The organism is Brucella sp. 22210 (assembly GCF_052045675.1).
In the GTDB taxonomy this organism is placed as follows: Bacteria; Pseudomonadota; Alphaproteobacteria; order Rhizobiales; family Rhizobiaceae; genus Brucella.
The window spans coordinates 1-57,671 of sequence record NZ_JBQEPD010000012.1 but is presented as its reverse complement, the minus strand read 5'-3'; the positions used below and the strand labels follow the sequence as shown (position 1 = coordinate 57,671).

The following is a 57,671-nucleotide window of genomic DNA, read 5'->3' as shown; positions in this document are numbered from 1 at the left end:
AGGCGGAATCGCCATTCCATTCCACGTCGATCACGGGCGGTAGCGCATCAGGATCCTTCGGCACATTGCGGATGAACCAATCGGCCTGCTCGCTGGCGACGCGGCACCAGTAGAAGAAGTGATAAGCGCCGCGCTTGATTCCAGCTTCCTTGGCCTCACGCCAGTTTTTGCGGAACATCGGGTCGAGATGGTCGCCGCCGTCAGTCGCCTTGATATAGGCGAAGTTCGCGCCTTGCGTGCGCAGCTTTGGCCAGTCGATATCGCCCTGCCAGCGCGACACGTCAACGCCGTGAACTGCGAGCTTGCGCGGTGACGCACGGCCAAAATTGATCGGCTTCGCATCACGGAAGCGGTGGCTATAAATTCTGGAGCGGTCCTGTGCCGTACGGGCTTGCGGCTCCAGACGCACTGCCGGATAGGCCGCGACCTGCGGTGCAGGCACACGCGGCGCTGCCGCTTGCGGTGTCGGTACTTGCGGAACTGTGGCTGGAATCTGCGCGACGGGGCGCTCCTGCAAGGGCGCGCGCGGTTGCGGCGCAACAGGTGCAGGCGGCTGAACCTTGAACGGTCCGCCATCCGGAACAGGTCCGGCCCAGGCGAGCACTTCTTCTTGCGGGGGAAGCGGCTGTGCACGCGGCGCGCTTGCCGCTTCGGTTACGGCTGCGGGCGGAACTGGCCTCACAACAGAACTGGTCATCTCCGCCGATGGTTTCGGCTGGAGCATGATGCTGTCGATGCCGGAACTCGATGTGCAGCCCGACAGGGCGGCGCAAGCGAGCGCAATGGCAGACACGACCAAAGAACGCGAAGGCGAAGAACGCATGGGCACCCGTACTCAAAACAAATGGGCTGCAACGCTCTTCCGAGTCATTGCTTTGTTTAGAGTAGCGGCAAAAACTGAATCCAAAGTTTACGAAAGTGCTAACGCACGCGGTTCAAATTGAGCTTTCGAGGATTTTTATCAATGCTGTTGCAGATTTCTCCAGATGGGCTTCATCAAAGCCTGAGAAACCAAGGATAAGTCCCTGTCGCGGCAGGAAAAACCGGTAGAGGGGCGAGAACGGTTGAACGTTAATCCCGGATTCTGCAAGTTTTTCTGCAAGTGCCACATCATTTTGGTTGTCGGAAAGCGCGAGCAGCAGAGTCAGGCCCGCAGGCGGCGCTTCGATCCTGAAAAGTGCCGGTTCACCGGGAGACAATGTCGCAATAAGCCTGTTGCGACGGGACGCGTAGAGGCGGCGCATCCTCCGGATGTGCTGGGCGAAGGCGCCGGTTTCGATGAATTGCGCCAGCGCCGGTTGTGCGAGAAGCGACGGCGGCGGCAAAAGCTCTTGTCGAAGTGTGCGAAACTTGTCTGTCAGTTGCGGAGGCACAATCAGGAAGCCGAGCCGCAAGACGGGCGAAAATACTTTCGAGAAACTGCCGATATAGAGAATGCGGTCGCGGTCGAGCGACATCAAAGCCGGAAGCGGCTGGCCGATATAGCGGTGCTCACTGTCATAGTCGTCTTCGATGATGAACGCGTCGCTCTCGCGAGCCCAGGCGATAAGATCAAGCCGCCGGGCCAGCGGCATGGTTACGCCTGTGGGATGATGGCGGGCAGGCGTTACAAATGCCGCGCGCGCATGCATGGCGGCGTGCCGTCCCGCTGTCACATCCAGACCATTGCCGTCGACGGGCACCGAAACGACGTCAATTCCCTGACCGCCAAGAATGTTTCGGGCTGGGGAATAGCCCGGCTCTTCCATCCAGATTTTGTCGCCCGGTGCGAACATGGCTTCACGGAGCAGAGAAAACGCGTCGGTGCTGCCGCCAGTAATCAGAATTTGCGCGGGGTCAACAGCCATGCCGCGCCATTCGTGCAGATGGCGGGCGAGGGCGGCACGCAGCGGCAAATAGCCGAAAGGATCGTGCTCGTTCAGCAGACTGGTGTCAGGGTTGCGCCAGATGCGCCCGAGAAGCTTGCCCCATTCCGCATGGGGAAAATGATCGCTGTCGAACACGCCTTGCTGAAAAGGCTGCGGGACACGCGCTGTCTTGGTTACGGTTTTTGCTGTTTTGAAAGTGCCCGTTGGCCCGGTTTTTAGCGTCACTTCCGGCAATTGAGCGGCTATGCGTGTGCCTGAACCATGCTTGCCCTCCAGATATCCCTCCGCGATCAGCTGGTCATAGGCTGCCAGCGCCGTGGCGCGAGACACGCCTAACTCTTCTGCGAAAGCACGCGTCGAGGGAAGGCGGCTTTCAGGCTTCAGCCTTCCGGTGAGAACGGCCTGTCTTATCTGTTCTGCCAACTGCACGGCGAGCGGAATATCGCTTGTCCGGTCAATGCCGAACTCCGGTATTGATGCGATAAGTGGCATGGCTCTATATCTTTTAAGTGGTTATTTTCAACATACCACTATGGCGGCATTTTGCAGGTATTGAAAGTTCAAATGCAGACGGGAATGACCAGCATGACGAATGCCCCCACAGAAAGAGCCAGAGTGAAACGCCTGCATGATCGCGGCCATTATGATGCGGACAGCGTGCATGCGATCATTGATGCGCAGCCGCTCGCCCATGTGGCTTATGTCTTCAATGGCACGCCCTATGTGTCGCCGACGCTGGTATGGCGGGAAGGCAATTTCATCTACTGGCACGGCTCATCGGCAAGCCGCATGCTGGAAGCCTGCGAGGAAGCGGAAGTCTGTGTCAGTTTCGCGACTCTGGACGGGTTCGTTCTGGCGCGTTCTGCTTTTCACCATTCCTGTAACTATCGTTCCGTGATGGCTTTCGGCACTGCGAAGAAGATCACGGATGTCACGGCGAAGGAACGGCATTTGCGCAACTTCGTGAACGGGCTGTTTCCTGACCGCTGGGAAGGGCTACGTCCGATGATGGCCAAGGAACTGAAGGCGACCATGCTTCTGGAACTGGAGCTGAACGAAGCGTCAGCAAAGGTTCGGTCCGGTCCGCCGAAGGATGATGAGCCGGATTACGCGTTGCCGATCTGGGCAGGGGTCATTCCGGTGATGACGCAGCTTGGTGAGCCGATTGACGATGACCGCCTGTTGCCGGGTGTAACTGCTCCACAAAATGTACAGCAATTCGGCTATCTGGCAGATGCGGCGGAGTAAGTATCCCAAGCGTCAGACCGTCAGCCACGTAAACCGAGCTTAGGCGGTCTTGGAGTGTATGACGGGGAACTGATCAAGCGTCGGGCTCGTTTCCGCACGGTGCTTGACGCTCTCGATCTGCTTCATGAGTTCGGCGATCTTTTCCGGTTGGAAGACGCCGCACTCGTAAATCTGGATGATTTCACGGACCAATTCGTCCTTCAGGGGCGAGGTAACAGGACAGCAGCCAATGGCCGTGCAAGTCTGAATATAGGCTTGCTGCAACCTTGCCAGCTCGTCGGCCTTGAACCGCCCAAAGTAATAGTCCCTCGAAAAAGGCATTCCCATGCATTCCGCAATGTGACCGGTGGAGGCAATCCACGCGCGTCTGTGTTCGGAAACTTCCCAGTCTGCTGAAGCTAACTATAGCATATGACTGGAGATCGTAACCGCCAATCGTTTACGTCTTCTAAAATATTTGGATTTTTTGGAATATTTATTACAAGAATAAGTATTGTTTTACTCAATAATGCATCTCTTACTGGCGCCTGCTTTTGTGGGATAGGGCTCAGCGTAGAAACGCAATATTTGCTTCCGTTGTCATGGCCATGGCTTGCATGAGCGCTGCTGCATGCAACAATCGGTCTTTTTCCGTGCTGCTGGCGGTCACCGATAAGGCCAGAATCCGGCCTGCACCGGCCTTGGTGGTTTCGATCAATGATGCGGGCTCGAAAACAGCCAGCGTCCGAAGCATATTCTGAACAGCTATGCGCACATCCGGCACCGGATGGTCGGCCAATTGCGCAAGCTCCAGCGCTGCCGAGCCGAGATTCAAGACGGCCAGCATGCCGCGCAAATCCTGATGCGCTTCGGTTGACGCAGCTGAGGTCTCCGTCACCAGCAGACGCGAGATGCGGTCGGCGCTCTGGCTGATCCACGCCTCGATGGAAATTGAGCGCGGCGAAGCCCCGATCTTCTTCAGGCTGTCGCGCATGGCGCGTTTCATGCGGCGCTGCGCAGCATGGGTGTTCGGCGGGAAGAGCAGGGAGAAAACAAGCGTTCCGATGCCGATGCCGAGAAGAAGCGCAATCACGCCGTTTAAAAATGAGGTGGCGTCGACCCGCGTGAAGTTATCGGGTCCGATCAAATCCCAGAAGAAGATCGCGAATGCTGATCCTTTGGCAATTGTCGAAGGATTGCGCATGGCAAGCCCGGCACAGATCAGCACCGGAGCAATGACGATGGTAAAGGGCAGGAAGCCCCATATGACCGGCAAAACGCCGAAATTCATGATCGCCGCCACGACCGCAGCGATGGCGGAACCTTTCAGAAATTCTGTGCCGCTGGCAACCGGATTTGGTCTGGTTGCGAAAAGGGCGTTGACCACACCAACAACGATGACGAAACCCGCACCGGACGGCCATGCGGTAAAGATCCAGATCGCCGATGCCGCGGCCAAAGCCACGAATGCGCGAATGCCGTTGATCAGCGCCGCCGTGTGGTCGACATGGTAGGATAGACGCACACGGTTGGCTTTTGGATGGGTTGTGTCGAGTTCGGCCTCGATACCCAAAGCCTGTTCCTGAAAACTGAGCATGCTGCGCAAGCGGTACAGGAACATTAGCCGCCCGGATGCGAGTTCGGCATTACCGGCCGTTTCTGCTTCCGCCGTCCGGATGATCTTTTCGCGCAGGGCTTCGAGATCGACGCTTTCGTCGCCATCCGCGATCCGCGCCATGGCGTCTCGTGCTTCCAGCAGCAAAGGATCGTCACGGGTGGTTTGCGGCGGCATTTCCAATATGGCTCGAACAGCCGATGCCTGTTGCAGCGTGACGACCATGGCCTGACGGAGATAGCCCACGCTGCGCCTGACGGTGACAGAACTCGCGGCCTTGTATTCAATGGCGGTATCGAAGGCGATTGCATTGCGATAGGCGGTTTGGAGCGCGCCGGTTCCAGCTTCCCCGCCGAGCATTTCCGCGCAGAGTTTAGCCGTCTGTCGCATGAACTTTCCAAGCTGCGCGCGGGCCTCCTCGAAGGGATTGTCGGTACTGAACAGCCAGGTAATGATTGCTTCGGTGACGATGCCGAGTGCGATGTAGATCAACCGGGATACGGCGATTTCAAACACATTTTCCGGATCGGACAGCGAGTCGATGGCAACGATGGCCGCCGTATAGCCAGCGAGTACCGCGCCATAGGAGCGAAAGTTGCGCAAGCCCGTCGAAAGAGCGGTGCAAAGGCCGATCCAGCTTGCAAGCACCAGCAGAAACAAGGTTGGCGTCTGGATGAAGATTGCTGTGAGCAATACGGCCACCACAACGCCGATTGCCGTGCCCATCAGGCGGTAAATGCTCTTGGAAACGCTCATTGCGCGGCTGCTTTGAGCGACGATCCACACCGTCATGGCGGCCCATTTCGGGTCGTCCATATTCATCAGGAAGGCGATATAAAGCGCGATCAGCGATGCGGCGGTGGTGCGTACCGCAAAAATGAGATCGTTGCGCTTGATGATCATGATTTCAATAGGTTGCCGCGAGAGGCTGAAAAGGTGGCGATGTTAAGTAACGACGATGATAGAGGTTTGGCGGCTGCGTCAAGCAACTATTGTTTCAAAACGCCGTGTGTAGTGCGTTTAGAGGTTGTTGCTCTATATTCCGAAGCCATAAAATAGGCTGCAAGTTTATTGAAAGCTGATTGAAAGCTTGGCTGCTGTAACCATTCTCGACCGATTAGAGGAATCGGCTGCATATCAGGAGGAGGGTTCGGCTTTTGCCGGACTGAAGCATTCCTTGGAGGAGCCTATATGAAAATTTCAACGAATTCGCTTCGGCTTGTTTGGCACGCTGCGCTTTTGAGCGGTGTCATGGCGCTCGGCGCCGGTGCTGCGCATGCCGAAAAACTGACGGTTATTGTCGGCGGCATGGAAAAGCAGATTTATCTGCCAGCTGTACTGACCGAAAAGCTTGGTTACTTCAAGGATGAAGGCCTCGACGTCGAGCTGATCAACAGCCGCGCAGGCGTGGACGCCGAGAACGAGTTGCTTGCCGGAGCCGCGCAGGCCGTGGTCGGCTTCTACGACCACACCATCGATCTTCAGTCGAAGGGCAAGTTCATCCAGTCCATCGTGCAGTTCAGCCAGGCGCCGGGCGAAGTGGAACTGGTTTCGACGAAATATGCTGACCAGATCAAGTCACCCGCCGATTTCAAGGGCCACACGCTGGGCGTGACGGGCCTTGGCTCTTCCACAGACTTCCTGACGCAGTATCTGGCCGTGCGCAACGGGCTGAAGCAGGGCGATTACACGCTGCTGCCGGTTGGCGCGGGCAATACCTTCATCGCAGCCATCAAACAGGACGCTATTCAGGCCGGTATGACCACCGAGCCGACAATTGCCACCATGCTCAAGACTGGTGAAGCCAAGGTTCTGGTCGATATGCGCACGCCGGAAAAGACCGCCGAAGCGCTTGGCGGACCTTACCCGGCAGCATCCTTCTATGTGCAGTCAGCCTGGCTCGAAACCCATAAGGAAGAAGCGCAGAAGCTGACCAATGCTCTGGTCAAGACCATGCGTTACATCGCTTCGCACAGCGCCGAAGAAATCGCCGATCAGATGCCGAAAGATTATTATGTCGGCGACAAGGACCTTTATGTGAAGGGTCTGGCTGAAGGCAAGGCGCAGTATACGCCGGATGGTCGTATGCCGAAGGATGGTCCGGAAACGGTTCTGAAGGTGCTCGCAACCTTCAAGAAGCCGTTGCAGGAAAAGCAGATCGACCTGTCGAAGACCTATACGACGGAATTCGTCGACAAGGCTAACGCGACGCTCGACGCCGCGAAGTAAGCGGGCCCCCGGCTGACGTTCGCAAATGAACGTCAGTCCCGCCGACCCAAACACATTCAACAGCATTGCAGGCGCGCAATAACAAGCATTGCGCGCGAGCGGTGCCGCACATCCGCGAGGAACCTATGCTGATGGAAGCCCCGAAAACCATTGCGCGCGACGAAGCCGGTAATGGCGCGCCCGCAATCGAACTCAACAATGTGACCCGACGTTTCGTCACGCCTGACGGCAAGATGATGACGGCACTGCGCGATTTCACCATGCATGTCGGCAAGGGCGAGTTTGCCTGCGTCGTCGGCCCCACGGGTTGCGGCAAGTCCACAACGCTCAATCTCGTGACCGGTCTTGCCAAGCCGAGCGCCGGTGAAGTGCGCCTGATGGGGCAGCCCATTGAGGGCATCAGCCCCGATATCGGCTTTGTGTTTCAGGCGGATGCGCTGTTTCCCTGGCTCAATGTCATCGACAATGTGAGCGCCGGCCCGCGCTATCGCGGCATGGGTAAGGAAGAAGCCTATGAAAAGGCGCGCAGCTGGATTACCCGCGTTGGTCTTGCGCGCTTTGAAAAGCACTATCCGCATCAGCTTTCTGGCGGTATGCGCAAGCGCGTGGCGCTGGCCCAGACCTTCATCAATGAGCCGAAAATCCTGCTCATGGACGAGCCGTTCAGCGCCCTCGACATTCAAACCCGCACGCTGATGCAGGGCGAATTGCTCGACCTTTGGCAGCAATCCGGCGCTTCGGTGATTTTTGTCACCCACGACCTCGAAGAAGCGATCGCCCTTGCCGACAAGGTTTATGTGCTGACCGCCGGACCGGCCACGGTCAAGAGCGTCTATAATATCGACATTCCCCGCCCGCGCGTCATGGAAGACATTCGTTATGACGACAAGTTCGTCGAAATCGCAAAAGTGATCTGGGACGACCTGCGTGAAGAAGTGCAGATCGGCCAGCAGCGCGCGCTGGCAAGCGGCAAATAAAACCGGGAGGAACCGACATGACTGCACAAACTCTTGCTTCTCCCGCGGGCGCTCAGGCCAATGGCAGCGCTGCGGAACTCGCCCGCACGGAAGCGACCTTCCGCGCCAAGTCGCGCCAGCGTCGCGCCGTCGTTATTCTCGTTCGCCTCGCCATTCTGTTCGCAGTCCTTGGCGGCTGGGAACTGGGCGCCCGGACGGGCTTTATCGATCCGTTCTTCTTTGCCAGCCCGTCGGGAATCGCTGACCAGATCTGGATCTGGATCACGGAAGGCACATCGCAGGGTCCGCTTTCCGAGCAGATCATCGTGACGCTTGAAGAAACCGTCCTCGGCTTCCTCATCGGTGCTGTCGGCGGTGTCATCTGCGGCATCATTCTCGGTCGTAACAAGTTTCTGGCCGATGTGTTTTCAATCTATATCAAGATCGCCAACTCGATCCCGCGTGTTGTTCTCGGCTCGATCTTCATCATCGCGCTCGGTCTCGGCATGGCCTCCAAGGTCGCGCTCGCTGTGGTCATGGTGTTCTTCGTGGTCTTCGCCAATGCGTTTCAGGGTGTCCGTGAAGCGGATCGCGCCTTGATCGCCAATGCGCAGATTCTCGGCGCTTCGCCGTCGCAGATCACCCGCTCGGTCATCATCCCATCGGCCATGAGCTGGATTCTGGCCAGCCTGCATGTCAGCTTCGGCTTCGCGCTTGTCGGTGCCGTGGTTGGTGAATTTCTGGGCGCCAAGAAGGGCGTTGGCCTGATGATCTCGACGGCGCAGGGCTCGTTCAATGCCAATGGCGTTTTCTCCGCCATGGTCATTCTGGCCGTGCTGGCACTGGTGGTCGAATACATCATCACGCTGATCGAAAACCATCTCGTCAAGTGGCGTCCGCAGGCTCTGTCCGAACAGGGCAGCTGATAACGAAAACTGAGAATTGATAGAGCGGTTCCGTCGGAACCGCTCTATCCGTTTGTTTTCACGCATTATCCTACGCAAAACCGCTTCGCACTTTTGCTGGAAATGCTCTTAATCAGGCGGCGGGCAAGGTCACAACGACCGTAAGCCCGCCGCCTTTCGTTTCCTGAAGCTGCACATCGCCCTCTGCCGCATCGGCAACTTCCCGCACGATGGCTAGGCCGAGACCGCTTCCTTCGGCAACCGTTCCGGGCACACGATAGAAGCGCTCGAACACATGTTCGCGCTCCGCAACTGCAATGCCGGGGCCGTTATCTTCGACCATGATACGAACCTGACCATTCTGGCCATCGATACTCAAGGTCACCATGCCGCCTTGCGGTGTGTAGCTGAGGGCATTGTCCACCAGATTGACGATCATTTCGCGCAGCATCGTGCCATCGCCTGAGACCGTTGCATTCTCCGTTTTCAGATCGAAGCCAAGATCGATGTTGCGGTCGAAGGCCTTTCCGGCAAGGCTTTCCAACACCTGCTTTCCAGCTTCGGCCAGATCGACACGGTCGGCGCGCGGGCGTCTGCTGCCGGGCTCCGCACGCGATAGCGTCAGCAATTGCGCGGCGAGGCGCGAGAGTTGCATGGCCGTGCTTTTGAGGCTAGCGAGCACTTCGTTTCGATCATCTTCATTGGTCGTACGCACGGCAAAACTCGCCTGCGTCGTCAGCGTGGCAATCGGCGTGCGAAGCTGATGCGCGGCGTTCTGGATAAACCGGCGCTGCGCCGACATCTGCTTGCGTACTCGCTCCATATATTGGTTGAGCGCGGTGACCAGCGGTCGCAATTCCGTCTGCACGGTCTGAGGATCGAAGGCCTCCAGCTCCGATTTACGATTGCGCACTTCGTTGCGCAGCCGGATGAGCGGACGCAACACGAAACGCAGCCCCAGCAGGGATAAAGCGCCCGCTGCGATGATGAGCAGGGATTGTTGCCAGACCGAATGCAGCCAGAGATCGCGCTGCATGGCATCATAGGCGGCCATCCGAAGTTTCGACACGATAATAAACGCGGTCTCCGTAGCCTGTTGAAAACATTTCCAGAGCGACCGGAGGTATGACAGCATCAATGGCGTCGTGTGACGCAGCTGTCGCTTCGCCAATTGCGCGGGCAGAGGCTGTCAGCATCCGGTCGGAGACGATGCCTGCGATATTTTCCGAGGAGCGCCACGCCGTCCAGAGATTGAGGGCCGCCACAACGATCAGCGGCACGACAATCCACGAGACAAGCTGGGCGCGAAGACTTTGGGACAGTCTGGAGAAAAGGCGAGCCATATCAGCCTGCGTCACGCAGAAGATAGCCAAGGCCGCGTAATGTCACGATTTCCGCCTTGCTGCCTTCGAGTTTTTTGCGCAATCGGTGAATGTAGATTTCGATGGCGTTTTCGTCCGTCTCGCTGTCAAAATCATAGATGCCCTGAACCAGTGTCGCCTTGCTGACGGTGGTTCCAATCCGGCGCAGCAGCTGTTCCAGCACCGCGTGCTCTTTGGGAGCCAGCGGCAGCGCATCCTCCCCCACCGAAAACAGCCGGGTATTGGTGTCGAAGCGCAGCAAGCCGCAAGTGACGACCGGCGCAGTGCGCTGGCTTGCCCGGCGCAGATGCGCACGAATACGCGCTTCCAGCTCGCTTAGTTCGAAGGGCTTTGCAAGATAATCGTCTGCTCCGGCGTCCAGCCCGCGAATACGGCCATCGAGGCTCGCATTGGCGGTGAGTATAATGACCGGCACTTCATTGCCGCGATTGCGTATCTGCTCCAGCACGTCCAGCCCGGTCTTGTCCGGCAGGCCGAGATCAAGAATGACGAGATTATACTCCGTGAAAGCCAAAGCCTGTTCAGCGTCGGCGGCATCGTGAACCGTATCGACGTTGTAATTCGACTGTTGCAGGCTTTTGGCAAGCCAGCTCGCGAGGGTCAGATTGTCTTCGACAAGCAATATACGCATAAGTGGCGATGATAGAGCACAACCGAAGTAGTGTGAAACGGTTTTGAGAGAAGATACGCGTAAAAACAAAATGTTAGAGCGCTAACTTGATTCAACCAAGCTGAACCTAAACCGATAAGGCGGCCTTCACATTGCGGTGGTCGGACGTTATAAGCGTTTCGGTTTACCGGATGTGAGGATAAGACCTTGAAAATCGGCGTTGTTACCGTTTCTGACCGTGCAAGTCGCGGCGAATATGAGGATCTGAGCGGTCCAGCCATCGAAGCATGGCTGAAGAGCGCAATCGTCACGCCATATGAAACGGTGAAGCGCGTCATTCCCGACGGGATGGCGTCGGTACGTGATACGCTGATTGCGCTTTGCGACGACGAGGCTTGTGATCTGATCCTGACCACCGGCGGCACAGGCCCGAGCCCACGCGATGAGACAACGGAAGCGATGCACGCTGTGCTGCACAAGGAATTGCCGGGTTTTGGCGAGTTGATGCGTCGCGTCAGTCTGGATCAGACGCCGACGGCAATTCTTTCGCGTCAGACGGCAGGCAGTCGCGGCAAGAGTTTCATTTTGAACCTGCCGGGCAAGCCAGCATCCATCGCAATGACCTTGCAGGCGGTCTTTCCCGCTATCCCGTATTGTTTGGATTTGATCGGTGCAGGCCGCATCGAAACCGACCCTGCAATCGTTAAGGCGCATCGTCCGGGCTAAGAAAAACCGCGCAGCGATTCCCGATTTGGACGGAATTCTACATTGCCTTTCGTCTGTTGTCATCACGACGAATTGCGCAACCCTGCTTTGCACTTTTATATGATTTCAACGCTTGCTTTTCCCTGAAACCGCGCCGAATAATAGCGAAAAAAGGGGTACTAAGTGAAGCCATTTGACGAAATGCTCAACCATGGCGGGAATGTCCGCCCACCTTACGAATTTCTCAAACAGTGGCTCGACGGCCAGGATTCTGGCAAGCTTTTGCAGAAGTCTCATGATGCCGAAAGCGTCTTTCGCAAGACCGGCATTACCTTTGCGGTCTATGGCGATCAGGAAGCCGCCGAGCGGCTTATTCCCTTCGATATTATCCCGCGGATTATTTCCGGTCAGGAATGGCGACGCCTGTCGCAGGGCATCGAACAGCGCGTCATGGCGCTCAATGCCTTTCTTGACGATATTTATCACCGGCAGGAAATTATCAGGGCAGGGCGCATCCCTAAGGAACTGATCACCAAGAACGAGGCATTTTTGCCTGAAATGATCGGTTTTCGTCCGCCCGGTAATGTCTATACGCATATTATCGGCGTCGATATCGTGCGCACGGCGGAAAACCAGTTCTATGTGCTGGAGGACAATGCCCGGACGCCGTCCGGCGTTTCCTATATGCTGGAAAATCGCGAAACGATGATGCAGCTTTTCCCGGAGCTGTTCCAGAACGTCAAGGTGCGTCCGGTCGAGAACTATCCGCAACTTCTGCGCCAGTCGCTGGCCAGTGTTGCGCCTCCCGGCACACAGGGCGTGCCGACCGTCGCGGTGCTGACGCCCGGCATTTATAATTCCGCCTATTTCGAACATGCGTTTCTGGCCGACCAGATGGGTGTCGAGCTGGTGGAAGGAAGCGATCTGCGGGTAGTCGACGGGCGCGTGGCGATGCGCACCACGCAGGGCTATCGTGCCATCGACGTGCTTTACCGCCGTGTGGACGACGCTTATCTCGACCCACTGACGTTCCGTCCGGATTCGACGCTCGGTGTTGCCGGCATCATGGATGTCTATCGCGCGGGCAATATCACCATTGCCAATGCGCCGGGCACCGGTATTGCGGATGACAAGGCGATCTACTCCTACATGCCGGAAATCGTCGAGTTCTATACGGGACGCAAGGCGATCCTCGAAAACGTGCCGACATGGCGCTGTTCGGAACCGGACAGTCTGGCCTATGTGCTCGACAATCTTGCCGACCTCGTCGTCAAGGAAGTGCATGGTTCTGGTGGTTACGGCATGCTGGTCGGGCCAGCTTCCACCAAGGCGGAACGGGAAGCCTTTTCGAAGAAGCTCAAGGCCCGCCCGCGCAACTATATCGCACAGCCGACGCTGGCGCTTTCCACGACCCCGATCTTTACGGAAAAGGGTCTGGCGCCACGCCATGTCGATCTGCGTCCCTTCGTGCTGGTTTCCGATCGTATCCGCATCACGCCCGGCGGCTTGACCCGTGTGGCGTTGAAGGAGGGATCACTCGTTGTGAACTCCAGCCAGGGTGGCGGCACCAAGGATACCTGGGTTCTGGACGACTAGACGTTACGTGAATACGATTTTGTGTGCGTGGAACCCGGCATCAAGACCGGAGCGCGAAGACGGAGCCGAAAAGGCTCAACAAGGGGAATGATTTCATGCTTTTAGGCCGCACGGCAAACGGGCTTTTCTGGATGTTCCGCTACATAGAACGGGCGGAAAACATGGCTCGCCTGGTGGATGCCGGATTGCGCATGGCGCTGACCAAGACGTCCGATGCGCCGGAGGAATGGTCTTCCGTGGTGGTATCGGCGGGCGCGAGTCAGGCCTTTTCCGCCAAATATGATGCATACAATGCTGCAAATGTTACTGATTTCCTGCTGCGGGATACCAGCAATCCGTCAAGCGTGATGTCGTGTTTTGAGACAGCGCGTTCCAATGGGCGCATGGTACGTACCGCGCTGACGCGTGAAGCATGGGAAAGTGTCAACGAAGCATGGATGCTTTTGAAAAAGTCGCTGAGCAAGCCTTTGAAGGAAAGCGACCTACCGCCGCTTCTCGACCAGATCAAACGCGAAACTGCACTGATCCGTGGTGCTTTTCACGGCACCATGCTGCGCAACGAGATTTTCGACTTTGCGGGTTTGGGCACTTTCATAGAGCGCGCGGACAATACGGCGCGCATTCTCGACGTGAAATATTATGTGCTTTTGCCAGCCATATCCTATGTCGGTACGACACTTGATAATTATCAGTGGGAATCGATCCTGCGCTCGGTTTCGGCGCATCGCTCCTATCGCTGGGTTTATGAGGGCGATTATCGTCCTGCCCATGTGGCTGACTATCTGATCCTGAACGGGCGCATGCCGCGTTCGCTGAATTATTGCTATCGCAGTATCAACGAGCATCTGGATTTTTTGTCCAAGGACTACGGCAACAATGCCACCTGTCATGAAACAGGGGAGAAGATTTTTTCGACACTGCAAAATCAGGACATAAGTGCCATCTTCGATGTGGGACTGCATGAATTCCTGACGGACTTCATCAAGTGCAACAACCGGCTCGGCAACGAGATCGCTGAAACCTATAATTTCTATTGAGGTCCTCGCTTGCATCTTAAAATCCGGCACGTTTCGCATTATGCTTATGAACATCCGGTGCCCTATGCGGTGCAGCGTTTGCGTTTGCGGCCGCCGACCGTGCCGGGACAGGTCGTGAAGCACTGGGAAGTGAAGATCGAAGGCGGCGAGCCGGAGGTCTCTTATATTGACGGTTTTGGCAACAAGACCGATCTGGTGCAGCACCATCGCAATATCAGCGAGATTATCATCACCGCCAGCGGCAGTGTCGAGGTGGAAGACCGCGTCGGCGTGCTCGGCCCGGTCTATGGCTACGCGCCATTGTGGCTGTTTGAGCGTGAAACAGAACTGACCCTGCCGGGTGAGGGCATTCGCGCGCTGGCAGGCGAACTTTCAACCGGGATGGAACGGCTTGCGCTGTTGCACGATCTGATGAACCGCGTCCATGCGAACGTGGCCTATGTGCCCGGCACGACCAGCGTTTTCACTGATGCGGAAACGGCGCTGGGTGCAGGCAAGGGTGTCTGTCAGGACCACAGCCACATCTTCCTGTCGGTCGCGCGGCTTCTCGGTATTCCCGCGCGTTATGTCTCCGGCTATCTTATGATGGAGGGTGTAGAAGACCAGACCGCCAGTCATGCCTGGGCGGAAGCGCATATCGATGGGCTCGGCTGGGTCGGTTTCGATGCGGCCAACAATATCTGCCCGAATGACCGTTATGTGCGTCTGGCGACGGGGCTCGACTATCGCGATGCGGCCCCAATTTCGGGGGTTAGGCTCGGTGGAACGGCTGAAAGCCTTGCGGTTCACATCAATGTAGGGCAGTGATCGGACAAGAACGATGATATTGCCTGCCGGATACTGCTGATGACCTACTGCGTTGGAATGAAAACTGATCGTGGCCTTGTGTTCATGTCCGACACCCGGACGAATGCGGGGCTCGATAATATTTCGACTTTTTCCAAGATGCGGAGCTGGTCGAAGCCCGGCGACCGCGTCATTGTCCTGCTTTCGGCTGGCAATCTCGCCACGACCCAATCCGTCGCCAGCCTTCTGGAAGAGCGGATGAAGGCGCCTGCCGACAGACACCCGTCGGTATTCGATGCTCCGTCCATGTTTCAGGTTGCGCGGCTGATCGGTGATACGGTCAAGGAAGTGATCCAGAATTCCGCGACCGGTGGCCAGAAGGCGGCCGATGCATTCGGCGCGTCTTTCATTCTGGGTGGGCAGATCAAGGGCGGCCAGCCGCGCCTGTTCTATATCTATCCGGAAGGCAACTTCATCGAAAGCTCGGTCGATACGCCGTTTTTCCAGATTGGCGAGAACAAATATGGCAAGCCCATTCTGGTGCGTGCCTATCAGCAGGATATGAGCTTCGAGGAAGCGGTGAAGTTGCTGCTGGTCTCGTTCGATTCCACGCTGAAGGCCAATCTCTCCGTCGGGCTTCCGCTGGACATGCAGATTTACGAAACCGACAGCCTCAAGACGGGCATGCAGCGGCGCTTTGAGGCAACGGATCCTTATTACCAGACGGTATCGGAAAGCTGGTCCGAAGCACTGAAGTCAGCGCTTGTGCAATTGCCGCCATTCAGTTTCGACGATCAGAAATAAGAAATCGCAGTGATTTAAAAGAGAAGACCGGGCATCGCAGGATGCCCGGTCTTTTTGATTAGTCCTTCGTCACCGTCTGAACGTAGTTGGCGTCGGCGACCATGTTAAAACCATGCACATTCGCGCCGGTCACAGCTGTTTCGATCTGCTGATAAAGGATTGCGAAAGGGCTGGTCTCCTGAAACTTCTTCTGAAGATCATGATACATGGCCTCACGCTTTGCCGTGTCGCGCTCTTCGGCAGCAGCCATGGTTTCCGCCGTCAGTTCAGGGATCTCCCAATGCGCCTGCCAGGCGTTGGTGCGCATGGAGACGTCTTCACCATTGTTCGGATTGTTGGTGAAGGTCACGGCATTGGTATGTGGATCCCAATAATCCGGACCCCAGATGCCGAGTGCGAGCTGATGCTTGCGTGCACGCACCTTGGTCGTTGTCAGCTTGCCGTCGCCTTGCAGAATTTCCACGTCGATGCCAGCCTTGCTCATGGTCTGCTGGATGTTCTCGGCAATGCCGACACCGGGCTGCGTGTTGCGGACATCGAGTGTCACCTTGAAGCCGTCTTTCAAGCCGGCTTTGGCCAGTAGTTCCTTGGCCTTGTCGACGTCATAGGTGAAAGGCTTATCATCCACCGCGCCGAACATGCCAGTTGGCAGGAAAGATTGATGCGTGCGGCCAATGCCCTTGATGAGCTGGGATTCGATGGTGTTGTAATCGATGAGATATTTGATTGCCTGGCGCACTTCCGGCTTGGCCAGTTCCGGCACGTTCTGGTTCGCAACCAGATAATAAACACGGCCCTTTGGCGCTGCGAGAACGTGATACTTGTCGTCCTTGCTGAGCGTTTCCAGATCGCCGGGTTCAAGGTTGCGTGCAATATCGATATCGCCTGCCTGCAAGAGCAGACGCTGCGAGCTGCCTTCCTTCACGTGACGATAGATCACCCGCTTCATAGCTGGCTTGGCGTCGGCATAATTCTCGTTGCGTTCGAGGAGCAGCACTTCATTGGCGCGCCACTGCTTCAAAGCGAATGGGCCAGACCCGGCATAGCCGGTCTTCAGCCATTCATAACCAAAATCGGTATCGTAAGGATAAGCGTCGGTCTTTTCGGCCTTCTGCTCGTGCTCTTTGACCAGCTTGCTGTCCACGATGGACGCAACGCTGGAGGTCAGGCAGTTCAAAACGAAGCTCGGCGCAAACGCTTTTCCAGTCGTGAAGACCAGTGTTTCGTCATCGGGAGCAACGATATTCTGATCGGCATTGTCGCGTGTCAGGCCGAACTGGCTGAGAATGAATGCCGGGCTTTTGTCGAGCTTGATCGCGCGTTGTAGCGAATAGGCTGCGTCTTGCGCCGTCAACGGATTGCCGGAGGCGAATTTCAGGCCTTTGCGAATCTTGAACGTGATCGAGCGGCCATCGTCCGAGAACGTCCAGCTTTCGGCGATCTGCGGGATGATCTTGGTCGGATCCTTGGTGTCCGTCGTCACCAGACGCTCATAGGTACTGGTGAGCACTTCCGACGTGGTGATTTCGAAAATCTCCGCGGGATCGAGCGAAATGACGTCATCGATACCCATGGCGATGACCAGCGTATCGGCTGGCGTAGCGGCTTGTACCGCTTTCGGCGCTGCCGACAGCAACAGGCCGAAGGCCAGCGCTGCGGGAATTGTGCTGCGTAAAAGACGCTGCGCAAAGCCAGACTGGAGGCTCGTTCTGGAGGCGGTATCGCCATGGCGACGGTGATTGAAGGACAGGATTCCGGTGGTCATGCAACTTCCCCTTCGGTCACGGCCATCATTTGGGCCGGACCATGCATAGAAAATGCGCCTCATAGTCTGAGAAGCCGGATATCCGCGACTCGCTCTGGCGCCGCGCTATTAGATTCCTATTTAGGGAAGGTTCACAATATAGACTGCGCTGATCAGGTAATATTGTGCCCGCAAAAAAGAAAAGGCCGGAGAAAATCTCCGGCCCCATCTCAGTTTTTTAAATTCTGGATCAGCCGAATACCTTGAAGCGATCGCCATCATCCATGAAGGCTTTTTCGCCGAAAGGCTGTTCGTTGGAACCAAACGGCATCTGGGCGCGGAGCTTCCACGACGACGGAATATCCCAGGTCTTGGCAACTTCTGCGTCGATCAGCGGGTTGTAGTGCTGCAGGCTCGCGCCGATACCGGCGTCGGAGAGGGCAGTCCAGACCGAATGCTGAGCCATGCCGCCCGACTGTTCCGACCAGACCGGGAAGTTATCGGCATAAAGCGCGAACTGTTCCTGGAGGCCCTTCACCACGTTCTGATCTTCGAAGAAGAGAACCGTGCCAGCACCGGCTGCAAAGCTGTTAAGCTTGGCTTCCGACTGTGCAAATGCGTCGGCAGGAACGATCTTGCGCAGCTCTTCCTTGGCAATGTTCCACAGCTTGTCGCTTTCAGCGCCAAACAGGATGACTGCACGCGAGCTCTGCGAGTTGAACGACGAAGGCGTGTGCTTGACGGCTTCACGGATCAGTTCTGCAACCTGTTCCTTGGCGAGCGGGAGGTTCTTGCCAAGAGCATACTGGGTGCGACGCTTCTTGATGGATGCGAGATGACTATTGTTCATTCGTTCTAATCCTGATGTTGCAGTAGATTGTGAACTTCCTGACATATCTTTCGATGCAGAATGTCCAGAAGTTACATTCATGACGTGCCCCAAGATATTGGGGTAAAACCGTTCAACGCCAGCCCGTTTTTCAGCGACACACTGTCAACAAATAGGGATTGTGAAGCCGCCATTGTTTCCATATTGGCCAGAGAAAGCGGGTGGTAGCCTGAGCGTTGAAGGGAAATTCCCTGCGAAAGCGGGGTTTACTTCTTGGGTACGATGTTGGAATCTTATTAAATTAGTGTGATTTTGGGAAGGACGATGGAAGCCGTTCAAAGGGCGAAACCATCGCGAACAGGGATAGGTCACGATAGTTTGAAGTCTTTTGTCATTATCGGCGGTGGCGCGAGCGGCGTCATTCTTGCGGCGCAATTGCTGGAACGCTCCAGCGACACGACGGTTCGCATTTTCGAACGCTCGGGCCAGATTGGCAGGGGAATCGCCTATTCCACGGAGAACCCGAGTCATCTTCTCAATGTTCGCGCCAACAACATGAGCGCCTTTCCCGGCAATCTCGATCATTTCCTGAGCTGGCTGCAGGCCCGGCAAACGGCAGCAAGCGCGCCCATCGCCAATGAGTGGCAGCCGCAGTCTTTCGCACCACGCAGGCTTTATCGTGATTATCTGAACGAGCTTGTGGAAGGATATCGCTCTGGCGAGACAGCGAGACTGGTTGTCGACCCACGCGAGATTGTCGATGTCGTTCTCGAAGGCGGCAGGCCTGCTGTTGTCGCGGAGTCAGGCGAGGTTGTGTCGGCAGAGGCGATCATTGTCGCGACCGGCAATGAAACGGCAATCGCCGTTTCCGGCGCGAATGTCGCTGAATACTGGTCCAGCAAAGGCTATTTCGACATTCCAGCGGACGCGCCGGTGGCGATCTTCGGGACCGGACTGTCCATGGTCGACAGTGTGTTGTCGTTGCTCGATCGCGGGCATCGGGGGCAGATACATGCAATATCGCGGCGCGGACTGGTGCCCGCCCGTCACGCACCTGCGGAGCCTTTCGAAGTCGACACAGATTCATTGTTTGTCACTTCCGGTATTGTCGGTCTGCTGCGTCGCGTTCGTGCACTTATGCAGGAAGCCGAAAGCTCGGGTTCGAACTGGCGCGCCGTCATGGATGCACTGCGGCCCCACACTCAGCAGATATGGACGCGGCTGCCGCTTGCGCAACGCGAAAGCTTCCTCCGCCATTTGCGTCCCTGGTGGGACACGCATCGGCATCGCATGGCGCCCGCTGTCGCTGATCGCATTGATGCGGCGCGTGCTTCCGGACAGCTGGAGATTGCGGCTGGGCGGCTGCTTTCAGTGCAGGAAAACGAAACAGACATGACAATCCGCTATCGCGAGCGTCATAGCGGTTTGTTTCATAAGGTGAAAATTGCGACAATCATTGACTGCCGCGGCGGTAATCCCCGGTTCTCAACGACCCGCAACCCGGCATTGCTTGGTTTGATGGAGCATGGGCTGGCCAAGCCGGATGCGCTTGATCTCGGTCTCGATGTGACCAAGGATTTCCAGTTGATCAATGCGCGCGGCGAGCCATCAGGCTCATTCTTTGCGATTGGTCCCGTCACAAAGGGCGTCTTTTGGGAATCGACCGCCGTTCCGGATATCCGCGTTCAGGTCGCCAAGTTGGTCGACGCTCTGCTTGAAGGCTGAACCTGAAAAGAATCTCCCGGGTAAGAATGCCTGCTCATGTCATTCGCCTGCAAGAATTTCGCGGCAAGCTGCCCTTCAAGGTAAGGTTGCAAGGGCGAACCTGTGGCGAATGAAAGAGATTCGCATCGGTTTCTGCGGTAAAAAAGTCAGAAAATTGCGATAAGTCCCTGATTTGTCCCATATAAACAATCGAATGCTATTGCCAATATATTGTCAGGCCGGTCATAATAACGACATTGGAATATATGATTCCTCACAACATCTGACCGGAGCATTTCAGTTGCTGCTTGCCTGAGCTGCGCATGCGCTGGATCAGTTGACCCTATATTTCCTGCAAAGTGCCTGACGGTTTTGCGCCCGGAAATTAAGATAAAATGGAGCGCATCCCGGAAAGTGTGAACAGTTTTCGGACGAGATGTGTGTGATTATAAAACGTAAGAGCGGATGGGAGGCCTTGGGCGCATGACGATGGACGGCAGAATGCTTTTCCTGCTTGTCCTTCTTCCTTTTATTGGCAGCGTCATCACGGGTCTCTTCAGGGGTGCCGACCGAAGCGGTTCCGCTTGGTTCACGGCAGCCATCGCTCTCGTCGCCTTCATTCTCACGGCCAGCCTTTATCCGATTGTCTCGGACGGAAAGGTTCTGCGCGGCACAGTTGAATGGCTGCCGGCCTATGGTCTCAATGTAACGCTGCGCATGGATGGTTTTGCTTGGCTGTTCGCCATGCTGATCACCGGCATTGGCCTTCTGGTCGTGATCTACGCGCGCTATTACATGTCGCCGGACGATCCGGTGCCGCGTTTCTTCTCTTTCCTATTGTCGTTTATGGGCTCGATGCTCGGCGTCGTTCTGTCCGGCAATATCATTCTGCTTGCTGTCTTCTGGGAGCTGACGAGTATCTTCTCGTTCCTGCTCATCGGCTACTGGTATCACAATGCCAGTGCGCGCGATGGCGCGCGTATGGCGCTGACAGTCACAGGCATTGGCGGCTTCTGCTTGCTGGCAGGTATGCTGCTGCTCGGCCATATCGTCGGCAGCTATGATCTCGATGTGGTTCTGGCAGCAGGCAATGAGGTTCGCACCCATCCGCTTTATACGGTTGCGCTCGTTTTGATCCTGCTCGCTGCTTTTACCAAAAGCGCGCAGTTTCCGTTCCATTTCTGGCTGCCGAATGCGATGGCGGCGCCGACACCTGTTTCGGCCTATCTCCATTCGGCGACGATGGTGAAAGCCGGTGTGTTTCTGCTCGCCCGCCTCTGGCCGGTGCTGGCAGGAACCGAGGAATGGTTCTGGATTTTGGGTTCGGCTGGCCTGATCACGCTGTTGCTGGCAAGCTTTTTTGCTGTGTTTCAGCAGGATCTTAAAGGGCTGCTCGCCTATTCAACGATCAGCAATCTGGGCCTTATCACCGCGCTTTTGAGCCTTGGAAGCCCGCTTGCGGCAGTGGCCGCGATCTTCCACATGGTCAACCATGCCATCTTCAAGGCGTCGCTTTTCATGGCGGCGGGCATTATCGATCATGAAACGGGCACGCGCGATATGCGCCGCCTGAGCGGCTTGTTCCGATTAATGCCCTATACGGCGACACTTGCCATGGTGGCCAGCGCGGCCATGGCGGGCGTCCCGCTGCTGAACGGCTTCATTTCCAAGGAAATGTTCTTTGCCGAAGCGGTCGAAACGCATCTTGCATCGTGGCTGGACTCGATCACGCCTTATGTGGCGACGCTTGCCAGCATTTTCACGGTGGCCTATTCGATCCGCTTCATCTACTCGACCTTTTTCGGTCCGCCTCCGCATGATCTGCCGCGCGAGCCGCACGAACCTCCGCACTGGATGCGTCGTCCTATCGAGCTTCTCGTGCTTCTCTGCCTTTTGATCGGTATTGTTCCCGGCCTGTCCATTGGTCCGTTCCTGCATTCGGCGGTTCGCTCGGTGCTGGGCGATGCGACGCCGGAATATAGCCTCTCGGTCTGGCATGGTTTCAATCTGCCGCTGATGATGAGTATTGCAGCGATGATTGGCGGCGTGTTGCTGCACTGGTGCCTGAAGAATTATCTGGCCACCAGTGAGGATGGACCGCCGATATTCCGCCATCTGCAAGGGCAGCGTATTTTCGAGCGCGTTCTGGTGACACTATCGTGGAACTGGGCACGTAAGGCAGAAAATTTCCTGAGTACGCGTCGTTTGCAGCCGCAGTTGCGCATCATCGTTGCCATAGCTGTTGTGGTCGCGGGCTGGCCGCTGATCGAGGGCAGTTTGCGCTCCGGTACTTTGGGCGCGCAGCCGGTCGATCCGATTTTCGCGGGCCTCTGGGCGCTTGGTTGCGCCTGTGCTATCGGTGCGGCCTATCAGGCCAAATATCACCGTCTGGCTGCTCTGATCCTGCTCGGCGGGGCAGGGCTTATCACCTGCATCACCTTCGTCTGGTTGTCGGCGCCTGATCTTGCGGTGACCCAGCTTCTGGTGGAAATCGTCACCACGGTTCTGTTGTTGCTCGGCTTGCGCTGGCTGCCGAAGCGTTGGGAAGATCCGGATCCGATTCCGGTGAAGATTGGCCCGCGCATCCGCCGTTATCGCGATCTTTTGCTGGCGGTTGCCAGTGGCGTCGGCGTTTCGGTCATTGCCTATGCGATGATGACGCGCCCGTCACCCAATAGCATTGGCGATTATTTCCTGCAGAACGCCTATTCGGGCGGCGGCGGCAAAAATGTCGTCAATGTCATTCTGGTTGATTTCCGTGCCTTCGATACGTTCGGTGAAATTGCCGTTCTCGGGATTGTCGGCCTGACAGTCTTCGCACTGCTGCGTCGTTTCCGTCCCGCACCGGATTCCACCGGCTCGACTGCACAGCAGAAGATTCAGGACGCCTACGATGAAGCCATGCCAGATCGCAAGGCGGGTGAAACGCTGAACGATTATCTGGCTGTGCCATCAGTCATCATGCAATGGCTGTTCCCGGTCATCATCGTTCTGGCCGTGCATCTGTTCCTGCGCGGGCACGATCTGCCGGGCGGCGGTTTTGCGGCCGGTGTTGCGCTGGCGATTGCCTTCATCCTGCAATATCTGGCTGCCGGCACGCGTTGGGTGGAAGACAGGCTGCGCATTCTGCCGCTGCGTTGGATCGGCATCGGCTTGTTGAGCGCTGCGGCAACCGGCTCCGGCGCGTGGCTGTTCGGCTATCCGTTCCTGACCACGTTCTTCCAATATGCGGAGATACCGTATGTTGGGAAAATGCCGTTGGCGAGCGCCTTGCTGTTCGATTTCGGTGTTTTCACGCTCGTCGTGGGTGCAACCGTTATCGTCCTGATTGCATTGGCGCACCAATCGATCCGTAAACATCGCGTCGAGAAACTCGCCGCAGCGACTGCGAAGGAGGAGAACTGATGGAGCTGGTTCTTGCTCTCGCAATCGGTGTGCTGATGGCGTCCGGCGTCTGGCTGGTGCTGCGCCCGCGCACGTTCCAGGTGGCGATCGGCCTGTCGCTGATCTCCTATGCGGTTAATCTGTTCATCTTCTCGATGGGACGGCTGCGTTCCAATGCGCCGCCGGTTCTGGACTCGGGTCTGGACGTGCAGGCCGCTCAATATACCGATCCAGTGCCACAGGCGCTTGTGCTGACGGCAATCGTTATCGGCTTCGCCATGACGGCGCTCTTCCTTGTCGTGCTGCTCGCTTCGCGCGGTCTGACACGCACCGACCATGTCGACGGCAAGGAGAACTGATGATGGATTGGAAATCACACCTCATTGTTGCTCCGATCCTTCTGCCGCTGGTAACGGCAGCGGTTCTGCTGTTGATCGACGAGCGCAGCCGCAAGCTGAAGATGGCGATTAATTCGCTCTCGACACTTGGCCTGATCGGCATTGCCTGCACGCTCGTGGCTATGGCCAGCGAAAAAGCACCGGAAGCAATTGTTTATCTCATCGGCAACTGGCCCGCGCCGTTTGGCATCGTGCTGGTGCTCGACAGGCTGGCGGCAATGATGCTGCTTCTGGCGAGCCTGCTCGGTATGGCCGCACTCAGCTTTGCGCTGGCGCATTGGCACAAGGCAAGCCCGCATTTCCATACGATCTTCCAGCTCTTGCTGATGGGCTTGAACGGCGCTTTCCTGACGGGCGACCTGTTCAACCTGTTCGTTTTCTTCGAGGTCATGCTCGCTGCCTCCTATGGTCTGGCGCTTTATGGCTCCGGCCCTGCACGCGTTAAGGCGGGTCTCCATTACATCGCGGTCAATCTGGTGGCGTCGTCGTTGTTCCTGATCGGCGTGAGCCTGATCTATGGTGTCACCGGCACGCTGAATATGGCTGACCTCGCGCAGCGGATCACGCAGGTTGCGCCTGAAGACCGTATGCTGCTTGAAGCTGGTGCAGCGGTTCTCGGTGTCGCATTCCTGATCAAAGCGGGCATGTGGCCGCTCAATTTCTGGCTTGCGCCGACCTATACGGCGGCCGCAGCGCCCGTTGCCGCGATCTTCGCGATCATGAGCAAGGTTGGCATTTACGTGCTGTTGCGCCTGTCGCCGCTGATGTTTGGCATTGGCGCTGGCTCGTCCTACGGTTTCGGCAATGACTGGCTCTATTTCGGCGGCATGATCACGCTCGCCTTCGGCCTGATCGGCGTGGTTGCATCGCAGGCCATGGGCAGGCTTGCGAGCTACAGCATTCTCGTTTCCTCGGGTACGCTCTTGGCTGCCATCGGTAGCGGCAACACCGCCATGGCTGGAGCAGCATTGTTCTATATGGTCAGTTCCACGCTGACGATCGCTGCATTCTTCCTTCTGATCGAGCTTGTGGAGCGCGGACAGGATGCCGCCGCCAACGTTCTCGCGGTGACGATGGAAGCCTATGGCGATGACGAAGAGGAAGAAGAAGAGGAAGAGGTGGGCGCGGTCCTGCCTGCCACTCTTGCCATCCTCGGTACGTTCTTTGCGATATGCGCCATTTTGCTGATCGGCCTGCCACCATTCTCGGGCTTCATCGCCAAGTTCCTGATCCTGGCCGCGGTGTTCAACGGTGACGGACCAACGCCGCAACTGGCCATGCCGGTCAGTCCGGCAAGCTGGGCGCTGATTGCGCTGATCCTGCTGTCCGGCCTTTCGGCGCTGATCGCCATGACGCGTACGGGCATTCGCACGTTCTGGGCGTCGCTCGAAGGCAACGTGCCGCGCGTTCTGGTGCGCGAAGTGGTGCCGATTGCCGGGCTGCTGGCGCTTTGTCTTGCGCTGACAATCGCGGCCGGTCCCGCCATGCGCTACATGGACGAAACGGCACGTTCGCTGCATCATCCGTCCGATTATATCGATAGTGTTCTCAAGGCGCCCAAAGTCGACCATGACACGACCAAGACGACGGGCACGCAAGCGGCGGAGGTAGAATGAGAAAAATCCTGCCATATCCGCTGTTGTTTGTGTCGCTGCTTCTGTTCTGGCTGCTGCTGAACGGCTTTACCCCCGCGCAGCTCATTCTTGGCGTGGTCATCGCGTTGTTCGCCTGTCAGATCATGACGGCGCTCCAACCACAGAAAAATCATATTCGCTCGATCCCGGCGATGCTCCGGCTTTTCGTCACGTTCAGCCTTGATATTCTGAGTTCGAACATCACCGTCGCGCGCATCATCCTTTCTGGAAGAAAGCGCCGTCCCGGTTTTGTGGTTATCCCGCTGGAGCTGGAAAACCGCACCGCGCTGGCAGTGCTCGCCTGTGTGGTGACAGCGACACCCGGCACGGCCTGGGTGGATCACCACAGCGCGCGCCGCGAACTGACCATTCACGTACTCGACCTTGAAGAAGCGCAGGTCTGGCGCGATCTAATCAAGCAAAAATATGAAAAGCCGCTGATTACGATTTTCGGGGCAGGAGACGTCGTCGAGAAGGAGAAATCCGTATGAGTGCCGTTGTCATCTTCTGGTCTCTGCTCGCCGCGCAATTGATGCTGATCGCCGCCATGGGTTGCGCTGTTTATCGCCTGCTCGTTGGCCCACGGGCTCAAGACCGCGTGCTCGCCACCGACGCCCTTTATCTCAACGCGCTGCTGCTGCTGATCACCTTCGGCATTCGCACCGGCAGCGACATCTATTTCGAGGCTGCGCTGATCATTGCGTTGCTTGGTTTCGTCGCCACCGTCGCACTTGCGAAATTCCTGATGCGCGGGGAGGTGATCGAATGATCCATGCAGCCGAAATCCCGCTTTGGGCCGCCATCCTCATTTCGTTTTTTCTCGTCGCCGGTGCTTTCCTGACGCTCGTCGGATGCATTGGCCTGGTGCGTTTCAAGACCTTTTACGAACGCATTCACGCACCGACCATCGGCTCTTCTTTTGGGGCTGGCGGAATCTTGATCGCTTCGATCATATTTTTCTCCATCTTGCAATCGAAGCCGATTCTGCATGAAGTATTGATTACCGTCTTTGTGGTCATCACAACGCCGGTGACGCTCATGCTGCTCAGCCGCGCTGTGATCCATCGCGACACGACGCAGGACAGCAAGGAGCTGCCTTCATCTTCCGACCCCGATTGAGGCCGGCAGACATCATGCTTGAGGGTGCGGAAGGGGCGTTTTAGGCTTTTCCGCAGTGCAGAACGGGGAAAATCAGCGGCTTCTTCCAGGAAGGGCCGCCATCGTTTTTCGGACGAACGGACTGAGCTTTTTCGGGTTCGCTTAAAGACTCATATCCTCTTGTTCGGTCACGATATTCGCTCTTTCCCGAATCTGAAGCGTATTGCCTGCGGCCTGTTTGGTCCGGAAGGAGCGGCCGATGGCATTTGGAGGAGTGCTGTGGGCTGCGGCCAATTGTCCAGATGCGACGCATCAATGGTCAGGCGGATTGAAGGTTTTCATCATTTAGATTATCTGGATTTCAGTAATTTCTGAAAGTTCAGAAAATACGGGAGAGAGAATTTTGGAATTGTCGCCAATCGTTCAGTCGTTCGTGCTCCACTTTGGAGAGATGGGCAGCCGTTGGGGCATCAACCGCACGGTAGGGCAGATTTACGCGCTGCTTTATCTGTCGCCTCAACCCATGTGCGCTGACGAGATCGTCGACGCGCTTGGTGTGTCACGCTCGAATGTCTCCATGGGCATACGCGAACTGCAGGGCTGGAACCTCGTGCTCTTGAAGCACATTCCCGGCGACCGTCGCGATTTCTTCACGACGCCGGATGATGTCTGGCAAATTCTGCGCACACTCGCTGAAGAGCGCAAGAAGCGCGAGATTGACCCAACCCTGTCCGTTTTGCGCGAAGTGCTGATGGAAGCACCGCAGGACGACGGTGATCGTTATGCGCAGGAGCGCATGAAAGATATGTACAGCCTGATCGAGCGGCTGACCAACTGGTACGACGACGTCAAGAAGCTCGATACGGACCGTCTGACAAGCCTGCTGGCGCTTGGCGCCAAGGTAACCCGTTTCCTCGAAACCACCGACAGGATCGTGGCTTTGGGACGTGGGCGAACATCGGCCAAGAAGGAGCCTAAGCGAGATTGACATCTGATGTCCCCCAAACGGAGCAACTGGCGGAAAAGCTGACGCCAGACGACGGAGAGGCGACAGGCGGCAAGCGCCGCTCAAGTCCTTCCAAACGTCGTTCTGAGCGCTGGCCAGTTCCGGCCATGCTTCGGCGGGGGGCAAATCTTCAGGCACTGGCAGCGCTTCTGTGGCTGCCGCAGGCTGGGCTGATCGCCTACGCCATCGGATGTCTCGCCGATACGGGTTTCGACAACAGAATTTACTATGCAGCGCTGGGCATATTCGTGCTGGGTTGTCTGCGCAGCCTGATCGACAGTGCTGGCGCAGCCAAGGCATTCGATGCCGCCCGCGCCGAACTGACAGCTTTGCGTGAACGGGCTGTCACCGCGCTTTCCGACCATTCTCCACTCGACACAGCGCGGCCATCGTCAGGCGAGGCTGCAAGCATTCTCGCCGAACAGGCCGAGATGGTCGTGCCCTATCTGTCGCGTTTTGTGCCGGTGCGCATTCGGGTCATGCTGGTGCCGTTGGCGATCCTGCTGGCCGTCTTCTGGTTTTCATGGGCAGCGGCACTGGTTTTGCTCGTTGCCGCGCCTTTGATCCCGATTTTCATGGCGCTGATTGGCTGGCGTGCGAAAGCCGCGAGTGAGAAGCAGCTTGTAGCGCTTGGCGGGATGAATGGTTTTCTGCTGGACCGGCTGCGCGGCTTGACCACGATCCGCAGCTTTCATGCCATCGATGCCACCGCCACGCGGCTGCGTGCAAATGCCGAGACCCTGCGCACGAAGACAATGAAAGTCCTGCGGATTGCATTCCTGTCTTCTGCCGTGCTGGAGCTTTTTGCAGCGCTTGGTGTAGCCATGGTGGCCGTCTATATCGGCTTCCATTTGCTTGGCACATTGCAGTTCGGTGCTTGGGGACACCAGCTGACGCTCGGCGAAGGCCTGTTTATCCTGCTTCTGTCGCCCGCTTTCTTTGAGCCGCTGCGAGACCTTTCTGCCGTCTGGCATGACCGTGCATCGGGCGAAGCCGCCATTGATGCGCTGGAAAAGCTCAGCCACCATTCCATGCCGGTTGTCGGCAACAGCAGCGTCACGGCGGGCGAACCGGAAGAAACGGCCCCCTCCGTTCAACTGCGCGATGTCGGCTTTCAATATCCGGCAGGGCCTGCGGTTTTGACAGATTTCAATCTGGCAATCGAAGCGGGGGAGCATGTCGCGCTGCTTGCGCCAAGCGGTTATGGCAAGTCCACCATTCTGGCGTTGATCGCCGGACTGGCAGCGCCGCAAACAGGCGCAATACGGATCGGCGGCACGAGCTTGACGCCCGAGAATGCGACGGTCTTGCGCCAACGTGTGAGCTGGGTCGGGCAAAGGCCGCATATTTTTGCAGGCTCGGCACGGCACAATATCACGCTCGGGCGTGAAGCCGCTGCCAGATCAACTGCCGCGATCATCGACGATATGGCGCTCGCGCATGTTGCTGGCATCACCGGCAATGGTGTTATCGGGGAAAACGGGGCCGGGCTTTCGGGCGGTGAAGCCTTGCGGCTCGCGCTGGCTCGCATCGCGGTCGATCCCCAGGCCGATATTATTCTTGCCGACGAGCCGACGGCCCATCTCGACAGTGAGACAGCCAGCCATATTGCCGACAGTCTGTTGCGGCTGGCCAAGGGCAAGACCCTGATTGTCGCCACCCATGATGAGGGGCTGGCGCGCAGGATGGATCGCATCATACGCTTGGACTCTTGTCAGGATACTGATCCGCTTTGGCAGAGGAGGGCAGCCGAATGAACGGTCTGCAAGCACTCCGCCCAATCCTGCGACTGTTTTTCAGAACCAAGGGTGCTGCTCTCTATGCAGGCATTGCAGCCGCGACGATCACTGTTTTGGCTGGTATCGCGCTGCTTGGCCTCTCTGGCTGGTTCATCACGGCAACGGCCATTGCAGGCTTGAGTGTAGCTACAGCTATTGTGTTCGATGTCTTTGCACCGGCAGCCGGTATCCGGTTTCTGGCAATCGTGCGGACGGGTGCACGTTATCTCGAACGTCTTGTCACCCATGACGCAACGCTCGCCATTCTGGCGGCATTGCGCGAAAAGCTGTTTCGAAGCTGGGCTAGACCCGCTGCAGCCAATGCACTTTTAAAGCGACCGGCACGGCTTCTATTCCGTCTGACTGCGGATATCGATGCACTGGATTCGCTCTATCTGCGTGTCGTTGTGCCGATAGGTGCTGCACTTGCAACCGCATTGGTGGCAGGTCTTGCGCTGGCACTGATGCATCCGTTATTCGGGCTTGCCGTTGCACTGGTGCTTTTGATCGTCGGCTTGAGCCTGCCTCTATTGGCTGCGCGGCGTTCGGAAATGCCGATGCGCAGGCGCGCCAAGGGCACGGAAGCACTGCGTGCCCGCACGGTCGATCTGGTTGCGGGCCAGACGGAATTGCTCATGGCCGGGCGGATGCAGGCGCAAAACGATGCGCTCGTCCGGGCAGATCGTTATGTCGCTGCGGCTGACCGTACGCTCAATCGCGTTGAGATCCGGACCGGCGCTGGCCTCGGTGTGGCACATGCCGGACTTCTGGCTGGCGGCCTGATCGGCGCTGGCTGGCTTGTTCAGTACGGGACAATCGGCGCGCCGGTCGCCGCACTGGCTATGCTTGTTATTCTCGGCGCAATGGAACCATTCGCGGCGCTGCGGCGTGGTGCGATGGAACTGGGGCGCACCATTCTGGCTGCCCGGCGCGTTGGGCCGCAATTGCGTGAGGGAGCGTCGATTACAGGTCTGCCCACGCCACCGGATGGCATTGCTGTGGAGCTTCGTAATCTATCTGTCCGCCACGAAGACGCCGCCGTCGATGCCTTGAAAGCCATCAACCTCACAGTCGAAGCGGGCGAACGTGTTGCCATTGTTGGAACCAGCGGTGCGGGCAAGTCGACCCTGTTCAACCTGCTCGCAGGTGAAATCCCGGCGATGGATGGCAGTGTGGAAGTGCTGGCCAGCAGTTTGCTGACCCAGCGCACCGAACTTTTTCAGGACAGTCTTCGCGACAATCTGCGACTGGCCAAGCCGGATGCAGACGACACAACGCTGATGCAGGCTTTGCACACAGCCGGTCTCGGAGAGTTCGTCGAAACCTTGCCAGCAGGCCTCGACACCATGCTGGGCGAGGGTGGTTTTGGATTGTCCGGCGGGCAGGCGCGACGTCTCGCATTGGCGCGACTGTTTTTAAGCGAAACGCCCTTGTGGCTTCTCGACGAACCGACCGAAGGGCTGGATGCGGCGACCGCTGAAGACGTGTTGACGCGACTGCGGACGCAGGCGGGCGGGCACACTCTGTTGGTTGCAACACATATCCAGCGCGAAGCGCGGATTTGCGACCGCATCATTGTTTTAAATCAAGGCGCTCTAGTTGAGTCTGTGCGCATGAGTGACCAGCGCTTCGGTGAAATCCTCGAATCCATGAGGTGACCGGGCGGGCAGGGTCCAGATATCGGGGCTTTGCCAACAATCGAGAATGGAAACGACGGACGGCTTTTCATCCGGCCTTCGTTTCAAACGGGCAATGTCATGACGGAGTCCGTTACGCGAAGGTGCGTCGCGTCTGCCAATTTATGCGGCGTGCAACATTATATCGTTTTGGTCGCATTCTGCGATGCCGGTGAAATCTCCCGGTCGCGAATGCTCTAGGAGGGCCGGGAATTTCCGGCTGAAAAAGATGGAACTCGATATTGTCTCCCTGTCGCGATTGCAGTTTGCAATCACGGCACTTTATCACTTCCTCTTCGTACCTCTGACGTTGGGTCTTTCCGTGCTGCTGGCCATCATGGAAACCGTTTATGTGATGACGGGGCGACTCATCTGGCGACAGATGACGAAATTCTGGGGTACTCTGTTTGGCATCAACTTCGCGATCGGTGTCGCGACGGGTATTGTGATGGAATTCCAGTTCGGCATGAACTGGAGCTATTACAGCCATTATGTGGGCGATATTTTCGGTGCACCGCTCGCCATTGAGGGCCTGATGGCCTTCTTCCTTGAGGCGACCTTCGTTGGTCTGTTCTTCTTCGGTTGGGACCGTCTTTCCAAGGTCGGCCACCTGATCGCGACCTATGCGGTTGCGGCAGGTTCGAACTTTTCCGCTCTGTGGATTCTCATCGCCAATGGCTGGATGCAGAACCCTGTCGGATCGGCGTTTAACCCTGAAACCATGCGTATGGAAATTACCGATTTCTTCGCGGTTCTGATGAACCCGGTGGCGCAGGCCAAATTCGTGCATACGGTTTCGGCAGGTTACGCAACGGCCTCGATATTCGTTCTGGGCGTTTCCGCCTGGTATCTGCTGAAAGGCCGCTCGGTGGAACTCGCCAAGCGTTCGATGACGGTTGCCGCTTCCTTCGGTCTGGCCGCCTCGCTTTCGGTCGTCGTTCTTGGCGATGAAAGCGGCTATCTGGCCAATGAACACCAGAAGATGAAGATCGCCGCTATCGAAGCAATGTGGGAAACGGAGCCTGCACCTGCCTCGTTCACGGTTTTTGGCTTTCCGAACCAGGAAGCACGCGAAACCCATTTCGCTGTGCATATTCCGTGGGTTATGGGTCTGATCGGCACGCGTTCGCTAACCACGCCGATCCAGGGCATCAATGATCTGGTCGAAAATGCAGAGAACCATATCCGCAACGGTATCGTCGCTTATGATGCGTTGCAGAAAATCCGCGCGGCTGGCGACACCAGTGCCGTACCGCAGGATGTGAAGGACGTTTTCGCCGATAACAGCCAGTGGCTGGGCTATGCGCTCCTTCTAAAGCGCTATGTGGACGATCCGCGCACGGCTACCGACGAACAGATCGCCAAGGCTGCGAATGATACCGTTCCGGGTGTTCTTCCGCTGTTCTGGGCATTCCGCATCATGGTGGCTATCGGATTCTTCCTGATCCTGCTGACCGGTACGTTCTTTGTACTGTCGGCACGGCGCAAGCTCGATCAGCATCGCTTCCTGCTGAAAGTTGCGGTCTTTGCAATTCCGCTGCCATGGATTGCCGCCGAAATGGGCTGGATTGTTGCTGAATTCGGACGTCAGCCCTGGATTATCGAGGGTATTCTGCCGACAGCGATCGGTGTCTCCAATCTCGGTGCATCGACGGTTCTGCTCACCATCATTGGCTTTGTCGCGATCTACACGGTCCTGTTCATCATCGAAATGGGCCTGATGATACGCGCAATCAAAGCCGGACCGGAACCCGACAGCAAACCTGAAGCCATGCTTGCACCTGCCAGCATTGCGCCTGCGGAGTAAGGACCATGATACTCAGCGAATTGTTGGACTATGAAACCCTTCGCATCATCTGGTGGGTACTGCTCGGCGTGCTGCTGATCGGCTTTGCCGCGATGGACGGGTTTGATCTGGGCGTGGATATCCTGATGCCGCTCGTCGGCAAAACGGATGTGGAGCGCCGCGTCATCATCAACACGATCGGCCCGGTCTGGGAAGGCAATCAGGTCTGGCTGGTTCTGGGCGGCGGCGCGATTTTCGCCGCCTGGCCACCGCTTTATGCCGTGTCCTTCTCCGGCTTCTATCTGGCGATGTTCGTCATCCTCTTTGCCCTCATTCTGCGTCCGGTCGGTTTCAAATACCGCTCGAAGCGTGAGGGCAGGGCTTGGCGTCGCGGATGGGACATTGCCCTGTTCATCGGCGGTTTTGTACCCGCGCTGATTTTCGGCGTTGCCGTCGGTAACGTGCTGCAGGGCGTGCCCTTCCGTTTGGCTGATGATCTCCAGATCTTCTATGAAGGTACATTCTTCGGCCTGCTCAACCCGTTTGCTCTCATTTGCGGCGTGTTGTCGGTGACCATGCTTTCGATGCATGGCGCTTCCTGGCTGGTCCTGAAAACATCGGGAGAGATTCAGCAGAGAGCACGGCGTTATGGCAGCATCGCCGCACTTCTGACGCTCGTTCTTTATGCCCTGGCTGGCGTTGCCAGCTGGTTCTGGGTGTCCGGCTACCGGATTACGAGCGCCATCGTCACCGATGGACCGTCCAATCCGTTGCGCAAGACAGCGGAACTGGATCATAGCGCATGGTTCAGCAACTATGCGAACTATCCGATCCTGCTGATTGCTCCGGCGCTCGGCATTCTGGGCGCGATTGCGGTGTTTCTGACATTGCGTGGCGGTCGTGAAGTCGCTCCGCTTCTGCTCGGCAAGCTCACGATCTTCGGCATCATCTCGTCGGTCGGTGTGTCGATGTTCCCGTTCATTCTGCCGTCTTCGCTCGATCCTCGGGCAAGCCTGACTGTTTGGGACTCGTCTTCCAGTCATATGACGCTGTTCATCATGCTGGTCGTGACCCTGATCTTCCTGCCGATCATCGTTGCCTACACCTCCTGGGTCTACAGAGTGCTGTGGGGCAAGGTGGAAAAGGAAATGATCGAGGACGAGAGCAACCACGCTTATTGATTTGGCTGCGGGCGGCCTTGTCCGTCCGCGCCTTTCAATCCAAGAAAGGAAAGCAATATGTGGTATTTTTCCTGGCTTCTGGGCCTGCCGCTCGCCGCAGCTTTCGCTGTGCTCAATGCCATGTGGTACGAGCTGATGGATGACCGTGCCCGCAAGCGTCTTGCAGCCGATCCGACTGCAGATCTGGCGCGCCAAGGCACGAAGCATCATTAGACAAAAGAAAACGGCCCGGAAACGGGCCGTTTTTTATGGGCTGATGTTGGCCTTAGGCCGATGGTATCGAGAGTTCCGCCACGAAATCATAGGCGTCGCCGCGATAAAGCGATTTGGTGAATTCCACCGCACGGCCTGACGCGAGATAGGAAATCCGCTCGATAGACAGTCCTGCATCGCCAGCCTTGACGCCGAGTATCCGCGCATCGGGATCCTTGATGTTGCAGGCGGATATGCGCTGCACCGCGCGCACCGGGCGAAAGCCGGTCCGTCCCAGTTCAGCATAGAGCGAGCCCTGTACGGCATTGGGGTCTGGCAAAACTTCGCTCGACAAGGTGGCACGTTCGATAGCCAGCGGCAGATCGCTTGCCATACGCAAACGGCCAAGCCGGGCAACGCGGGTTTCCGATGAAACGCCAAGCTTCATCATTTCCTCAGGCGAGGGATAATAGAGACCGCGCTCCAGCCATTTGGATTGGGTGGCAATGCCGCGCCGCGCCATGTCTTCGGTAAAAGACGTCAGCATGGAAAGCGACTGCTGCACGCGCTCGCTGGGGCGAACGACAAAGGTGCCAGAGCCATGGCGGCGCACCAGAAGCCCTGATTTTACGAGATCGTCCACTGCCTTGCGCACGGTCACCCGGCTGATATTGGCATATTCTGCAATGTCGCGTTCAGGTGGTAGGGCCTCTCCGTCAGCCAGATGACCGGCACGAATCGCGGCTTCCAGCGACTGGCGCAACTGCATGTAGAGCGGTCCCGCGCCTGAAGAGGGGGCGGTGCCCTGAAGATTCTTGGGTAGGAAGGCGCTGAAATTGCCGCTCATGCATGCGCCTCATTCATCTTGTGGCCATAGCGCTTGAGCGCGAGTTGCAAGGCTCCGGTCAAGGCATCGGCTGCCGGTGGAACAATGAGCTTCTGATGGCTGGCCGGGAGCCACTCCACATAAAGCGGCGCCATGCCACCCAACAGACTGATCCGCTCCGCACCTTGTGCGATCAACATATCCAGCGTTTCACTGACATAGCCTGCGGAACGCTCCAGAAGCATGCGCGCGGTCTCATCGCCATTGGCGGCATATTGGAAAATGCGCGGTGCATATTTGCCGAAATCGCCGGGCTTCGCCGTCCATGCAAATTCAACCAGATTGTCGGGATTATTGCTGAACTCGTCGAGAACATCCGTCGTCAGACGGCTGCGGGGATGAATGCCGTCATGCACCAGCAGGCATTCCTGCAGCAGGCTTTGGCCAAGCCGCGCACCGCTACCAAGATCGCTGAGCGGAAAGCCCCAGCCGCCGACCGAATGAATTCGCTCCTGTTGGCGGACGATATAGGCCGTTCCGGTGCCGAGAATGGCAACGATGCCGTCCTGATCGCCAAGCGCACCTTGCAATGCGATGAGGCCATCGAATTCGACATTGGCATGGGCAAAGGGGAGGCCGCGTTCAATCGGCAGTCCCGCGCCTGCGACATTGCCGCCAGCAAGGCCGAGGACCGCATGGCTTTCGCCGTAATGACTCTGGTCCAGCCCGGCATCGGCAAAGGCATTGTCGATGGCTGCGCGTACATTGACGAGCGAAGTCTGCGGGTCGGTGACAATATTGGCCGATCCGCTGCGTCCAGTTCCCAGAATCGCACCGTTGCCATCTGCCACCACAGCGCGACATCCGGTGCCGCCGCCATCCACGCCAATGAAAAACTCTGCCATGAAGATACCTCCAACTTGAAGATACCAAAAAAATACCATTAACCAAGCAGATTCAGCGAAGCGGAGAAAAATTGATTAATGTGTTGATAAAATAAGGTAAATTATCTTGCTTCCAATTTTTATGCGAGAATTTCGTAAACTTCGCTGGACAATTGGTACGTTTTTGGCATTAAATTCAACCAAAGGGGAGCGCAATGCCGCCAGGGGTCGCCAAAGCTTGTTGACAGGCGAGGGCCGCGCGGAAATGGGATGGAGCAAAGACCGGCGTAGCCGGCACTTATCCCGGACCGTGATGAGCCATCGTCATCAACGTGGTGTATCGCAATGGACAGGCGTATCTCGCCTCTTTTGTGCGTCTGCGTTCAAAAAAACGGGAGAAGGTCAAATGGTTCGCAATACCTTGAAATTCATGCTGCTGGGTTCGACGCTGCTGGCGTCGGGTTCTGCCGCATTGGCTCAGGACGTCACGCTGACGGTTGAAAGCTGGCGTAATGACGATCTGCAGATCTGGCAGGAAAAGATCATTCCAGCCTTTGAAGCCAAGAATCCGGGCATCAAGATCAATTTCGCGCCAAGCGCGCCGACGGAATATAACGCCGCTCTCAATGCCAAGCTGGATGCTGGTTCGGGCGGCGATCTTATTTCGTGCCGTCCTTTCGACACCTCGCTGGAACTGTTCAACAAGGGCAAGCTTGCCGATCTCACCGACCTCGAAGGCATGAAGAACTTCTCCGACGTCGCCAAGTCCGCATGGACCACAGACGACGGCAAGAAGGCTTTCTGCGTGCCGATGGCTTCGGTTATTCACGGCTTCATCTATAATCAGGAAGCCTTTGACAAGCTTGGCCTGAAGGCACCGGCGACCGAAGCCGAGTTCTTCGCGATGCTCGACAAGATCAAGGCTGACGGCACCTATATCCCGATGGCCATGGGCACCAAGGATATGTGGGAAGCCGCAACCATGGGCTACCAGAATATCGGCCCGACCTATTGGAAGGGTGAGGAAGGCCGCAAGGCGCTTATCGCCGGTACGGAAAAACTGACCGACGAGCCGTGGGTTGAGCCGTTCAAGGTTCTCGCCAAGTGGAAGGATTATCTGGGCGACGGTTTCGAAGCACAGACCTATCCGGACAGCCAGAACCTCTTCACGCTGGGCCGCGCTGCGATCTATCCGGCTGGTTCGTGGGAAATTGGCCTGTTCAATACGCAGGCGCAGTTCAAGATGGGTGCATTCCCGCCGCCAGTAAAGAATGCTGGCGACAGCTGCTACATCTCGGATCACAACGATATCGGTCTTGGCCTCAACGCTTCGAGCAAGAATGCCGAACAGGCCAAGGTGTTCCTCAACTGGGTCGCTTCGCCGGAATTTGCGGAAATCTACGCCAATGCGCTGCCGGGCTTCTTCAGCTTGAACTCGACGGCAGTGAAGATGTCCGATCCGCTGGCGCAGGAATTCGTATCCTGGCGCGAAAAGTGCAAGCCGACCATCCGCTCGACCTACCAGATCCTGTCGCGTGGCACGCCGAACCTGGAAAACGAAACCTGGGTTCAGTCGGCTAACGTCATCAACGGCACCGTAACGCCGGAAGATGCCGCCAAGAAGCTGCAGGAAGGCCTGGACAGCTGGTACAAGCCAGCCAAGTAAAGCGATAGTGCACGGGCGGCTTTGCGACAGAGCAGGGCCGCCCGTGTGCATTTTCGATGCCGAACAGACCTACCGGATAGTCTTGCGGGCAGTTTTTCTTTCGCGCAATGCGCGATCCGTGTCAGTCTCACGGTGATGGAAAGTTCGTAAGAACCGCATAAGCCGAAGAACAGCGAGTGTTGATGAGCCAGTCTGCCGACCTGCCAATCATTGAGCAAAAACGCCCGAGGCGGTGGCACATTCTTGTGTTTCTGCTGCCTTGCGTGCTGGTTTATACTGCCGTCATGGTGCTGCCGCTGATCGAAACATTGCGGCAAGCGTTTTTCAATGTCGTTGACGGGCAGCGCGTCTTTGTCGGCTTCGCCAATTTCCAGACGCTGTTCGGCGACGTAAACTGGTCGCGCGATTTCTGGAATGCGTTGAAAAACAACGTCATATTCTTCTGCATTCACATGCTGGTTCAAAACCCGATCGGCATTTTGCTCGCGGCCATGCTGTCGCTGCCGAGACTGCGTTTTGCCGCCTTCTACCGCACCGCGATCTTTCTGCCGACGCTACTGTCCTTCGTGATTGTCGGCTTTATCTGGAAGCTGATCCTGTCGCCGATCTGGGGCGTTGCCCCATGGATGATGGATCTGGTGGGCATGAAATGGGCCTTTGGACCGTGGCTGGGCAAAGCCGAAACCGCACTTGTGACGGTGTCGCTTGTCTCTGTCTGGCAGTTTGTCGGCATTCCGATGATGCTGATCTATGCAGCGCTGCTCAACATTCCCGATGAAATCATCGAAGCTGCCGAATGCGATGGCATTACCGGCTGGAGCCAGTTCTGGAAGATCAAGCTGCCGCTTATCCTGCCGTCGATTGGCCTGATCTCGGTCATGACCTTCGTTGCCAATTTTAACGCGTTCGACCTTGTTTATTCGATGCAGGGCGCACTCGCGGGGCCAGACAAGGCGACCGATATTCTGGGCACGTTCCTGTACCGCACCTTCTTCGGCTTCCAGCTTCAGCTAGGCAATCCGTCTATGGGCGCCACTATCGCGGCCGTGATGTTCCTCATCATCCTCGCCGGTGTGTCGCTCTATCTGTTCGGCATCCAGCGTCGCATGCGCCGCTATCAGTTCTGAGGAGCGAGAAATCATGTCGAAAGCACGCACTTCGCCCCTTCGCACAACATTCGTTCATGCGGCATTGATCATCTATATGCTTGTCGCCGTGTTTCCGGTGGCGCTGACGCTGATCAATTCCTTCAAGGACCGCAATGCAATTTTCCGCACACCGCTGCAGTTTCCGACCCCGGAAAGCTTCAGCCTCATCGGTTATGAAACGGTGCTGAAGCAGGGCTCATTCCTGACCTATTTCCAGAACAGCGCCATCGTTACGGTGGCGAGCATCTTCTTCGTCATCCTGTTTGGCGCTATGGCTGCCTTTGCCCTGTCGGAATATCGTTTCAAGGGCAACACGCTGATGGGCCTTTATCTGGCCATCGGCATCATGATCCCGATCCGTCTTGGCACGGTTGCATTGTTGCAGGGCATGGTCGCTGTGGGGCTAGTCAATAGTCTGACGTCGCTGATCCTCGTCTATACGGCCCAAGGCTTGCCACTTGCGATATTCATCCTCTCCGAATTCATGCGAACCGTGTCCGACGATTTGAAAAATGCCGGGCGAATAGACGGCATGTCGGAATATGCGATCTTCTTCAAGCTTGTGCTGCCGCTGATCCGTCCCGCCATGGCAACGGTTGCCGTCTTCACCATGATCCCGATCTGGAACGATCTCTGGTTCCCGCTGATCCTCGCACCGAGCGAAGCCACCAAGACGGTGACATTGGGCTCGCAGCTGTTCATCGGTCAGTTCGTCACCAACTGGAATGCGGTTCTGTCGGCGCTTTCGCTGGCAATGTTCCCGATCCTCGTCCTCTACGTCATTTTCTCGCGGCAACTGATCCGCGGCATCACAGCCGGAGCTGTAAAATGAGTTCAGATACAACAAGCGCCCCGGCCCCAATCGCCCCGGTACGCGTGCTTTCGGCAGGTCTCGGCAATATGGGCCGCAGCCATGCACTGGCCTATCATCGCAATCCGGGCTTTGAAGTCGTGGGTCTGGTCAATCGGACCAAGGTTGCGGTGCCAGACGAGCTGGCAGGCTATGAAATTCATCCATCCTTTCACGAGGCTTTGGCTGAACTGAAACCGGATATGGCGTGCATCGCCACTTATTCGGAAAGCCATGCCGATTATGCCGTGGCTGCAATGGAGCAGGGCGCGCATGTCTTTGTCGAAAAGCCGCTGGCAACGACCGTGGAAGACGCGCGCCGGGTCATCGATTGCGCGCGGGCCAACGGACGCAAGCTCGTCATCGGTTATATCTTGCGCCATCATCCATCCTGGATGCGGCTGATTTCTGAAGCGCGGCAGCTCGGTGGTCCTTACGTTTTCCGCATGAACCTGAACCAGCAGTCAAGCGGCGCGACCTGGGAAACGCATAAGAACCTGATGAACACCACATCGCCGATTGTCGATTGCGGTGTGCATTATGTCGATGTCATGTGCCAGATCACTGATGCAAAGCCGGTGGAAGTGCGCGGCATGGGCCTGCGTCTTTCCAATGAGATCAAGCCGGATATGTATAATTACGGCCATCTGCAGGTGTTGTTCGATGACGGCACGATTGGCTGGTACGAAGCGGGCTGGGGTCCGATGATGTCTGAAACCGCCTTCTTCGTGAAGGATGTTATCTCGCCAAATGGCTGCGTTTCCATTGTCATGAACGAGGCTGTGACCAAGTCTGATGACGTAGATGCGCACACAAAAACCTCGACCATACGCATCCATCGCGCTGAACGCGGTGCGGACGGGAAATTCCTGAAACCGGATACGGATCTTTCCATGTCCGATGAGCCGGGCCATCAGGAATTGTGCGAACGCGAACAGGCTTACATGCTGAAAGCCATTCGCGAGGATATCGATCTCAACCGCCATATGGACGATGCGTTGCAATCGCTGCGTATCTGTCTCGCCGCTGATGAAAGCGTGCGTCTTGGCCAGCCGGTAAAACTGTAAGGGATTTTTGACTGTGGGATCGCTGCTACTCAAGTCGATAAATAAGAGCTACGGTTCGCAGGCTGTTCTGAAGGATATCAATCTGGAAGTTCGCGACGGCGAGTTCATCATTTTCGTGGGGCCTTCCGGTTGCGGTAAGTCCACGCTGCTGCGTTCGATTGCGGGTCTGGAAGATGTGTCTTCGGGTCAGGTGCTGATCAACGAAAAGGATGTGACTGTGACGCCGCCGTCAAAGCGCGGCATTGCGATGGTGTTCCAGTCTTATGCGCTTTATCCGCATCTGACCGTGAAGGACAATATGGGCCTTGGTCTGAAACAATCTGGTGCGCCGAAGGAGCAGATTGAAAGCCGCGTTACGCGCGCTTCGTCCATGCTGTCGCTTGATCCTTATCTGGCGAGACGTCCGGCGGAACTGTCAGGCGGCCAGCGCCAGCGCGTCGCCATCGGTCGCGCACTTGTACGTGATCCGGAACTGTTCCTGTTTGACGAACCCTTGTCCAACCTCGACGCCGCCTTGCGCGTGCAGACACGTCTGGAAATTGCCAAGCTGCATCGCGAGCTGAAGGCAACGATGATCTACGTCACCCACGATCAGGTGGAGGCAATGACGCTTGCCGACCGTATCGTGGTGCTGAATGCAGGCCGTATCGAACAGATCGGTTCGCCGATGGAGCTTTATAACAAGCCTGACAATCTGTTCGTGGCAGGCTTCATCGGTTCACCACAGATGAATTTCATCGATGCCGACCGTATCGGCGAAACGGGTGCGACGATCATCGGCATTCGCCCGGAACATCTTGGCGTCAGCCGCGAAAGCGGCAAATGGAAAGGCAAGGTCATCCACGCCGAACATCTCGGTGCCGATACTATCCTTTATGTTGAGACCGAGGGAGCAGGTCTCATCACTGTTCGCCTGTTCGGCGAGCACCATTACACGGAAGATGACATCATCTTCGTGTCGCCTGAAGCGGACAAGACGCATCGCTTTGACGATGACGGCAAGGCCATCCGCTAAGCCATTCGACAGTTCGAAAAAATTGAACCGCGCTTGTTTCAAGCGCGGTTTTTTGTGCTCGCCAGAATCAAGGTGGCCTCTGGAGACTTTTCCGTTGGTTTTGCCATGACAGCGCGGTGGACAAAGTGCCTCATGCATCATTTGGTGATGCGCAATTAACGCGAAATCGTACCAGATAGTACTGACGTATTCGTCAATGATGCGTAAGAATGTTGCGTACGTGGCGGGCTAAACATTCCATATCAAATCCCATATAAAACATGGAAATACACTTATTTCATTGACCTCCTGAAGCGATGCATTTTCAGGCCGGAGAACTGAACTGCAAGAACACCTCTCGAGGTTGTGAAAAATAATCTTGCTTTATTTTGAGAGCCGTATCACCCTGAATGGCAGTGAAATCGGAGGAGGAAAACCGGCTTCACGTCGCATGGGAGGAATGCGGTCAATCTGTGTTTGAAAGGCCATCCGGAACCGGATTTCGAAGAAGCCTGTCCGCCGGAACCAAACAGAATTCCACCCGTTCGACATTCAATGCCAGTTTTGCCAGGCCAGTTGCTTGGCCCATTGCGAGGTATGCCCGCATGAGCGACGATGTCGTACTATCCCTGCATGTTCCTGAACCGGAATGGCGACCCGGCGATGCGCCGGATTTCTCCCATGTCAAAATCCCTCGCGCCGGCAGTGTCAGAAGACCGGAAATAGACGAAAAGCCGGAAGCGATGCGCGATCTCGCTTTCAGCATTATTCGTGTGTTGAACCGGGAAGGTGAGGCGGTCGGTCCGTGGGCCGGAACGCTTACCGATGACGAGCTGAAAGACGGCCTGCGACACATGATGATCCTGCGGGCCTATGATGCGCGCATGATGATGGCGCAGCGTCAAGGCAAGACGTCGTTCTATATGCAACATCTGGGCGAAGAGGCTGTGAGCTGCGCTTTCAGAAAGGCGCTGCGCAAGGGTGATATGAATTTCCCGACCTATCGGCAGGCAGGCCTCTTGATCGCTGATGATTATCCGCTCGTCACCATGATGAACCAGATTTTCTCCAATGAGCAGGACCCGCTGAAAGGCCGCCAGCTTCCGGTGATGTATTCCTCGAAAGAGCACGGCTTTTTCACGATTTCCGGCAACCTTGCGACGCAATATACGCAGGCTGTCGGTTGGGCGATGGCCTCTGCGATAAGCCACGATACCAAGATCGCGGCTGCGTGGATTGGTGACGGCTCGACAGCCGAAAGTGATTTTCACGCCGCGCTCGTGTTCGCCTCGACCTACAAGGCGCCTGTGGTGATGAACATCGTCAACAATCAGTGGGCGATTTCGACGTTTCAGGGCATTGCGCGTGGCGGTTCCGGCACTTTCGCGGCCCGTGGGCACGGTTTCGGCATTCCCTCGCTGCGCGTAGACGGCAATGATTATCTGGCCGTTCACGCCGTGGCCAAATGGGCGGTGGAGCGCGCACGGCGCAATCTCGGCCCCACAATCATTGAATATGTGACCTATCGCGCTGGCGGGCATTCCACTTCGGATGATCCTTCCGCCTATCGCCCCAAGGCGGAAAGCGATGCGTGGCCGCTTGGCGATCCGATCTTGCGCCTGAAGAACTATCTGATCCTGCGCGGCGTCTGGTCGGAAGACCGCCACAAGCAGGCGGAAGCGGAAGTGATGGACCTTGTCGTCAGCGCGCAGCGCGAGGCGGAAGCCATTGGCACCCTGCATGACGGGCGCAAGCCTTCCATGCGCGACATGTTCGAAGACGTCTACGCTGAAACGCCGCCGCACCTTGTTCGCCAGCGTCAGGAAGCGGGGTTCTGATCCATGACCAAGATGACTATGCCCAGAATGACGATGCCAAGAATGACAATGATCGAGGCGATCCAGAACGCCCACGACATTGCCATGGAGCGCGACAAGAATGTGGTCGTGTTCGGTGAGGATGTCGGTTATTTCGGCGGCGTGTTTCGCTGCACCGCCGGTTTGCAGAAGAAGTACGGCAAAGAGCGCTGTTTCGATGCGCCAATCAGCGAGCTTGGCATTGTTGGCACGGCAATAGGCATGGCCGCTTATGGCTTGCGCCCCTGCATTGAAGTTCAGTTCGCGGACTATGTCTATCCGGCCTATGACCAGATTGTCTCCGAAGCCGCCCGTCTGCGCTATCGCTCGGCAGGCGAGTTCACATGCCCCATCGTGATCCGCATGCCATCCGGCGGCGGTATTTATGGCGGGCAGACGCACAGCCAAAGCCCGGAAGCGCTTTTCACCCACGTGTCGGGCTTGAAGACGGTGATGCCGTCTACGCCAGCGGATGCCAAGGGCTTGCTGCTTGCAGCGATTGAAGATCCCGATCCGGTAATCATGTTCGAGCCGAAACGGCTTTATAACGGTCCCTTCGACGGCCATCATGACAAGCCGGTCACATCGTGGAAAAAGCACGATCTCGGTGAAGTCCCGGAAGGCTATTACACGGTTCCGCTTGGAAAGGCCGCTATTCGCCGTGAAGGCAGCGCCGTGACGGTTCTGGCCTATGGCACGATGGTGCATGTGGCGCTGGCCGCCGCGGAAGAAACCGGCGTTGATGCCGAGATTATCGATCTGCGCACGCTTTTGCCGCTCGATACTGAAACCATCATGGCTTCAGTGCGTAAGACTGGCCGTTGCGCCATCGTCCATGAAGCAACGCTGACCTGTGGCTATGGCGCAGAACTTGCCGCGCTCGTGCAGCGCGATTGCTTCTATCACCTCGAAGCGCCAGTCATTCGCGTGACGGGCTGGGACACGCCTTATCCACATGCGCAGGAATGGGCCTATTTCCCCGGTCCTGATCGTGTCGGTCGCGCACTCGTGTCGATCATGGAAGCGTGAGGGGAGACAACATGGCTTATTTTACAATCAAACTCCCCGATGTTGGTGAAGGCGTTGCCGAGGCCGAACTAGTCGAATGGCATGTGAAGGTTGGCGATATCATTCGCGAGGATGATCTTCTGGCCGCTGTCATGACCGACAAGGCGACGGTGGAAATCCCGTCGTCACGCGCGGGCAAAGTTATCGCGATCAATGGCGAAGTGGGTGAAAAGATCGCCGTCGGTTCCGAACTGGTGCGGCTTGAAATCGAAGGCGCATCCGGCGCAGCCGAGGAAGTAAAGGCTGAAGAGCCAGCGCATACACCGATAGCGGTCGAGGCGCCCAAGCAGCAGGCACCGGAAGTGCCGGTCTTGTTGCAGACGCCCGTTCCACCGAAGCCGGCAGCACCCAAGCGTGAAGCTTCGACCCGGGCTTTTGCGGGCGCTGGCCCCGTGCGGGCGGAAGGTGAAAAGCCTCTGGCCACGCCATCGGTCCGGTTGCGGGCGCGTGATGCGGGTGTTGATCTCAGGCGTGTTCGCGGAACCGGACATGCCGGACGCATCACGCATGAAGATCTGGACGCGCTTTTCGAGACCGAAAGTGGCGCTGCAACGGCACTGTCGGGCTATGCTGCCGATACATCTGTCAACGAGATCAAGGTGATAGGACTTCGGCGCAAGATCGCCGAGCGCATGGCGGAAGCAAAACGCCATATTCCGCATATCACCATTGTCGAGGAAGTCGACGTCACGCAGCTTGAAGAGCTGCGCAGCGGCCTCAACAATGAGAAGAAGGAAGGGCGTCCGCGCCTGACGCTGCTGCCATTCGTTATCCGCGCCATCGTCAAGGCGGTGAAAGAACAGCCTGGCCTGAATGCCCATTTCGACGATGAAGCCGATATCATCCGTCAATTCGGCGGTGTGCATGTGGGCATTGCCACGCAGACACCGAATGGCTTGATCGTCCCCGTGGTGCGTCACGCCGAAAGCATGACCGTCTTTGCGGCGGCTTCCGAGTTGTCGCGTGTGACCGATGCCGCCCGCAATGGAACGGCAAAGCGGGAAGAGCTGAGCGGTTCCACCATCACCATCACGTCGCTTGGACCCCTTGGTGCGATTGCCACAACACCGATTATCAATCGACCGGAAGTCGCGATTGTCGGCATCAACAAGATTGCCGTGCGCCCGATGTGGGACGGAACCCAGTTCGTGCCACGCAAGATGATGAACCTTTCATGCAGCTTCGATCATCGGGTGATCGACGGTTGGGATGCGGCTGTCTTTGTGCAGAAGCTGAAAAGCCTCATCGAAACGCCTGCGATGATCTTTGTGGAAGGCTGAACTTATGAGTGAGATTAACTGCAAACTTCTGATCATCGGCGGTGGTCCCGGCGGCTATGTCTGCGGCATACGGGCGGGACAGCTTGGCATCGATACCGTGCTTGTCGAGCGAAAGCGCCTCGGCGGCACCTGCCTCAATGTCGGTTGCATTCCGTCCAAGGCGCTGATCCATGCCGCAGATGAATTCCATCGTCTGACCGCCTTTGCCGCCAAGGGCGCGCTTGGCATTACCGCGCAAAATCCGGCCATAGACTTTGTCAAAACACTTGAATGGAAAGACGGTATCGTCAATCGACTGAACAGTGGTGTGGCCGGGCTGTTGAAACGGTCGCGTGTGCGCATGTTTCAAGGGCAGGCGCGGTTCATGGACGGCAAGACCGTACTGGTTGATACAGATACAGGCCGCCAGACCATTCATGCGGAGAACATCGTGATCGCCACCGGCTCCGTGCCGGTTGAAATCGAGGCGCTGCCCTTCGGCGGCAATATCATTTCGTCCACGGAAGCCCTGTCAATGAGCGCCATACCGGAGAAACTGGCTGTGGTGGGCGGGGGGTATATCGGGCTCGAAATCGGCACGGCCTATGCCAAGCTCGGTTCCAAAGTCACTGTCGTCGAAGCGACCGACCGCATCTTGCCGCAATATGATGCGGAGCTGACGCGGCCTGTCATGGCGCGCCTGAAGACACTTGGCGTGGAGGTGCTGACCGGCACATCGGCCAAGGGTCTGACCGGAGACGGCAAGGCACTGGAAGTGCTGGCGGCTGATGGCGCCACCAAACGCATCGAAGCTGACAAGGTGCTGGTGACGGTCGGACGCAAACCGCAGACCGATGGTTGGGGCTTGAGTGAAATCCGGCTCGATATGGATGGGCGTTTCATCCGCATCGATGATCGCTGCCGCACATCAATGCGTGGTGTCTATGCAATCGGCGATGTCACGGGAGAACCGATGCTGGCGCATCGCGCGATGGCGCAGGGTGAGATGGTTGCCGAGATCATCGCAGGCGGCAAGCAGGCCTGGGACAAGCGCTGCATTCCGGCGGTTTGCTTCACCGACCCGGAAATCGTGACCGTGGGCCTGCTGCCGGATGATGCACGCAAGGCAGGTCACAACACGCAGATTGGCATTTTCCCATTTCAGGCCAATGGCCGTGCCATGACGGTTGAACGGGAAGACGGCTTTATTCGTGTGGTGGCCCGCGCGGACAATCATGTCATTCTGGGTATTCAGGCTGTTGGTGTTGGTATTTCCGAACTGTCATCAGCCTTTGCGCAAGCCGTTGAAATGGGCGCACGTCTGGAGGACATTGCAGGGACAATTCATGCACATCCGACCTTGGGCGAGGGCTTTGCCGAGGCAAGCATGAAGGCGCTTGGCCACGCCTTGCATGTCTAAGATTTGGATTTGCGCTCGTAACGCCAGACGAACACCGCAGCCCCGGCAACCATGGTTGCGAGCGCAAACCAGGTGATTGCATAGGACAGATGGCTGTTGCGGAAGGATACGACCGTCAGCCCGCCGACCGGTTGATTGCCGGGATTGGACTTGGCATCCGCATCGATGAAATAGGGTGCCACAGTGCCGAGGTTCTCCTTCGCTGCGAAAGCTGCGACATCGCGAGAGTTCCAGCTATTTTTTGCCGGATCGTTGGGCCGCAGGAAAAAGCCATCTGGCTCCGGCATGCGCAGAAGACCAGTCACAGTCGTTTCGCCAGCGATCTGTGTTTCAGGGCGGGCGGATAGATCGCGCTTGTCGGTCGGCACAAAACCGCGATTGATATAGGTCAGCGAACCATCCGAAGTGCGCAGCGGCGTCAGAACCCAATAGCCGGCTCCACGCTCTGTCAGCGCATGCACCAGCACTTCCTTATCGTTCAGATAGGTGCCGGTGATGGTGACATGACGATATTCATCATCTTTCTGATTTATATTGGCCCAGTCGTCCTTGCCGGGCGCTGCGACGGGTTCAGCGTGGACGCGAGCGTCCACGCGAGCGATCAGGTCGAGCTTCCATTGCAGGCGCTCAATCTGCCAGATGCCAAGGCCGACAAACACCACGAAAAACAGGCTTGCCAGTACCGCCATGAAACCAAGAAAGAAACCGGACTTTTTCTTCTGATCGTTTCCATCGGCTTCGGTGGTCATCTCACATTCCTGAATTTATTGATGTTAGTGGATTGAATTTGACGTTTGAATCCCGCCTGACATATATGCTGTTTCAAACGTCAAATTCGAAAAATCCACTAGATACATATACTTGCTAGTGGTCTTTATGATTCCAACATTTGCTCAGCGCTTGAACCGCGGGATGCAAATGTTGGAAGCAGACCACTAGAGCAATGCTCTCTCATAAACCAGTCATGTGGATTTAGAAAGTTTGGGCTGGATAAAATAACAGCGCCAACAGGCCGGGGATGGCGAGTGGCGCTGATAGCAAACCGACATAATATTCAATTCATGACGCAAAATCAGGCAAGCTTGTGAATCTTGTGCCGACGATGCGAATAGCCGCCCTTCGAACGGCGCAAAACATTGCAAACCTGTGTCTTGTCTTCCGAGGGCTTCGGCATTTGCTCATGAATGCGATGCAGTATCTGCTGCGTGACTGTACGATCCTTGTCGGTAGGCCCGATGATAATGCTCTTCATCAACCATTCTCCCTGTTTTTTTGGGCACAGAGTAGCATCCGGGGCTACCCCGGCCGGTCATCAAGAATGTACGAATATCCAAAGTATTAATCATAATTAACATATTGACAAGGACATTCTTGCAACAGCACTCAACTGCTTGAGATTGGTTGCAAAAAGGCCGATTTGCTTTCGCAAACCGGCCTTTTAAGTAGTTATATCGATTAAATCAGTCGCGATTCCCGGTCAGGATTTCACGCTTGCCGACATGGTTTGCCGGACCGACCAATCCTTCCTTTTCCATGCGCTCGACGAGCGAGGCAGCGCGGTTGTAGCCGATGCCGAGGCGGCGCTGAATGTAGGAGGTGGAGCACTTCTTGTCACGCAGCACCACCTTGACTGCCTGATCGTAGACGTCGTCGCCATCTTCAGAACCCATAGAGGTCGCGTCGAAGACGGCGGCATCTGCGGTTTCTTCTTCGGCTTCCTCATCTTCCGTCACGGTTGCCAGATAATCCGGGCGGCCCTGTTCCTTCAGATGATTGACGACCTGTTCCACTTCCTCGTCCGAAACGAACGGTCCGTGGACGCGAACGATGCGACCGCCACCGGCCATATGCAGCATGTCGCCCTGGCCGAGAAGCTGTTCGGCGCCCATTTCACCGAGAATGGTGCGGCTGTCGATTTTCGACGTGACCTGGAAGGAAATGCGGGTCGGGAAGTTCGCCTTGATCGTGCCGGTGATGACATCGACGCTTGGACGCTGGGTTGCCATGATCAGGTGAATACCAGCAGCACGTGCCATCTGCGCCAGACGCTGCACAGCGCCTTCGATATCCTTGCCTGCAACCATCATCAGGTCGGCCATCTCGTCAATGATAACCACGATGTAAGGCATTGGCGTCAGGTCGAGTTCTTCCTGAATATAGGTCGGCTCGCCAGTTTCCTTGTCGAAACCTGCCTGCACGGTGCACATGACGGTTTCGCCCTTGCCCTTGGCGGAAGCCGCACGGGCATTGAAACCTTCGATATTGCGCACACCGAGGCGGGCCATCTTGCGATAGCGCTCTTCCATCTCGCGCACAGCCCACTTCAAGGCAACGACAGCCTTTTTCGGGTCGGTCACGACCGGAGTAAGCAGGTGCGGAATACCATCATAGATCGACAGTTCCAGCATCTTCGGGTCGACCATGATCAGGCGGCATTCTTCCGGCTTGAACCGATAGAGCAGCGACAGGATCATGGTGTTGATCGCAACCGACTTGCCCGAACCTGTGGTGCCAGCCACCAGCAGGTGGGGCATCTTGGCCAGTTCAGCAATGATCGGCTCGCCACCGATGCCTTTGCCGAGGCAAAGCGGGAGACGATAATTCGATGCTTCGAAGGTGCGGGAGTCGATCATCTCACGCAGATAGACCGTCTCACGATTGGCATTCGGCAGTTCTATACCGATGACATTGCGACCGGGCACGACGGCAACGCGAGCAGAGAGCGCCGACATGGAGCGGGCGATGTCGTCAGCAAGACCGATGACGCGCGAGGACTTCACACCTGGAGCAGGCTCGAACTCATAGAGCGTGACGACCGGACCGGGGCGCACATGGATGATTTCGCCGCGCACGCCAAAATCTTCCAACACGCTTTCCAGCAGGCCTGCACTGCGTTCCAGCATTTCCTGCGTAATGACATTGCCGTCAAGCGCAGGCGGCATCTGCAACAGATCACGTGGCGGGAATTCATATTCGCCATGGATCACCGGCGCTTCAGCACGGGGGAGGGGCTGAGGCTGATAAAGAGCAATCGACGGCGCAGCCTTTGCCGGAGCAGGCGCGGCAACGACAGGGGCAGGCACTTCGATTTCTTCGACGCTGTGCTCTTCGGCTTCCACGACTGCAAGTACGACATCGTCTTCAGTCGCTTCACCCGAAACTTCGGCAACCTCGGCAATCTGAGGCGCAGCCTCTACCTTCTTCGGAGCGATTGCCTTCGCCTTTGCCACGAGAGCAATGACTGGAGCAACGGGCGCTGCAGCGACAGGCTCTGGTGTCGCAAGGGGTTGAGGAGCCGGGACTTCTGCCACGGGCTGCGGTGCTACGGCTGCAACTGGTGCTTCTTCCGGCTGGCTGTTCCATTCACGAATGCGGAACTGCGCCAGAATGGATTCAACGGTCGGTGCAGGTTTTTTGGGAGCGGCAGGCGCAGCGGCAATAACCGGCACCGTCGGTGCAAGACTTGCCTCAACATCGCAACCTTCCCAGAAGGCAAAGTCGGAAATATAGGCGAGCGCAGAAGTCGCAACTTCTGCCACCGGCGCAACAACTGTCTGCACAACCACAGGCTCTGGAGCGACATAAACCGCAGGGGCGGCTACTGCAGCAGGCATGACCGGCAGAGCAGGCGGCACAGGAACCACGGGCGGCTGCACCATGCCGAGCGAAACGCTCTGCTGCAGGGCGGCGACGGCCATCGGCTGGGCTTCAGCCACCTTCTCCACGATAGCTTCCGGCGCTTCTGCGACGGGCTGGACTTGCGAACGGGGCGCATTGACGTCCGGCAAATCTTCGCCGCGACGGCGCATCAGCTCCACTTCCGGCGTACGGGTGAAACGGACATTCTCGCCCAAGGAAAAATGAATTTTCCAGGCACCGTCATCTGTCGGATTATGCGCATCCGACGGGCTGCGCTGGGGCTTTGGGTCCGAAGCGTTCTCTGTACGATTTCCGTTCGAATGGGGGAAATTTTCTCTCAAATTACGCATGATACCTGAACCATAGATACTGTCGCCTGAATGAGCCCAAGTAATAAAAAATGAAGGTTAACAACCCCCTTCATAAATTCGCCGTCGGCCAGAAAATTCTGACAGGTGTCGTTCCGCAGTTCACCGGATTACGCTCTGTGCGGTCACGCAAGATGGCGCATATAAATACATATATTCAGATGCTTATAGATAATTAATGATCTCGTTTATTAGGATTTATATGGCGCGCAATGGTTGTTAAATTTTATTCTTCCCTTAAAGAGTGCTGACCGGGAATCCGAAACAACGTGACAGGTCAGTCGCGGGCTAGCGCTACCACAGGATCGAGTCGGGAGGCGTTGCGGGCGGGCATAAAACCGAAGCCGATGCCGATAAGGCTTGAGCAAAGCAGCGCTACCACAATGGATACTGGCGAGTAGATGAGCTGTAATTTCGTGCTGAATTGCGCAAACAGCAGGCCGAATCCACCCGCGATGAGCACCCCCAATACGCCGCCGATCAGACAGACGAGTATGGATTCGATGAGGAATTGTTGCAGGATATCGCTCTGTCGCGCTCCGACGGCCATGCGCACACCGATCTCGTTGATTCTCTCCGAGACTGCGACCAGCATGATGTTCATCACGCCGATTCCCCCGACGAACAGCGATATTCCTGCAATGCTTGCGACGAGCAGGGCTAGCATTGCTGTCGTCGCCTGAATGGTTTTTTGCAGCGTGTCGCTGTTGAAGATAAAGAAATCCTCTTTGCCATGACGCCTTGTCAGAAAAGCCTTCACCATTTCTTCCGCTACTGCTGGATCCATCGTATCCCGAATGCGGACGGCGATCGATTGCAGTGTACGCGTACCGGTCATGCGTGTCTGAACCGTTGTATAGGGCAGGAACAGTTCCAGCCGGCTGGAGCCTGCCATGCCCTGGTCGTCGGCCTTGGTTACACCGACGATGCGCACGGGGATCTGTTTCAGGAACAAGATCTTGCCGACAACGGATCCCTGTTCGTTCGGGAAAAGCCCCTTCTGGGCATTCGTATCAATCACGGCATCTTGGGCGAGATTATCGAGACCTTTTTTGTCGAAGTAGCGTCCTTCGATCAGTTTGCTTTTCCGCGTCGCGAAATATTGCTCACTGACACCGTTGACCGTGATGCTGACTTCCTTGTTTCCGACACGAACCGTTCCAGCTGTAGTGCTTTCGGGCGTTGCAGCGACGACACAGGGAAGCTTGGCGAGCTCGTTTGAATCGTCGACGCTCAGTGTGGTGACAAGCGCGGCCTTCAGATCGCCATATCCGCTGCCCGGTCCGATATAGAGCGTGTTTGTGCCAAGGCTGCTGATCTGCTCGAGAATGCGCTGCTGTGAGCCTTGGCCAAGCGCGGTCACGCAGACGACGGACGCCGTACCAATGATGATTCCCAACATTGTGAGGAATGTGCGCATGCGATGCGCATTCATGGAACGCAGCGCCATCGCGAAAGCTTCTTTAAAGCGACCACGTATGCCGCTGAATGATTTAAGTTTCTGCATGGAGGATGCCATTGGGGAGTGGCTCCTCGCAACGCTATAGCCGTCCTCACGAGAGGCGTCGCCAATGATTTCTCCGTCCCGTATCTCGATGATGCGGTTCGCCCGCGCAGCGACGGCACGATCATGCGTGACAATGATGATTGTACGGCCTTCGCGGTTCAGTTCCTGAAGAATTCCAAGCACTTCCTCACCGCTGTGGCTGTCGAGTGCACCGGTCGGCTCGTCTGCAAGAATAACATCGGCATCATTGATGAGTGCGCGCGCTATCGAAACACGCTGTTGCTGGCCTCCCGAAAGCTGGTTTGGGCGATGATGGGTGCGGTCGCCCATGCCGAGACGGTGCAGGATTCCATGGGCGCGCTCGCGCCGTTCGTCGTGCGCTTGTCCTGCGTAGATGGCGGGTATTTCCACATTGCCGACAGCGTCCAGCTCGTTCATCAGATGGTAACGCTGGAAGATGAAGCCAAAATGCTCGCGTCGAAGCTGTGCCAGTTCGTCTGGCGTGAGTTCCGCAGTCGCGCGCCCGGAAATCAGATATTGCCCTTCCGAGGGGCGGTCCAGGCAACCGAGAATATTCATTAGCGTGGATTTTCCGGAACCGGAGGCGCCGACAATCGCCACCATCTCACCGCGCTCAATGGTGAGATCAACATTGCGCAGCACTGTGGTGAAACCATCACCCGACGGATAGTGACGCGAAACATTTTTTAACAGGATCAGCGGCATATCGCTCATATCAATCTCCGGCATCCGTCTCTTTGGTGTCTTGATTGTCGGTGACGATCTTGTCTCCCTCCTGCAAGCCCGAGCGAATTTCCGTATTGATCTTGTCCGTAATACCCCTTTCCACTGTGCGCTCTTCCAGCGTTCCATGCCCGGTCAGCACACGGACGGTCGCCACTCCCGGAGCGTCCGGGTCAGTATCGCCTTGTAATTTCAGCGCCGAAACCGGCGCAAGCAACACGTTTTTGACTTTTGCCAGAACGATATGAATTTCCGCCGTCATATAGGTGCGAAGCAAACCGTTCGCGTTCGGAATACTGAATTTGCCTTTGTAATAAACGGCGGACGCCGTGATGCCGCTCGATGCGGATAAGCCGCTGCTAAAACCGAAACTCTTATCGCTGACGACGGAATCCGGCGCAGGCTCTATGCTCTCAAGTTGCGTCTCAAAACGTTTCGAATTTCGACCAGAAATGGTGAAATAGATCGGCAAGCCGCTATGAACCTGGGTAATATCGGCTTCCGAAATGTCCGCTTCCACCGTCATCGTGTCCACTTGACCAAGGATGGCGATCGTCGGGACCGTTTGCTGCGCGTTGACGTTCTGGCCTTCCTGCGCCACGGTCGAAAGAATAGTGCCATCAATAGGGGCTGTAATGCGCGTATAAGCCAGATTGGTTTCCGCGATACGCACGCCAACTTTGGATGCGGCGATGCTCGCCTCCGTATTGGCAAGCTGCGCCTGTTGCTTTTTCATCTCGCAACGGCTTTGTCATATTCGGAGCGCGCAACAGCATTTTTGCCGATCATGGTCTGATTGCGAACGAGATTCAATTTTGCCAGTTCCAGATCAGCAAGGTTCTGCTCTCGGGTCGCTTCGTTCTGGCGTAGAGTCGCTTCGGCCTTGTCGAGTTCGTTCTGCTGGTTGGTCGCATCGATGAGCGCGACGACGTCACCCTCTTTGACGTGCTGGCCGGGTTTCACTTTGAGGGAAAGTATTCGACCCGTGGCCTGAGCCCCGATGGCGACCAGATTTTTAGGTCGCAACGTGCCAGATGCCAGCACGGAACTCTCAATGTCGCCGCGCTGCACGGTCGTCATTTCAGGAAGCGGTTCTTGCTTCGACCATTGCTGGAGCAACAGACCACCAGTCAGCACCGATACGGCAAGAAGTGTCAGCCAACGCTTGCGAAAACGCCGCTGTGGTGCAGATTTCAACGAGTTCATTGTTGCCTCTTGAGACGGTCGAGCGGCGAGAGCGATGGGAGGGGCTTTACAAGGTGGGGACCGGTATGGAGGTCCACGATTTCCGGTGTGTCGACGTCGACCCGGCCGTTCCAGCCGCCACCGAGCGCCTTTTGCAAGGAAACGTAATCCACGATGATGTCTGTACGCGCCTGCGCGAGGGTGTTTTCCTGATTCATCAGCTCACGTTGCGCGGTGAGAACATCGAGGAAATTCTTCGATCCTGATTTGAACTGCTCAAGCGTCAGCTCGTTGATCTGGCGACTATTGCTGACAATCTTTTGTAGTTGTGCAATGCGCAGGCGGTTTTGGTTGAATGCGACACTTGCGTTTTCGACTTCGCTCAAGCCTGTCAGGACCTTGCTTCGGTAGTTGATGAACGCCACGTCACGCTCGGCTCGTGCAGCATCGACATCAGCAAGGAGCTTGCCGCCATGAAAAATAGGAATTGAGAGGCTGGGACCAAACGACCAGCCTATGGTGGACAGCTTGGCAAGATCGCCGAAATTTGCGCCCTCTGTCTGAATGTAAGCGCTGTCCTGACCCCACCTTCCGGATCATCGCTTGATCATTGATGTTCAACCTCGAAAGAGGGCTAGGACATATGTCGATTTCAGAACTTACGCTTAAATCCAAGGATGAGCCGATACGCCGGTTTGAGGTGTTCACAGGCAATGGCCGTCGTCGCGAATGGAGCGACGATCAGAAGGCGCAGATCATTGCGGAGAGTTGCGAGCCTGGCGTCACGGTGTGCTCTGTGGCGCGGCGGCATGGATTGACGCCGCAGCAGTTGTTCACATGGCGACGGCTCGCCCGAAAGCCGCTTGATGTGTTGTCGGTGCCGGAGCAAGCACCAATGTTTGCACCAGCAGTCGTCGTGTCGCCCGAGAATTCGGAACCGAAGAGGGCGCGGCAAGCACGTTTGCCAAGAAGAACTTCTCCGGAGGCGGCCATTGAATTGCGGATTGATGGAGCCTGGCTGCGTATTGCCTCTGGCACCGATGCTGCAACCATTGCCGCCGTCATCCAGGCGTTGAAGGCTCAGTCGTGATTGGCCCGTCCGGTGCGGTAAAAGTGATGATCGCCACCAAGCCTGTCGACTTCCGCAAAGGTGCTGAAGGATTGGCGGCATTGGTAAAGGCCCAGATGGGTGCCGACCCGTTCTCGGGCACGATCTACGTATTCCGGGCCAAACGAACGGACCGGATCAAGCTGATCTTCTGGGACGGCAGCGGCGTGTGCCTGGTCGCCAAGCGGATCGAGGATGGCGAGTTCCATTGGCCTCGAATGCAAGACGGTGTGATGCATCTGACGGCCGCCCAGTTCTCGGCTCTGTTCGAAGGATTGGACTGGAAACGCGTGCATGCGCCGAGCGAAACGCGCACGCCGATAAAGGCCGGATAACGGGCGCGACCAATTGAATCAGAGCCATTCAGCGTCTCGCTCCGAGCGGCAAAATATGCTGTTCTCGATCCATGACGATGACGGCAGACGAGCTTCCGGATGACCTGAACGCGCTGAAAGCAATGGTGCTTTCGCGTGAGGCGGAGAATGCCCGCCTGCGGCAGATCATCAAGGAATTACAGCGTCACCGCTTTGGTCGACGGGCAGAGACGCTTCCAGAGGACCAGCTTCTGCTTGGGCTTGAAGAGGCCGAACAGATCGAGGCTGCCGGGCTGGAAGAGAAGGAACAAGGCTCGACTGCTCTGCGCCAGGCGCAGGTCGCTAAACGGCGTACGAACCGGGGTTCACTGCCAGCGCATCTGCCGCGCGTCGAGATCGTGGTCGATATCGATAACCATGCCTGCCCCTGCTGCCGCAACGACCTGCATCGGATCGGCGAGGATGTCAGCGAGAAGCTCGATCTTGTGCCCGCCCAATTCCGGGTGCTCGTGCTGCGCCGCCCGAAGTATGCCTGCCGGGCCTGTGAAGAAGTCGTTGTCCAGGCTCCGGCCCCGGCAAGGCTGATCGAGGGCGGCATCCCGACAGAGGCAACCGTCGCCCAGGTGCTGGTATCTAAATATGCTGACCACCTGCCGCTGTATCGCCAGGCGCAAATCTACAAGCGTCAGGGCATCGACCTCGACCGTTCGACGCTCGCCGACTGGGTCGGTCGCGCCGCCTGGCATCTACGCCCGGTCCATCAGCGGCTGCTCGATCATCTGAAGTCATCGTCCAAGCTCTTCGCCGACGAGACGACGGCCCCGGTGCTCGATCCGGGACGTGGCAAAACCAAGACCGGCCAGCTTTGGGCTTATGCACGAGATGACCGGCCGTGGCAGGGCGATGACCCGCCCGGTGTCACCTATGTCTATGCGCCAGATCGCAAAGGCGAACGACCGATGGCCCATCTCGACGGCTTCGTCGGCATCCTGCAGGTAGACGGCTACAGTGGATATCGCCCGCTCGCGGCAAAGAACACCGTGTCGCTGGCCTTCTGCTGGTCCCACGTTCGACGCCGCTTCTATGAGCTTGCTGCCGCTGGTCCGGCACCCATCGCCAGCGAGGCGCTGCGACGCATCGGCGAACTTTACAGGATCGAAGAAGAGATACGTGGCCGGCCCCACGAGGAGCGTCGTGTCGCCCGTCAGGAAAAAAGTCGTCCGATTACCGACAGCCTCGCTCCCTGGCTGCGTGAACAACTCGGCTACATCAGCCAGAAGACAAAACTCGCCGAAGCAATCCGCTATGCCTTGTCACGCTGGGACGGCTTGACCCGCTTCATCGACGATGGCCGGATCGAGATCGATTCCAACGTCGTCGAACGGTCAATCAGGCCAATTGCCCTCAATCGCAAAAATGCGCTATTTGCCGGTTCTGACGCCGGGGCCGAACACTGGGCGACTATCGCCTCGCTCATCGAGACGGCAAAGCTCAACAATGTCGAGCCACTGGCCTATCTCTCAGACGTCCTCACCAAGATCGTCAACAATCATCCAAATAGCCAGATCGACGACCTGCTGCCTTGGGCCTATGCCGCAACGCACGATCTCAAAGCCGTGGCCTGAAAACAGCGCTTAC

At 56.9% G+C, this 57,671-nt stretch carries 50 protein-coding genes and 1 pseudogene (1 of these 51 running past the window's edge); 34 read left to right on the top strand and 17 right to left on the bottom strand.

All coding sequences use genetic code 11. From position 1 onward, the window contains the following. Positions 1-823 carry the 5' portion of a GH25 family lysozyme gene (locus ACTJKP_RS16090; protein ID WP_440631368.1) on the bottom strand. It extends 326 nt beyond the left edge of the window, so only the first 823 of its 1,149 coding nucleotides appear in the window; it begins with the start codon at positions 821-823; its stop codon lies off the left edge, out of view. A 112-nt stretch (positions 824-935) separates the two neighbouring features. Beyond that, entirely contained in the window at positions 936-2,360 is a 1,425-nt protein-coding gene (gene pdxR / locus ACTJKP_RS16085) for a MocR-like pyridoxine biosynthesis transcription factor PdxR (RefSeq protein ID WP_440631367.1), read from the bottom strand. A gap of 93 nt (positions 2,361-2,453) precedes the next feature. On the opposite strand from pdxR, the gene ACTJKP_RS16080 reads away from it, so the two are divergent. Further along, positions 2,454-3,116 carry a pyridoxamine 5'-phosphate oxidase family protein gene (locus tag ACTJKP_RS16080; RefSeq protein ID WP_440631366.1) on the top strand — a complete coding sequence of 221 codons (663 nt, stop codon included), beginning with the start codon at positions 2,454-2,456 and terminating at the stop codon, positions 3,114-3,116. Between the two features lie 39 nt (positions 3,117-3,155). Here ACTJKP_RS16080 and ACTJKP_RS16075 read toward each other — a convergent pair whose 3' ends face one another. Next, positions 3,156-3,437, bottom strand: a complete 282-nt coding sequence (locus ACTJKP_RS16075) for a hypothetical protein (protein WP_078337028.1) — start codon at positions 3,435-3,437, stop codon at positions 3,156-3,158. Positions 3,438-3,663: 226 nt separating this feature from the next. Next, positions 3,664-5,613: an FUSC family protein gene (locus ACTJKP_RS16070; protein ID WP_440631365.1), complete on the bottom strand. Its 1,950-nt coding sequence runs from the start codon at positions 5,611-5,613 to the stop codon at positions 3,664-3,666. A gap of 288 nt (positions 5,614-5,901) precedes the next feature. Here ACTJKP_RS16070 and ACTJKP_RS16065 point away from each other — a divergent pair, with 288 nt between their 5' ends. The 3 genes from ACTJKP_RS16065 (at position 5,902) to ACTJKP_RS16055 (ending at position 8,821) form a co-directional block, all read left to right on the top strand. After that, entirely contained in the window at positions 5,902-6,939 is a 1,038-nt protein-coding gene (locus tag ACTJKP_RS16065) for an ABC transporter substrate-binding protein (protein ID WP_440631364.1), read from the top strand. 125 nt (positions 6,940-7,064) lie between these two features. Beyond that, a complete protein-coding gene (locus ACTJKP_RS16060; RefSeq protein ID WP_440631363.1) occupies positions 7,065-7,916 on the top strand; it encodes an ABC transporter ATP-binding protein in 852 nt (283 codons plus the stop codon). 17 nt (positions 7,917-7,933) lie between these two features. Next, positions 7,934-8,821, top strand: coding sequence for an ABC transporter permease (locus ACTJKP_RS16055; protein WP_113533464.1), 888 nt, complete (start codon positions 7,934-7,936; stop codon positions 8,819-8,821). Positions 8,822-8,933: 112 nt separating this feature from the next. Here the strand turns inward: ACTJKP_RS16055 and ACTJKP_RS16050 are convergent. Continuing rightward, a pseudogene (locus tag ACTJKP_RS16050) lies at positions 8,934-10,143 on the bottom strand (sensor histidine kinase). 1 nt (position 10,144) lies between these two features. After that, entirely contained in the window at positions 10,145-10,813 is a 669-nt protein-coding gene (locus tag ACTJKP_RS16045; RefSeq protein ID WP_440631362.1) for a response regulator, read from the bottom strand. Between the two features lie 186 nt (positions 10,814-10,999). On the opposite strand from ACTJKP_RS16045, the gene mog reads away from it, so the two are divergent. The 5 genes from mog (at position 11,000) to ACTJKP_RS16020 (ending at position 15,720) form a co-directional block, all read left to right on the top strand. Further along, positions 11,000-11,518, top strand: coding sequence for a molybdopterin adenylyltransferase (gene mog / locus ACTJKP_RS16040; protein WP_440631361.1), 519 nt, complete (start codon positions 11,000-11,002; stop codon positions 11,516-11,518). A 162-nt stretch (positions 11,519-11,680) separates the two neighbouring features. Next, positions 11,681-13,093 (top strand): circularly permuted type 2 ATP-grasp protein, encoded by a 1,413-nt coding sequence (locus ACTJKP_RS16035; protein WP_078337021.1) that lies wholly within the window; start codon positions 11,681-11,683, stop codon positions 13,091-13,093. Between the two features lie 95 nt (positions 13,094-13,188). Then, the gene (locus ACTJKP_RS16030) at positions 13,189-14,130 is read left to right on the top strand and encodes an alpha-E domain-containing protein (protein ID WP_440631360.1); all 942 of its coding nucleotides are present in this window, start codon (positions 13,189-13,191) and stop codon (positions 14,128-14,130) included. A 9-nt stretch (positions 14,131-14,139) separates the two neighbouring features. Then, complete coding sequence (locus tag ACTJKP_RS16025; protein ID WP_440631359.1) at positions 14,140-14,937, top strand: transglutaminase family protein; 798 nt, start codon at positions 14,140-14,142, stop codon at positions 14,935-14,937. A 39-nt stretch (positions 14,938-14,976) separates the two neighbouring features. Beyond that, on the top strand, positions 14,977-15,720 hold the full coding sequence (locus tag ACTJKP_RS16020) for a proteasome-type protease (protein ID WP_078337019.1): 744 nt from the start codon (positions 14,977-14,979) through the stop codon (positions 15,718-15,720). Positions 15,721-15,778: 58 nt separating this feature from the next. On the opposite strand, the gene ACTJKP_RS16015 is transcribed toward ACTJKP_RS16020, so the two are convergent. Then, positions 15,779-17,485 (bottom strand): ABC transporter substrate-binding protein, encoded by a 1,707-nt coding sequence (locus ACTJKP_RS16015; protein ID WP_440631358.1) that lies wholly within the window; start codon positions 17,483-17,485, stop codon positions 15,779-15,781. 229 nt (positions 17,486-17,714) lie between these two features. Then, on the bottom strand, positions 17,715-18,314 hold the full coding sequence (locus ACTJKP_RS16010; RefSeq protein ID WP_078337017.1) for a nitroreductase family protein: 600 nt from the start codon (positions 18,312-18,314) through the stop codon (positions 17,715-17,717). A 357-nt stretch (positions 18,315-18,671) separates the two neighbouring features. On the opposite strand from ACTJKP_RS16010, the gene ACTJKP_RS16005 reads away from it, so the two are divergent. From ACTJKP_RS16005 to cydX, 13 genes are all read left to right on the top strand, one after another. Beyond that, positions 18,672-20,018, top strand: coding sequence for an FAD/NAD(P)-binding protein (locus tag ACTJKP_RS16005; protein WP_440631357.1), 1,347 nt, complete (start codon positions 18,672-18,674; stop codon positions 20,016-20,018). Between the two features lie 462 nt (positions 20,019-20,480). Continuing rightward, positions 20,481-23,402, top strand: a complete 2,922-nt coding sequence (locus ACTJKP_RS16000; RefSeq protein ID WP_440631356.1) for a monovalent cation/H+ antiporter subunit A — start codon at positions 20,481-20,483, stop codon at positions 23,400-23,402. Beyond that, positions 23,402-23,740 (top strand): Na+/H+ antiporter subunit C, encoded by a 339-nt coding sequence (locus ACTJKP_RS15995; protein ID WP_078337014.1) that lies wholly within the window; start codon positions 23,402-23,404, stop codon positions 23,738-23,740. The genes ACTJKP_RS16000 and ACTJKP_RS15995 overlap by 1 nt, the downstream gene beginning before the upstream one ends. Positions 23,741-23,742: 2 nt before the next feature. After that, positions 23,743-25,395 carry a monovalent cation/H+ antiporter subunit D gene (locus ACTJKP_RS15990; protein ID WP_440631419.1) on the top strand — a complete coding sequence of 551 codons (1,653 nt, stop codon included), beginning with the start codon at positions 23,743-23,745 and terminating at the stop codon, positions 25,393-25,395. Continuing rightward, positions 25,392-25,904 (top strand): Na+/H+ antiporter subunit E, encoded by a 513-nt coding sequence (locus ACTJKP_RS15985; protein WP_440631355.1) that lies wholly within the window; start codon positions 25,392-25,394, stop codon positions 25,902-25,904. The genes ACTJKP_RS15990 and ACTJKP_RS15985 overlap by 4 nt, the downstream gene beginning before the upstream one ends. Then, a complete protein-coding gene (locus ACTJKP_RS15980) occupies positions 25,901-26,182 on the top strand; it encodes a K+/H+ antiporter subunit F (RefSeq protein WP_078337011.1) in 282 nt (93 codons plus the stop codon). Before ACTJKP_RS15985 ends, ACTJKP_RS15980 begins: the two co-directional genes overlap by 4 nt. Continuing rightward, complete coding sequence (gene mnhG, locus ACTJKP_RS15975) at positions 26,179-26,532, top strand: monovalent cation/H(+) antiporter subunit G (RefSeq protein ID WP_078337010.1); 354 nt, start codon at positions 26,179-26,181, stop codon at positions 26,530-26,532. Before ACTJKP_RS15980 ends, mnhG begins: the two co-directional genes overlap by 4 nt. Before the next feature lie 382 nt (positions 26,533-26,914). Beyond that, positions 26,915-27,499: a GbsR/MarR family transcriptional regulator gene (locus ACTJKP_RS15970; RefSeq protein ID WP_171058827.1), complete on the top strand. Its 585-nt coding sequence runs from the start codon at positions 26,915-26,917 to the stop codon at positions 27,497-27,499. After that, the gene (cydD, locus tag ACTJKP_RS15965; protein ID WP_440631354.1) at positions 27,496-29,274 is read left to right on the top strand and encodes a thiol reductant ABC exporter subunit CydD; all 1,779 of its coding nucleotides are present in this window, start codon (positions 27,496-27,498) and stop codon (positions 29,272-29,274) included. The genes ACTJKP_RS15970 and cydD overlap by 4 nt, the downstream gene beginning before the upstream one ends. Then, entirely contained in the window at positions 29,271-30,953 is a 1,683-nt protein-coding gene (cydC, locus tag ACTJKP_RS15960; RefSeq protein ID WP_440631353.1) for a thiol reductant ABC exporter subunit CydC, read from the top strand. The genes cydD and cydC overlap by 4 nt, the downstream gene beginning before the upstream one ends. A 184-nt stretch (positions 30,954-31,137) precedes the next feature. After that, positions 31,138-32,778, top strand: a complete 1,641-nt coding sequence (locus ACTJKP_RS15955) for a cytochrome ubiquinol oxidase subunit I (RefSeq protein ID WP_440631352.1) — start codon at positions 31,138-31,140, stop codon at positions 32,776-32,778. A gap of 5 nt (positions 32,779-32,783) precedes the next feature. Further along, a complete protein-coding gene (cydB, locus tag ACTJKP_RS15950; protein ID WP_440631351.1) occupies positions 32,784-33,938 on the top strand; it encodes a cytochrome d ubiquinol oxidase subunit II in 1,155 nt (384 codons plus the stop codon). A gap of 57 nt (positions 33,939-33,995) precedes the next feature. Then, a complete protein-coding gene (gene cydX, locus ACTJKP_RS15945; RefSeq protein WP_078337005.1) occupies positions 33,996-34,151 on the top strand; it encodes a cytochrome bd-I oxidase subunit CydX in 156 nt (51 codons plus the stop codon). Between the two features lie 52 nt (positions 34,152-34,203). On the opposite strand, the gene ACTJKP_RS15940 is transcribed toward cydX, so the two are convergent. Beyond that, positions 34,204-34,977 (bottom strand): GntR family transcriptional regulator, encoded by a 774-nt coding sequence (locus ACTJKP_RS15940; RefSeq protein ID WP_113533455.1) that lies wholly within the window; start codon positions 34,975-34,977, stop codon positions 34,204-34,206. Further along, on the bottom strand, positions 34,974-35,861 hold the full coding sequence (locus ACTJKP_RS15935) for a BadF/BadG/BcrA/BcrD ATPase family protein (RefSeq protein ID WP_440631350.1): 888 nt from the start codon (positions 35,859-35,861) through the stop codon (positions 34,974-34,976). Before ACTJKP_RS15935 ends, ACTJKP_RS15940 begins: the two co-directional genes overlap by 4 nt. 385 nt (positions 35,862-36,246) lie before the next feature. Between ACTJKP_RS15935 and ACTJKP_RS15930 the strand changes: the two genes are divergently transcribed. The 9 genes from ACTJKP_RS15930 to lpdA all read left to right on the top strand — a co-directional run bounded on the left by ACTJKP_RS15930 (position 36,247) and on the right by lpdA (position 47,168). After that, positions 36,247-37,506, top strand: a complete 1,260-nt coding sequence (locus ACTJKP_RS15930; RefSeq protein WP_078337002.1) for an ABC transporter substrate-binding protein — start codon at positions 36,247-36,249, stop codon at positions 37,504-37,506. A 182-nt stretch (positions 37,507-37,688) separates the two neighbouring features. After that, a complete protein-coding gene (locus ACTJKP_RS15925; protein ID WP_138786938.1) occupies positions 37,689-38,633 on the top strand; it encodes a carbohydrate ABC transporter permease in 945 nt (314 codons plus the stop codon). A gap of 13 nt (positions 38,634-38,646) precedes the next feature. Beyond that, the gene (locus ACTJKP_RS15920) at positions 38,647-39,486 is read left to right on the top strand and encodes a carbohydrate ABC transporter permease (RefSeq protein ID WP_078337000.1); all 840 of its coding nucleotides are present in this window, start codon (positions 38,647-38,649) and stop codon (positions 39,484-39,486) included. Next, positions 39,483-40,571, top strand: coding sequence for a Gfo/Idh/MocA family protein (locus ACTJKP_RS15915; RefSeq protein WP_440631349.1), 1,089 nt, complete (start codon positions 39,483-39,485; stop codon positions 40,569-40,571). The genes ACTJKP_RS15920 and ACTJKP_RS15915 overlap by 4 nt, the downstream gene beginning before the upstream one ends. 13 nt (positions 40,572-40,584) lie before the next feature. Beyond that, complete coding sequence (locus ACTJKP_RS15910) at positions 40,585-41,586, top strand: ABC transporter ATP-binding protein (protein WP_440631348.1); 1,002 nt, start codon at positions 40,585-40,587, stop codon at positions 41,584-41,586. 584 nt (positions 41,587-42,170) lie between these two features. Continuing rightward, positions 42,171-43,403, top strand: coding sequence for a 3-methyl-2-oxobutanoate dehydrogenase (2-methylpropanoyl-transferring) subunit alpha (locus ACTJKP_RS15905; protein WP_078337087.1), 1,233 nt, complete (start codon positions 42,171-42,173; stop codon positions 43,401-43,403). 33 nt (positions 43,404-43,436) lie between these two features. Beyond that, entirely contained in the window at positions 43,437-44,450 is a 1,014-nt protein-coding gene (locus tag ACTJKP_RS15900) for an alpha-ketoacid dehydrogenase subunit beta (RefSeq protein WP_440631347.1), read from the top strand. Positions 44,451-44,461: 11 nt separating this feature from the next. Further along, entirely contained in the window at positions 44,462-45,769 is a 1,308-nt protein-coding gene (locus tag ACTJKP_RS15895; protein ID WP_440631346.1) for a dihydrolipoamide acetyltransferase family protein, read from the top strand. A gap of 4 nt (positions 45,770-45,773) precedes the next feature. Next, positions 45,774-47,168: a dihydrolipoyl dehydrogenase gene (lpdA, locus tag ACTJKP_RS15890; RefSeq protein WP_440631345.1), complete on the top strand. Its 1,395-nt coding sequence runs from the start codon at positions 45,774-45,776 to the stop codon at positions 47,166-47,168. Here lpdA and ACTJKP_RS15885 read toward each other — a convergent pair. The 7 genes from ACTJKP_RS15885 to ACTJKP_RS15855 all read right to left on the bottom strand — a co-directional run bounded on the left by ACTJKP_RS15885 (position 47,165) and on the right by ACTJKP_RS15855 (position 55,177). Next, positions 47,165-47,917 carry an SURF1 family protein gene (locus ACTJKP_RS15885; RefSeq protein WP_440631344.1) on the bottom strand — a complete coding sequence of 251 codons (753 nt, stop codon included), beginning with the start codon at positions 47,915-47,917 and terminating at the stop codon, positions 47,165-47,167. The two genes, lpdA and ACTJKP_RS15885, sit on opposite strands and share 4 nt — an antisense overlap. 323 nt (positions 47,918-48,240) lie before the next feature. Continuing rightward, positions 48,241-48,420 (bottom strand): hypothetical protein, encoded by a 180-nt coding sequence (locus tag ACTJKP_RS15880; protein WP_078336994.1) that lies wholly within the window; start codon positions 48,418-48,420, stop codon positions 48,241-48,243. Positions 48,421-48,628: 208 nt separating this feature from the next. Further along, on the bottom strand, positions 48,629-50,866 hold the full coding sequence (locus ACTJKP_RS15875) for a DNA translocase FtsK (protein ID WP_440631418.1): 2,238 nt from the start codon (positions 50,864-50,866) through the stop codon (positions 48,629-48,631). A gap of 586 nt (positions 50,867-51,452) precedes the next feature. Then, positions 51,453-53,417, bottom strand: a complete 1,965-nt coding sequence (locus tag ACTJKP_RS15870; RefSeq protein WP_440631343.1) for a MacB family efflux pump subunit — start codon at positions 53,415-53,417, stop codon at positions 51,453-51,455. A 1-nt stretch (position 53,418) separates the two neighbouring features. Then, positions 53,419-54,099: an HlyD family efflux transporter periplasmic adaptor subunit gene (locus ACTJKP_RS15865; RefSeq protein WP_440631342.1), complete on the bottom strand. Its 681-nt coding sequence runs from the start codon at positions 54,097-54,099 to the stop codon at positions 53,419-53,421. A 59-nt stretch (positions 54,100-54,158) separates the two neighbouring features. Beyond that, positions 54,159-54,632: an efflux RND transporter periplasmic adaptor subunit gene (locus ACTJKP_RS15860; protein WP_440631341.1), complete on the bottom strand. Its 474-nt coding sequence runs from the start codon at positions 54,630-54,632 to the stop codon at positions 54,159-54,161. Continuing rightward, complete coding sequence (locus ACTJKP_RS15855) at positions 54,629-55,177, bottom strand: TolC family protein (RefSeq protein WP_440631417.1); 549 nt, start codon at positions 55,175-55,177, stop codon at positions 54,629-54,631. The genes ACTJKP_RS15860 and ACTJKP_RS15855 overlap by 4 nt, the downstream gene beginning before the upstream one ends. Positions 55,178-55,254: 77 nt before the next feature. On the opposite strand from ACTJKP_RS15855, the gene tnpA reads away from it, so the two are divergent. The 3 genes from tnpA (at position 55,255) to tnpC (ending at position 57,658) form a co-directional block, all read left to right on the top strand. Continuing rightward, positions 55,255-55,701 carry an IS66-like element accessory protein TnpA gene (tnpA, locus tag ACTJKP_RS15850; RefSeq protein ID WP_181375986.1) on the top strand — a complete coding sequence of 149 codons (447 nt, stop codon included), beginning with the start codon at positions 55,255-55,257 and terminating at the stop codon, positions 55,699-55,701. Continuing rightward, complete coding sequence (gene tnpB, locus ACTJKP_RS15845) at positions 55,698-56,054, top strand: IS66 family insertion sequence element accessory protein TnpB (RefSeq protein ID WP_109366349.1); 357 nt, start codon at positions 55,698-55,700, stop codon at positions 56,052-56,054. Before tnpA ends, tnpB begins: the two co-directional genes overlap by 4 nt. Before the next feature lie 71 nt (positions 56,055-56,125). Further along, complete coding sequence (gene tnpC / locus ACTJKP_RS15840; RefSeq protein WP_121539677.1) at positions 56,126-57,658, top strand: IS66 family transposase; 1,533 nt, start codon at positions 56,126-56,128, stop codon at positions 57,656-57,658. The last annotated feature ends 13 nt before the right edge of the window (positions 57,659-57,671 follow it).

Coding starts and splice junctions, on each gene's coding strand:
- pdxR (WP_440631367.1), bottom strand. CDS start 2,360: ATGCCACTTATCGCATCAATACCGGAGTTCGGCATTGACCGGACAAGC.
- ACTJKP_RS16080 (WP_440631366.1), top strand. CDS start 2,454: ATGACGAATGCCCCCACAGAAAGAGCCAGAGTGAAACGCCTGCATGAT.
- ACTJKP_RS16075 (WP_078337028.1), bottom strand. CDS start 3,437: ATGCCTTTTTCGAGGGACTATTACTTTGGGCGGTTCAAGGCCGACGAG.
- ACTJKP_RS16070 (WP_440631365.1), bottom strand. CDS start 5,613: ATGATCATCAAGCGCAACGATCTCATTTTTGCGGTACGCACCACCGCC.
- ACTJKP_RS16065 (WP_440631364.1), top strand. CDS start 5,902: ATGAAAATTTCAACGAATTCGCTTCGGCTTGTTTGGCACGCTGCGCTT.
- ACTJKP_RS16060 (WP_440631363.1), top strand. CDS start 7,065: ATGCTGATGGAAGCCCCGAAAACCATTGCGCGCGACGAAGCCGGTAAT.
- ACTJKP_RS16055 (WP_113533464.1), top strand. CDS start 7,934: ATGACTGCACAAACTCTTGCTTCTCCCGCGGGCGCTCAGGCCAATGGC.
- ACTJKP_RS16045 (WP_440631362.1), bottom strand. CDS start 10,813: ATGCGTATATTGCTTGTCGAAGACAATCTGACCCTCGCGAGCTGGCTT.
- ACTJKP_RS16030 (WP_440631360.1), top strand. CDS start 13,189: ATGCTTTTAGGCCGCACGGCAAACGGGCTTTTCTGGATGTTCCGCTAC.
- ACTJKP_RS16020 (WP_078337019.1), top strand. CDS start 14,977: ATGACCTACTGCGTTGGAATGAAAACTGATCGTGGCCTTGTGTTCATG.
- ACTJKP_RS16015 (WP_440631358.1), bottom strand. CDS start 17,485: ATGACCACCGGAATCCTGTCCTTCAATCACCGTCGCCATGGCGATACC.
- ACTJKP_RS16010 (WP_078337017.1), bottom strand. CDS start 18,314: ATGAACAATAGTCATCTCGCATCCATCAAGAAGCGTCGCACCCAGTAT.
- ACTJKP_RS16000 (WP_440631356.1), top strand. CDS start 20,481: ATGACGATGGACGGCAGAATGCTTTTCCTGCTTGTCCTTCTTCCTTTT.
- ACTJKP_RS15995 (WP_078337014.1), top strand. CDS start 23,402: ATGGAGCTGGTTCTTGCTCTCGCAATCGGTGTGCTGATGGCGTCCGGC.
- ACTJKP_RS15990 (WP_440631419.1), top strand. CDS start 23,743: ATGGATTGGAAATCACACCTCATTGTTGCTCCGATCCTTCTGCCGCTG.
- ACTJKP_RS15985 (WP_440631355.1), top strand. CDS start 25,392: ATGAGAAAAATCCTGCCATATCCGCTGTTGTTTGTGTCGCTGCTTCTG.
- ACTJKP_RS15980 (WP_078337011.1), top strand. CDS start 25,901: ATGAGTGCCGTTGTCATCTTCTGGTCTCTGCTCGCCGCGCAATTGATG.
- mnhG (WP_078337010.1), top strand. CDS start 26,179: ATGATCCATGCAGCCGAAATCCCGCTTTGGGCCGCCATCCTCATTTCG.
- cydC (WP_440631353.1), top strand. CDS start 29,271: ATGAACGGTCTGCAAGCACTCCGCCCAATCCTGCGACTGTTTTTCAGA.
- ACTJKP_RS15955 (WP_440631352.1), top strand. CDS start 31,138: ATGCCGGTGAAATCTCCCGGTCGCGAATGCTCTAGGAGGGCCGGGAAT.
- cydB (WP_440631351.1), top strand. CDS start 32,784: ATGATACTCAGCGAATTGTTGGACTATGAAACCCTTCGCATCATCTGG.
- cydX (WP_078337005.1), top strand. CDS start 33,996: ATGTGGTATTTTTCCTGGCTTCTGGGCCTGCCGCTCGCCGCAGCTTTC.
- ACTJKP_RS15940 (WP_113533455.1), bottom strand. CDS start 34,977: ATGAGCGGCAATTTCAGCGCCTTCCTACCCAAGAATCTTCAGGGCACC.
- ACTJKP_RS15935 (WP_440631350.1), bottom strand. CDS start 35,861: ATGGCAGAGTTTTTCATTGGCGTGGATGGCGGCGGCACCGGATGTCGC.
- ACTJKP_RS15930 (WP_078337002.1), top strand. CDS start 36,247: ATGGTTCGCAATACCTTGAAATTCATGCTGCTGGGTTCGACGCTGCTG.
- ACTJKP_RS15925 (WP_138786938.1), top strand. CDS start 37,689: ATGAGCCAGTCTGCCGACCTGCCAATCATTGAGCAAAAACGCCCGAGG.
- ACTJKP_RS15920 (WP_078337000.1), top strand. CDS start 38,647: ATGTCGAAAGCACGCACTTCGCCCCTTCGCACAACATTCGTTCATGCG.
- ACTJKP_RS15915 (WP_440631349.1), top strand. CDS start 39,483: ATGAGTTCAGATACAACAAGCGCCCCGGCCCCAATCGCCCCGGTACGC.
- ACTJKP_RS15905 (WP_078337087.1), top strand. CDS start 42,171: ATGAGCGACGATGTCGTACTATCCCTGCATGTTCCTGAACCGGAATGG.
- ACTJKP_RS15900 (WP_440631347.1), top strand. CDS start 43,437: ATGCCAAGAATGACAATGATCGAGGCGATCCAGAACGCCCACGACATT.
- ACTJKP_RS15895 (WP_440631346.1), top strand. CDS start 44,462: ATGGCTTATTTTACAATCAAACTCCCCGATGTTGGTGAAGGCGTTGCC.
- lpdA (WP_440631345.1), top strand. CDS start 45,774: ATGAGTGAGATTAACTGCAAACTTCTGATCATCGGCGGTGGTCCCGGC.
- ACTJKP_RS15885 (WP_440631344.1), bottom strand. CDS start 47,917: ATGACCACCGAAGCCGATGGAAACGATCAGAAGAAAAAGTCCGGTTTC.
- ACTJKP_RS15880 (WP_078336994.1), bottom strand. CDS start 48,420: ATGAAGAGCATTATCATCGGGCCTACCGACAAGGATCGTACAGTCACG.
- ACTJKP_RS15875 (WP_440631418.1), bottom strand. CDS start 50,866: ATGGCCGTCGCCGCCCTGCAGCAGAGCGTTTCGCTCGGCATGGTGCAG.
- ACTJKP_RS15870 (WP_440631343.1), bottom strand. CDS start 53,417: ATGAGCGATATGCCGCTGATCCTGTTAAAAAATGTTTCGCGTCACTAT.
- ACTJKP_RS15860 (WP_440631341.1), bottom strand. CDS start 54,632: ATGAACTCGTTGAAATCTGCACCACAGCGGCGTTTTCGCAAGCGTTGG.
- tnpA (WP_181375986.1), top strand. CDS start 55,255: ATGTCGATTTCAGAACTTACGCTTAAATCCAAGGATGAGCCGATACGC.
- tnpC (WP_121539677.1), top strand. CDS start 56,126: ATGACGATGACGGCAGACGAGCTTCCGGATGACCTGAACGCGCTGAAA.